General features: G+C 36.4%; 38 protein-coding genes (2 of these 38 running past the window's edge). 18 read left to right on the forward strand and 20 right to left on the reverse strand.

What is annotated here, in order from left to right; translation table 11 throughout:
• From G3A47_RS04585 to G3A47_RS04595, 3 genes are all read right to left on the reverse strand, one after another.
• Positions 1–873, reverse strand: partial view of a glycoside hydrolase family 30 protein gene (locus tag G3A47_RS04585; RefSeq protein ID WP_166920835.1) — the 5' portion only. It extends 588 nt beyond the left edge of the window; only the first 873 of its 1461 coding nucleotides appear in the window; the start codon lies at positions 871–873; its stop codon lies off the left edge, out of view.
• A 202-nt stretch (positions 874–1075) separates the two neighbouring features.
• The gene (locus G3A47_RS04590; protein WP_166920837.1) at positions 1076–2620 is read right to left on the reverse strand and encodes a RagB/SusD family nutrient uptake outer membrane protein; all 1545 of its coding nucleotides are present in this window, start codon (positions 2618–2620) and stop codon (positions 1076–1078) included.
• 20 nt (positions 2621–2640) lie between these two features.
• Complete coding sequence (locus G3A47_RS04595) at positions 2641–5763, reverse strand: SusC/RagA family TonB-linked outer membrane protein (RefSeq protein WP_166920839.1); 3123 nt, start codon at positions 5761–5763, stop codon at positions 2641–2643.
• A 344-nt stretch (positions 5764–6107) separates the two neighbouring features.
• On the opposite strand from G3A47_RS04595, the gene G3A47_RS04600 reads away from it, so the two are divergent.
• The gene (locus tag G3A47_RS04600) at positions 6108–8987 is read left to right on the forward strand and encodes a triple tyrosine motif-containing protein (RefSeq protein WP_166920841.1); all 2880 of its coding nucleotides are present in this window, start codon (positions 6108–6110) and stop codon (positions 8985–8987) included.
• Between the two features lie 45 nt (positions 8988–9032).
• On the opposite strand, the gene G3A47_RS04605 is transcribed toward G3A47_RS04600, so the two are convergent.
• Positions 9033–10316, reverse strand: a complete 1284-nt coding sequence (locus G3A47_RS04605; protein ID WP_166920843.1) for a UDP-N-acetylmuramoyl-tripeptide--D-alanyl-D-alanine ligase — start codon at positions 10314–10316, stop codon at positions 9033–9035.
• A 116-nt stretch (positions 10317–10432) separates the two neighbouring features.
• Positions 10433–12118, reverse strand: coding sequence for a gliding motility lipoprotein GldJ (gldJ, locus tag G3A47_RS04610; RefSeq protein ID WP_166920845.1), 1686 nt, complete (start codon positions 12116–12118; stop codon positions 10433–10435).
• 212 nt (positions 12119–12330) lie between these two features.
• On the opposite strand from gldJ, the gene porU reads away from it, so the two are divergent.
• The 6 genes from porU (at position 12331) to G3A47_RS04640 (ending at position 22736) form a co-directional block, all read left to right on the forward strand.
• Complete coding sequence (porU, locus tag G3A47_RS04615; protein WP_166920847.1) at positions 12331–16167, forward strand: type IX secretion system sortase PorU; 3837 nt, start codon at positions 12331–12333, stop codon at positions 16165–16167.
• A gap of 43 nt (positions 16168–16210) precedes the next feature.
• Positions 16211–17410 carry a type IX secretion system outer membrane channel protein PorV gene (porV, locus tag G3A47_RS04620; protein WP_166920849.1) on the forward strand — a complete coding sequence of 400 codons (1200 nt, stop codon included), beginning with the start codon at positions 16211–16213 and terminating at the stop codon, positions 17408–17410.
• A 77-nt stretch (positions 17411–17487) separates the two neighbouring features.
• Positions 17488–17970 carry a cytidine deaminase gene (gene cdd, locus G3A47_RS04625; RefSeq protein ID WP_166920851.1) on the forward strand — a complete coding sequence of 161 codons (483 nt, stop codon included), beginning with the start codon at positions 17488–17490 and terminating at the stop codon, positions 17968–17970.
• A gap of 157 nt (positions 17971–18127) precedes the next feature.
• Positions 18128–19126 carry a pyruvate dehydrogenase (acetyl-transferring) E1 component subunit alpha gene (gene pdhA / locus G3A47_RS04630; protein WP_056190513.1) on the forward strand — a complete coding sequence of 333 codons (999 nt, stop codon included), beginning with the start codon at positions 18128–18130 and terminating at the stop codon, positions 19124–19126.
• A gap of 6 nt (positions 19127–19132) precedes the next feature.
• Entirely contained in the window at positions 19133–20773 is a 1641-nt protein-coding gene (locus tag G3A47_RS04635) for a pyruvate dehydrogenase complex dihydrolipoamide acetyltransferase (protein ID WP_166920853.1), read from the forward strand.
• Between the two features lie 103 nt (positions 20774–20876).
• The gene (locus G3A47_RS04640; protein ID WP_166920855.1) at positions 20877–22736 is read left to right on the forward strand and encodes a hydrolase/aminopeptidase; all 1860 of its coding nucleotides are present in this window, start codon (positions 20877–20879) and stop codon (positions 22734–22736) included.
• A gap of 66 nt (positions 22737–22802) precedes the next feature.
• Here G3A47_RS04640 and G3A47_RS04645 read toward each other — a convergent pair whose 3' ends face one another.
• Positions 22803–24047: a glycosyltransferase family 4 protein gene (locus G3A47_RS04645; protein ID WP_166920857.1), complete on the reverse strand. Its 1245-nt coding sequence runs from the start codon at positions 24045–24047 to the stop codon at positions 22803–22805.
• Between the two features lie 112 nt (positions 24048–24159).
• Here G3A47_RS04645 and miaE point away from each other — a divergent pair, with 112 nt between their 5' ends.
• Both miaE and G3A47_RS04655 read left to right on the forward strand, forming a co-directional pair.
• Positions 24160–24741 carry a tRNA-(ms[2]io[6]A)-hydroxylase gene (gene miaE / locus G3A47_RS04650; protein ID WP_166920859.1) on the forward strand — a complete coding sequence of 194 codons (582 nt, stop codon included), beginning with the start codon at positions 24160–24162 and terminating at the stop codon, positions 24739–24741.
• A gap of 64 nt (positions 24742–24805) precedes the next feature.
• The gene (locus G3A47_RS04655) at positions 24806–27562 is read left to right on the forward strand and encodes an AsmA-like C-terminal region-containing protein (protein ID WP_166920861.1); all 2757 of its coding nucleotides are present in this window, start codon (positions 24806–24808) and stop codon (positions 27560–27562) included.
• A gap of 580 nt (positions 27563–28142) precedes the next feature.
• Here G3A47_RS04655 and rpmA read toward each other — a convergent pair.
• Positions 28143–28403, reverse strand: a complete 261-nt coding sequence (gene rpmA / locus G3A47_RS04660) for a 50S ribosomal protein L27 (protein ID WP_035685981.1) — start codon at positions 28401–28403, stop codon at positions 28143–28145.
• Positions 28404–28427: 24 nt separating this feature from the next.
• On the reverse strand, positions 28428–28865 hold the full coding sequence (rplU, locus tag G3A47_RS04665; protein WP_068844917.1) for a 50S ribosomal protein L21: 438 nt from the start codon (positions 28863–28865) through the stop codon (positions 28428–28430).
• Between the two features lie 274 nt (positions 28866–29139).
• On the opposite strand from rplU, the gene G3A47_RS04670 reads away from it, so the two are divergent.
• Positions 29140–30462, forward strand: a complete 1323-nt coding sequence (locus G3A47_RS04670) for a M16 family metallopeptidase (protein ID WP_166920863.1) — start codon at positions 29140–29142, stop codon at positions 30460–30462.
• 10 nt (positions 30463–30472) lie between these two features.
• A complete protein-coding gene (locus tag G3A47_RS04675; RefSeq protein ID WP_208328339.1) occupies positions 30473–32521 on the forward strand; it encodes an insulinase family protein in 2049 nt (682 codons plus the stop codon).
• 158 nt (positions 32522–32679) lie between these two features.
• Here G3A47_RS04675 and G3A47_RS04680 read toward each other — a convergent pair whose 3' ends face one another.
• Entirely contained in the window at positions 32680–33546 is an 867-nt protein-coding gene (locus G3A47_RS04680; RefSeq protein ID WP_166920865.1) for a DMT family transporter, read from the reverse strand.
• A gap of 101 nt (positions 33547–33647) precedes the next feature.
• Between G3A47_RS04680 and G3A47_RS04685 the strand changes: the two genes are divergently transcribed.
• The gene (locus tag G3A47_RS04685) at positions 33648–34025 is read left to right on the forward strand and encodes a heavy-metal-associated domain-containing protein (RefSeq protein ID WP_166920866.1); all 378 of its coding nucleotides are present in this window, start codon (positions 33648–33650) and stop codon (positions 34023–34025) included.
• A 304-nt stretch (positions 34026–34329) separates the two neighbouring features.
• On the opposite strand, the gene gldD is transcribed toward G3A47_RS04685, so the two are convergent.
• Genes gldD through mutY form a run of 4 tightly spaced genes read right to left on the reverse strand, consistent with a single transcriptional unit; the run spans position 34330 to position 37735 of the window.
• Positions 34330–34890 (reverse strand): gliding motility lipoprotein GldD, encoded by a 561-nt coding sequence (gene gldD, locus G3A47_RS04690; RefSeq protein ID WP_166920868.1) that lies wholly within the window; start codon positions 34888–34890, stop codon positions 34330–34332.
• A 1-nt stretch (position 34891) separates the two neighbouring features.
• A complete protein-coding gene (locus G3A47_RS04695; RefSeq protein ID WP_166920870.1) occupies positions 34892–36187 on the reverse strand; it encodes a gliding motility-associated protein GldE in 1296 nt (431 codons plus the stop codon).
• A gap of 23 nt (positions 36188–36210) precedes the next feature.
• A complete protein-coding gene (locus G3A47_RS04700; protein ID WP_166920872.1) occupies positions 36211–36651 on the reverse strand; it encodes a single-stranded DNA-binding protein in 441 nt (146 codons plus the stop codon).
• A gap of 37 nt (positions 36652–36688) precedes the next feature.
• On the reverse strand, positions 36689–37735 hold the full coding sequence (gene mutY / locus G3A47_RS04705) for an A/G-specific adenine glycosylase (RefSeq protein WP_166920874.1): 1047 nt from the start codon (positions 37733–37735) through the stop codon (positions 36689–36691).
• Positions 37736–37874: 139 nt separating this feature from the next.
• On the opposite strand from mutY, the gene G3A47_RS04710 reads away from it, so the two are divergent.
• Both G3A47_RS04710 and G3A47_RS04715 read left to right on the forward strand, forming a co-directional pair.
• Entirely contained in the window at positions 37875–38165 is a 291-nt protein-coding gene (locus G3A47_RS04710; RefSeq protein ID WP_007805026.1) for an HU family DNA-binding protein, read from the forward strand.
• A 425-nt stretch (positions 38166–38590) separates the two neighbouring features.
• Positions 38591–40135, forward strand: a complete 1545-nt coding sequence (locus tag G3A47_RS04715) for an Rne/Rng family ribonuclease (protein WP_166920876.1) — start codon at positions 38591–38593, stop codon at positions 40133–40135.
• 153 nt (positions 40136–40288) lie between these two features.
• Here the strand turns inward: G3A47_RS04715 and pbpC are convergent, their stop codons facing one another.
• From pbpC to G3A47_RS04740, 5 genes are all read right to left on the reverse strand, one after another.
• Positions 40289–42664 carry a penicillin-binding protein 1C gene (pbpC, locus tag G3A47_RS04720; RefSeq protein ID WP_166920878.1) on the reverse strand — a complete coding sequence of 792 codons (2376 nt, stop codon included), beginning with the start codon at positions 42662–42664 and terminating at the stop codon, positions 40289–40291.
• Positions 42665–42747: 83 nt separating this feature from the next.
• A complete protein-coding gene (locus G3A47_RS04725; protein ID WP_166920880.1) occupies positions 42748–48429 on the reverse strand; it encodes an alpha-2-macroglobulin family protein in 5682 nt (1893 codons plus the stop codon).
• A 410-nt stretch (positions 48430–48839) separates the two neighbouring features.
• Complete coding sequence (locus G3A47_RS04730) at positions 48840–49283, reverse strand: nucleoside deaminase (protein WP_166920882.1); 444 nt, start codon at positions 49281–49283, stop codon at positions 48840–48842.
• A 131-nt stretch (positions 49284–49414) separates the two neighbouring features.
• Positions 49415–49624 (reverse strand): type II toxin-antitoxin system RelE/ParE family toxin, encoded by a 210-nt coding sequence (locus G3A47_RS04735; protein WP_166920884.1) that lies wholly within the window; start codon positions 49622–49624, stop codon positions 49415–49417.
• Positions 49621–49860 (reverse strand): hypothetical protein, encoded by a 240-nt coding sequence (locus G3A47_RS04740; protein WP_166920886.1) that lies wholly within the window; start codon positions 49858–49860, stop codon positions 49621–49623. Before G3A47_RS04740 ends, G3A47_RS04735 begins: the two co-directional genes overlap by 4 nt.
• A gap of 117 nt (positions 49861–49977) precedes the next feature.
• On the opposite strand from G3A47_RS04740, the gene G3A47_RS04745 reads away from it, so the two are divergent.
• The 3 genes from G3A47_RS04745 to G3A47_RS04755 are packed head-to-tail and all read left to right on the forward strand — an operon-like array spanning position 49978 to position 53793.
• Entirely contained in the window at positions 49978–50904 is a 927-nt protein-coding gene (locus tag G3A47_RS04745; RefSeq protein ID WP_166920888.1) for an energy transducer TonB, read from the forward strand.
• 58 nt (positions 50905–50962) lie between these two features.
• Positions 50963–52744 carry a 1-deoxy-D-xylulose-5-phosphate synthase gene (locus G3A47_RS04750; RefSeq protein ID WP_166920890.1) on the forward strand — a complete coding sequence of 594 codons (1782 nt, stop codon included), beginning with the start codon at positions 50963–50965 and terminating at the stop codon, positions 52742–52744.
• Between the two features lie 44 nt (positions 52745–52788).
• Positions 52789–53793 (forward strand): DUF3078 domain-containing protein, encoded by a 1005-nt coding sequence (locus G3A47_RS04755; protein ID WP_166920892.1) that lies wholly within the window; start codon positions 52789–52791, stop codon positions 53791–53793.
• A 246-nt stretch (positions 53794–54039) separates the two neighbouring features.
• On the opposite strand, the gene G3A47_RS04760 is transcribed toward G3A47_RS04755, so the two are convergent.
• Positions 54040–55386, reverse strand: a complete 1347-nt coding sequence (locus tag G3A47_RS04760; RefSeq protein WP_166920894.1) for a deoxyguanosinetriphosphate triphosphohydrolase — start codon at positions 55384–55386, stop codon at positions 54040–54042.
• Between the two features lie 87 nt (positions 55387–55473).
• On the reverse strand, positions 55474–55935 hold the full coding sequence (locus G3A47_RS04765) for an Lrp/AsnC family transcriptional regulator (RefSeq protein WP_166920896.1): 462 nt from the start codon (positions 55933–55935) through the stop codon (positions 55474–55476).
• Between the two features lie 156 nt (positions 55936–56091).
• On the opposite strand from G3A47_RS04765, the gene metE reads away from it, so the two are divergent.
• A protein-coding gene (gene metE, locus G3A47_RS04770) for a 5-methyltetrahydropteroyltriglutamate--homocysteine S-methyltransferase (RefSeq protein WP_166920898.1) crosses the window boundary here: on the forward strand, positions 56092–57671 show its 5' portion. 745 nt of this gene lie beyond the right edge of the window; 1580 of the gene's 2325 nt are visible here — the first part of the coding sequence; its start codon is at positions 56092–56094; the stop codon falls past the right edge of the window.

A 57671-nucleotide genomic window follows, 5' to 3' on the forward strand; every position in this document is an offset into this window, starting at 1 on the left:
AAAAATTACATTGGCTCTTTGTACCATTAAATCACGGTTATGATCCCAGGCAATTATTTTTACGTTCCCTAGTCCGTCTTTTTTTAATGTTGGCCCGAGAAAATTCTTCAGGAAATCTCTTTCTTCCTCCGCTGTATACAAACAAGATTCCCATGTTTGAGTGGCCATTGGTTCATTTTGAACCGAGGTTGCCCAAATTGGAATTCCTTCTTTGTCGTATGCCTTTATAAATTTAACATAAAAATTAGCCCATGATTGGAAATATTCGGGCAATAACTTTCCTCCTTTTAGTACATTATTATTGCTTTTCATAAAAGCGTTTGGCGACCATGGTGTTGCATAGGTTAGTAATTTTCCACCTGCTGTTTTTATGGCTTCTTTGATCATTGGAATGCGATATTGGCGATCATGATCAATTGAAAACGTTTTTAAATCCTTATCGCCTTCTTCGATATAAGAATAACTTCCGCTGCTAAAATCAGAACTTTGAATCGTTGTTCTTAACAATGAATATCCGATTCCTTTTTGAGTATCGTAATAAGCGTTTAAAAATTCTGTTTGTTTTTCTTTTGATAATTTGGCGAAAATCTCGGCGCTTGCATCTGTAATAGCTCCTCCAATTCCCAGAAAATGCTGAAATTGTCTGGACGGTTCAACAAAAACGGATATCTCTGTCTCTACCGGTTGTTTTGATGCTGCAAAATCTAAAGTAGCGGTAGGGGTTAATCTTAATTCTGTATTTGATGCAGTGGTATAAACTGTAATTTTTTTATTAGTAGTTGTAAATTTCTGTTGCTGTTTTTGATTTTTCTCTTGTGCAAAAACAGTTAAAGAAAAACACAAACAGCTAATAATAAAGCCCATTTTTTTCATGGAATATGTTTTAATAGGTAAGACTTTGATACATTTATTAGCCAAATCAACCGCCGTTTGATTTAAAAAATAGCCCATACTCATAAATGATTATGGGCTATCAACAACTGAACTTAAACCTGACTTAAACTAACGTATGGTGTGAGATTGTTTCGAAAAACAGCCACTGAGGACCTGTTTTTGTTCGCAATTCTCAACAGTATTATTGTGGATATCCTGTATTCTGAACCATTTTAGTGTTATTAAATTCACTATATGGAATCGGGAAAGCTTCATTTTTATTGGCCTGAAATCCTTTAAAAGCAAGTTTTGCAGCTGCTTCTCCGGTTCGTACCAAATCAAACCAACGGTGGCCTTCACCTGCAAGTTCTAATCTTCTTTCGGCCAAAATAGCAGGAATAGAAACAGGTACAACGGTTACTCCGGCTCTTAATCTCACCGCATCTAAAAGTGCCTGAGCTCTTGCCCCTGTTCCTCCCAAAGCCTCAGCTTCTAACAAATAAGTATCTGCTAAACGAATAACATAAGCATTTACACCAAAATTCAGGAAAGGGTTAGAGGCTTTAATATCGTCATTCACTACTGCATATTTAATAAAATGGTATCCGGTCTCCTGGTAACTGTCGTCATATTTTATAAGACCGTTTACGTCAGCATTATCCACTCCTCTTGCAGCAGCGGCATCAAAAATAGTAGAGGCATAACGAGGATCGCCCTTTAAAGCTGCTTGTAACTCTTTAGTCACAACCATAAAGCCCCAACCGTTAATATAATCCGGCAAACCTGCATCTATACCTAACTTTTTTCTGGCGTAACCACGCATACCACTTAACTGAGCCACAAGATTTCCTTCATCATCACCTCTTTCAAAATTATTCCAGTCTGCATTCGATTTATCTGAATAACTAATTTCTAAGATAGACTCTGAATTAAATTTGTTTCCGTGATTCCATAAGTCCGAAAAACGATCCAATAATTTATAGCCGTACATACTACTGGTTCCTAAAGTAGGCCCGTTTACTTTGGCTAATTGTGCCGCAGCTTCCGCTTTTTTGTTATCGTATAAGTATACTTTTCCTAAAAGTGCTACAGCAGCTCCCTGCCCCAATCTTCCGGATTCATTAGAAGGTATTCTTAATGGTAGATCTCCTATTGCCTCATTCAAATCTTTTTCGATTTGAGCATAAACCTCTTGTGGTTTAGCCTGCAAAACGTTAGGAATTTCTTCTTTGGTTAAGGGTGCCAAAATCAAAGGAACGTTTTTAAACATTCTGACAAGGTCGAAGTAATAGTAAGCACGTAAGGTTTTTACTTCTGCCATATATCGTGCCTTCAGAGCCGGGTCCATAGGAATCCCGGGAAGTTTCTGCACCATAATATTACATCTCGCAACTCCTTTGTAATAATCTGCCCAGATCGCAGGCGGAATATTTGCCGGGCTTATCGAATAGTTCGAAGCTACCTGAAGTCCCGGTTGATCGGTTACACCACCTCCACCTGCATAAAAATCATCAGAAGCAGAATTTAAAAATAATAACTGCCCATTTTCCATTGCTCCGGCAAATTTCCCTAATTTGTCATAGGCCGCAACAAGTCCTGAATAAGCGTCTTTTTCGTTTCGGTAAAAATTAGTTTCATACACTACTCCATCTCCTTTTACCCCTAATTTTTCATCGGTATCACATGCTCCAAGGGTAAGTAACACCCCAAAAACAATTAGCGACTGTTTAAAATATATAAGTTTCATAATTCTTTATTTTTTTAAAATTAAAATTGCAAATTAACTCCCAACATATACGATTTTGCCTGAGGATAATACCCTCTGTCAACCCCTTGTACATTGTTCAATCCGGCTGTAGTAGGTCCTCCAATTTCAGGATCATAACCGGTATATTTTGTTATGGTCCATAAATTTTCTCCTGTTACATACAATCTTACTTTTTGCAATGAAATACTTTCTATCCACTCTTTTGGAAATGAATACCCAAATTGAATGGTTTTAAATCTAAAGAAATCTCCCTTTTGTAAATGAAAATCAGATGGATTACTAAAGTTTTTATTATCGTCTTGTGTCGTAACTCTTGGATAACTGTTTGTTGATCCCGGCCCTGTCCAACGACCTAAAACGTCTGTCTGATAATTGGCATTGGTGATATCAAGTCTTCTTAATCCCTGATAAATCATGTTTCCACCTGCCCCCTGACCAAAAACTAACAGATCAAATCCTTTGTAGTCTAAATTCAAAGTAAAGCCATAGGTGAATTTAGGTAATGAAGTTCCGAGGAAAGTTCTGTCACTGGCAGAAATAACTCCGTCACCATCTAAGTCCTGCCAACGGAAATCTCCCGGTTTAGCATTGGGCTGAATTACTTTTCCTGCCGCATTTTTATAAGAATCAATGTCTGCCTGCGTTTGGAAAATACCATTTGTTTTAAATCCGTAGAAAGAGTTGTAAGCTTGTCCTACTTGTGTTCTGTTTATTTCGTAAGAAGTAGACTGTACCGTTTCGTCTCCCACTATAAAATTAACTCCCTTATCGATATAGGTAATTTCATTTTTGATGTAAGAGAAGTTTCCATTAACTGAAAGGTTTAGAGCTCCAATTCTTTTGCGGTATCCCAATTCAATATCAATACCTCTATTTTCCATATCCGCTAAATTAGCATAGGTATCGCCTGTTGCTCCCACATATCCCGGAATCGGCACTTTCATTAAAATACCTTCTGTCTTTTTGTTGAATAAGTCTACACTTAAATTAAAATCATGTAAAAGTGTCGTTTCAAAACCAATATTAAGTTGTTTGGTCTCTTCCCATTTTAAATCAGGATTCGGAATTGCATTTGGACTTTGCCCGGTGCCGATTTGTCCGCCAATCGTATAATTTCTTTGAATTCCAACCGTTGAAATATATAAGAAATCAGGAGAAGAATCATTACCGGTTACCCCGTAACCTCCTCTGATTTTTAAAGTATTGACTACATTATTCTCTGTCCAGAAACCTTCTTTAGAAGGCACCCATCCTAAAGATACAGAAGGAAAAGTTCCGTATTTATGATTGGGTCCAAAACGGGTAGAACCATCACGACGAAGAATTCCTGTAAAAATATATTTCTCTTTATAATCATAGTTTAGTCTTGAGAACAAAGACTCCACTCTGTGCTCCATCGCTTTGCCATTGTACGCATTTGCCAGTTTGTCCGCAATTGGGATATCAACATTAAAAGAAGCTTCATCAAAAATAGTTGCCGGAACACCCTGATACGTGATATCATTACCCGATGTAATATTATCTACATAAGTTCCTTTTCCAAGTAAAATACCAAAATGGTGATTGCCAATTTTTTTGTCATAATTTAAAGTGTTCTCCCAATTCCAGCTAAAACTTTTCTGATACGATCTGAAAAGTTGATTTTTATCTTTTCTGGTAGCATTATTCAGATAATACACCGGAGTAAAACTTTCTGAACCAAAATACGCTAATTTACCTCCAGCAGTAGATTTAAATTTTAAACCCGGTAAAAGCTCCGCTTCTATAAAAATATTTCCAACAAAATTATCTCCGAAATTATTATTTCCTAACCTTGTTTGGGTATAGGCTAACGGATTAGAAGTTTCCTGAGTGACATAACTCGAAATCCCATAGTAGTTACCATTGGCATCTCTAAGCGCATTGGCATTAGCATATTCTCCGGTTGCATTTCCCGGAGCCACCAATACCGGTGTTAAAGGATCCAAGTTAATAGCCGATGATAAAGGCCCTCCAAACTCGTCGTTAGTATTACCAACTCCAAGGGTCGTTTCATTAGAATAACCAAGGGTTTGCCCCAGTTTAATGTATTTTCCCAGTTTGTGGTTGGAGTTTAAACGGATGTTTTTTCTGTTATAGTTAGAAATGTCAGTTGTTACAATTCCTTCCTGATCTGTTAAGCCAAAAGACATATAAAAAGTTGAGATATCATTACCCCCACTAAAACTTAACTCATGAGAGTAACGCTGCGCATGGTTATTAAAAATTACATCCTGCCAGTTTGTACCATTCCCAATGCCTGCCGGAACAGTAAATCTGTTTGGCGTTTTACCATTTACGTTCGCTTCATTCTGGATTGTCACATATTGCTGAGCATCTAATAAATCTAATTTTTTTGCCGCTTGAGAAGTTCCTGCAAAACCGGTATAATTTACCGATATTTTACCTGCCTTTCCTTTCTTTGTCGTTACCAAAATAACTCCGGCAGCAGCACGAGAACCGTAAATGGCACCGGAAGCACCATCTTTTAAGACTTCGATAGATTCTATATCAGATTGATTTAAATAACCTATTCCGCCATTATCAATGATTACACCATCCACTACCCACAAAGGATCGTTGTTGTTCAAAGTAGTAAAACCACGTATACGGATCGTAGAAGCTGATCCGGGTTGTCCCGCATTTGCCGCAATAGAAACTCCCGAAACTCTTCCTTGTAATGCTTGTTCTACCCTTGTGATAGGAAGATTTTCCAGATCTTTTGCTTTAACACTCGAAATAGAACCTGTTACTACGCTTTTCTTTTGTGTACCATATCCTACTACAACAACTTCATTTAAGTTTTGTGACTCAGGTTGTAATTTAATTTCAATTTTATTTCTTCCATTAACAGCTTCCTGTACTGTCATATAACCTACAAAACTAATTGTCAGAATACCATTTGAAGGAACACTCATTTGAAATTTACCATCAAAATCAGAGGCGGTTGCTTTGGTTGTGCCTTTGAGTAAGATTGTTGCTCCCGGGACGGGTAAGCCACTTTCATCGTTTATTACTCCATTTACCGTCACCTCTTGTGCCATTGTGATAACGGAGAACAATAACGATGAAATACAAAAAATAAGTAATTTTGTTAATTTCATTTTTCTAAAAATTTTGGTTAATTAATTAGTAATTTGATGCAATAATAAATTTAAATTTCTACTATTTGCATTTTATATTCCCTACAAAAACACATCAAAGGATAAATTAATACGTTACAAAAACACATCAAATTATTTTTAAACAACTGATAACCAATATTTTAAAATATTTTTTATATTGTTATAGAATTGTTAACTATTTAAAATAAACACTACATTTACTTTAAATCAATTATTTTCATTTTTATTAAAAAATTAACCAAAAAACGATACAATCACAATTACTATAATCAGAAAAAAAGCCGATTATAAAACATTACTTCTAAAAATACCGTTTTTAAATTATGAAATTCATAAACACCTATATTCCAGTTTTTATCCTTTTCATCCTGCCTTTTACTCTCTTTTCACAAGTAAAAAACATCGGATTGCCGGCAATTAAAAATTATAAACGTTCTGAGTATAAAGGAGGCACTCAAAACTGGAATATTGATCAGGATAAAAACGGCAACGTCTACTTTGCAAACAATAGTGGATTGCTTCAATTTGACGGTTCTACCTGGAACAAATATTCACTCCCAAACAATACCGCGATCCGAAGTTTAAAAATAGATCCGTCAGGAAAAATTTATGTTGGAGGAAATAATGAATTTGGCTTTTTTAAAAATGATTCGAAAGGCAAATTAAAGTACCACTCCTTATCCAATTTAATCAGTAAAAAGGACAGCAGAAATATCAATTTAATCTGGCGCATTCACCTCTATAGAGATGAGGTGGTGTTTCAATCTTTCACCAAGGTATTTTTTTATAAAAACAATAAGTTGCGTGTTGTAAATGCCCCTAACAGATTTCAATTTTCTTTTCTTGTAAAGAATCATCTGTATTTTCAGGACAAAGTATTAGGTATTTTAGAATACCAAAATCATAAACTGGTTCCCTTAAAAGGTACCACTGCATTAAACGACAAAGAGATATGGGCGATGTTTCCCCTACCCAATAACAAAATGCTTCTTGCCACACTGGAAAAGGGGCTTTTTATATATGACTACAATAGTGTTACCTCCTGGGAAACAGAAGCCAATACTTTTATCAAAAAAAATACCTCTCTGGGCGGATCCATCATAAAAAACAAGTTTATTGTTCTTAACTCTGTTCTCAACGGCGCAGTAATCTGTGATTTAAACGGCAAAATAATTCAACACTTAAACAGACAAAAAGGATTACAAAACAATACGGTACTAACCTCCTTCGTCGACAATAAAAACAACTTGTGGTTAGGTTTAGATAATGGCATTACCTTTGTAAATCAAAATTCGCCCTTTACCTATTTCGACTACAGCTACAATATAGGTACCGTTTATGCTTCGATAATTTTCAACAAAAATCTATATGTAGCAACAAATCAAGGGCTTTTTTATCATACCTGGACCACGCCTTTCAAAGACGAACCGTTTAATCGGGTTGAAGGTACAATTGCACAAGCCTGGAACATTCAGGTAATCAACAATACCCTGCTATGCGCAAGCAATAGCGGCGCTTTGGTAATAGATCAAAATCGGGTTTCAAAAACCTTAGACAGCAGAGGTTATTTTGGTTTTAAGACCATTCCGGGCCACCCGGATTATATGATCGGAGAAAGTTATAATGGCTTTTCTATATTTAAAAATTCATCCGGTGAAACTCATTTTGTTAATCAGGTAAGTGGATTTGATGAAACCACAAACACTTTCGAAATTGAATTAGACAACAATTTTCTGTGGTTAAGAAAAGATTCACATCTCTATCAAATGAAATTATCTGAAGATCTGAAACGATTCGATTACATAAAAAAACACGCTAATGTCTCTTATACAAACAAAGGAATCGGGAGTTTACAAACCATCAACAATAAGGTTTATTTTCAAACTAAAAATCACTTTTACCGCTATAGCAATGAACAGGAAGGCTTTTTTGAAGACAAAAAAATAACAGCGCTGTTTCACGGAATTCCAACTATAAACACCTTAATAGAAGATAGTGATCATAATTTATGGTATTCTTACCATGAGTCCCTTGGCGTCTTAGTAAAAACAGCAAATGGCAAGTATCACCGAAAAGAAGCTCTGTTTTCAAATTTAACGGGTAATTTGGTAAAGAACTACATCTCTATAAACACCATTGACCCGGGCAATATCTTTATTGGCTTAACCGACGGATTAGCACACTATGATTCTAAAATTTCAAACAAATTCATAACGAAACCCAAAGTGTTTTTCGAAAGCTTTTCTTCCTCAACAGATACGATTATAACGGGCAACCTTAAAAAACCTATAACAGAACTTAGAATCCCCTATAACTCCAACCATGTTAAATTTACGTTCTCCTCTCCCACTTACGAAAATCAGGAAAACATAACGTATTCGTATAAACTGGAGCCATTTGAAGACAGCTGGCGCAATTGGTCAACTATTTCGATCAAAGAATATACAAATCTGAAGGAAGGTAACTATAAAATGCAAATCAAAGCCAAAAACAGTTACGGGGTAGAGTCTGATGTATCGGAAATTAATTTTAGAATAACACCTCCCTGGTACAGACACTTTTTAGCTTATCTGGCTTACTTCTTACTTATTCTTTCGGCCGTTTACATTATTTCGAATAGAATAAAACTTAAAATAAGAAGAAACAAATATTATGAAACCATAGAACAAAGAAGATTGTATCTCGAAAAAGAATCTAAGATCCGACACGATCAGCACGAACTGGAGAAAGAGATCGAAAGGCTAAAAAGTGACAAACTTCAGATAAAAATCCTTGCCAAAGACAAAGAGCTGGTTAGCAATTCTCTTCAGGTAGTCAAGAAAAACAAAGTTTTAAATGGCATCATCCAGAAAATAAAAGACATAGATACCAATACTTTAGACGATTCAACAAAGTTTGAATTTAATAAATTGCACAAAAGCATTGTCAAAGAAGTCAACACTGACAAAAGTTGGAAAGACCTCGAGAAACACATTAAAAATGTACACTTTGAGTTTTTGAAAAGACTAAAAGAAAAATACCCCACCATTTCACCAAGAGAACTGGATTTATCGACCTATTTATTAATGAACATGTCCACCAAGGAGATCGCCGAAATCATGAACATCTCAACGGGAGGTGTAGAACTGGCCCGATACCGTCTAAGAAAAAAACTGGGACTTAATAAAAAAGAGAACCTGATTGGTTTTTTGATGAGTGTTTAAAAACAAAATGCCATCATTAACTGATGGCATTTTTGTCTGATTTATTTAAATATAATCCAAAGTACGCTCCAATGCCATTCCTCTGGAACCTTTTATCAAAATGGTATGATCGTCTAATTTAACTGACTTTAAATAATCGGCAAAAGCATCAAATGTCTCAAAAAAACGAACATTTTCATTAGCTGTTTTATGCAGGTAAAAAGCCTTTCCAATTAGATAACAAACAGATTGATTCTGATCGATTACCGTATCAACAACAATTTTATGTTCCTGCTCGCTTTCGTTTCCAAGTTCAAACATATCCCCTAAAATCATTATTTTGTTCGGATTGTCCAATTGTACAAAATTGGCAATTGCCACAGCCATACTACTCGGATTAGCATTGTAAGCATCTAATATAATCTGATTGGATCCTTTTTTTAATAATTGCGATCTGTTATTGTCGGGGGTATAAGCCTCAATAGCCGATTTAATTTCACCGTCTGCCACTTTAAAATAAGTACCAATCGCAACTGCCGCATTGATATTATTGGCATTGTAAAGTCCAATCAAATTTGAATTGACAACAAATCCATCGTAACTAATCGCTACAAAAGGATTAGCAGTTACCTCCTTAATTTTAATATCAGCCTGCTCTTTGTTAAGACCAAAAGTAAACGACTGAATTGCTTTAGTTTTCTCTACCTGAATCGGATCTTCGAGGTTTACAAAAGCTGTTTTTTTATTCTTAGAAAGATAATCATACATCTCGCTTTTGCCTTGTATCACACCTTCAACTCCGCCAAAACCTTCTAAATGAGCTTTTCCAAAATTGGTAATATAACCATAATCCGGTTGTGCGATTTCGCATAAAAAGGCAATTTCTTTTTTATGATTCGCTCCCATTTCAACAATCCCAAGCTCGGTTTCCTTTGTAAAAGACAAAAGCGTTAACGGAACCCCAATATGATTGTTCAGGTTTCCAATCGTAGCTTTCGTTTTGAATTTTTTAGACAAAACTACATTAATAAGCTCTTTTGTTGTCGTTTTACCATTACTGCCCGTTAAAGCAACCACCGGTAAACCTAAATAGGTACGGTGAAATTTTGCTAATTCCTGTAAGGTTTCCAAGCTATTCTCTACCAATACCGTTCTTTCGTCGATAAAGTAAGAAGCATTGTCAATAACAACAAATAAAGCTCCCAAATCAAGCGCTTGCTGTGCAAAAGTATTGGCATCAAAATTCTCTCCTTTGATGGCAAAAAACATAGAATTTGCCTCAATTTTTCTTGTATCAATTGAAACAGACTTACATTGTAAAAACAAATTATGAATGTCCTGAATATTCATTTATAAAATTTTAATGATCATAAAAATAGACAAAAAAACATAAAAAAATTCCAAATTCCATACTGAAAGATTCAGCTTTTGGAATTTGGAACTTTTTATATTGAAATTTCTAAAACTTAGTTTCTAGGCGATTTTCTTTTTTCGGCTTTTGAACCTACTCTAGACATTGCACATCTAAATCCGATGTAATCTGTTGCCATATCCTGAGGAAAATATCTTCTTTGAGCAGGATCTAACCAATACGCTCTATCTCTCCAAGAACCACCTTTGTATACTCTAACGTTATCATTGATAAGCGTTGTACGTTTACTTGAGCTATCGTATTTTCTAACCATCTTACCTAAACTATCTGTTGTTACATTGTGCTTAGGTGAGTTGTACATTGCCTGATCTGCTTTTGATCCTGATTCAGAATCACCAAAATCAAAATATTTCGATGATTGTTTATCACCATCTCTGTAATTGATATTGTTGCTTGTTGTAAAGTTTTGTCTTAAGTACGTTTCTTGTTCATCGATAGGCACCTGAGCAATTTCACCAGGAAGGTTTCTTGCCACCACTTTACCGTTGCTTAAAGTATCATATTTGATATTGTCTTTAGTGATAATTTCAAGTTTACCGTCTTTACCAATTTTATTTTTAGCGTAAAGGTTTCCTCTAAAATAGTTAAAGTCGTTAGCTTCATTGTCAATAATAGGTCTGTAAACGTCAGCTACCCATTCTGCAACGTTACCTGCCATATCGTATAAACCAAAGTCATTTGGAGCATAACTCTTAACAGAGTTTGTAATATCTGCACCGTCATCTGACCAACCTGCAATTCCACCGTAATCACCGTTTCCTTGTTTAAAGTTAGCCAATTGATCTCCTTTATTTTTACGTTTAGCTGAACGTGTATAATCTCCGGACCAAGGGTATTTCTTTTGTCCTTTATATATATTGTATTCTCTTTGTCCAACATCAGCAGCAGCAGCATACTCCCACTCTGCTTCGGTAGGAAGTCTGTATTCCGGTAAAATTACACCTGAAGAACGTTGTGCGTATACATTTTTAGCTTCCGGAACTACACCGTCTTTACCTGCTTTTAATCTTCTTCCGTTTGGATTTTTCTTCAATACCAATTCTTCATTACCACCATAAGTAGTAGATGGAGAGGCAAGATAAGCTTCTGTATTAAATAAACTCTCAGCACTTACATCCTGAGTTTTAGCTCCTTTTTTAAGGTATCCGTCTTTTTCTAAAACAGCTTCGTTAACACGGTCTGTTCTCCATTTACTAAATTCAACAGCCTGAATCCAGTTAACACCAACTACAGGGTAGTTTGCGTAAGAAGGGTGTCTTAAATAATTATTAGTCATCGTTTCGTTATATCCTAAACGATTTCTCCATACTAAAGTATCAGGAGATGCTCCTTCATAAATGTTTTTGTAATTTTCTTCTGTTGGAGGAAAAACTTTCTTAAGCCATTCCAGGTATTCTAAGTACATACCGTTTGTAACTTCCGTTTCATCCATATAAAATGACTGAACGTGTTGTTGAGTTGGTGTGTTATTCCAATCATGCATAACATCATCCTGTACTTTACCCATAGTAAATGTACCTCCTTCAACAAAAACCAAACCAGGACCAGCCTGTTGTTTTTTGCCTGCGTTTCTGGCAGCAGTTCCATTCTGACTATCTACATCCCAACCCGTTGCTCTGGAAGCGTGACTGGAACTCGATTTTTTGCTACAACTAGCCGTGCCTAACATCAATACCATTGACATCATTAATTGCAAGGCTACAATTTTGTTTACTTTCATACTCATTCTTAGGTGATAAATTTAGGTGCTGCAATATAATAATTAACATTTAATTAGCAACATCTGTTCTAATAATTTTATTTAGCTGTTTTTACCAGAAAATAACCTATAGTTACGAACGCAAAAATATACTTTTTATTATTTACTATAACATGAAATACCATATTTTTACTTACTAAAATATTTTAAAAATAATTGCGTTTTTTCAGTCTATGAAACAAGTCTTATTTCTATACCTGCTCTTCCTTTCATTTGCCTCATTTTCCCAGACAAACGGGAGCTTTACACTAGATTGGAAAAGCAAAAAAGAGATGGGTATTGGTGACGACAAAATAGTCATTCCGTACTTTTCGGGAGCAGCTTTCCGGTTTGATACTACTAAAAAAAACATAACATTACTGCTTAGTTTGGGCGAATCCAACTACTCAAACGGCAATTCTCTTCAGGTTACTAACGTAGTATACGAACCTGTTTCGATTTCGGAATTGGGAGATCTGATGCTCCAAAACATCCCCACCAGGCTAAACGAAACGCTCGAAATCGCTTCGGCAAGAGATAAAAGGCAAGCTTTTATTGCCCTCAATCCAATTATAAAAGACGGAAACAGCTTCAAACGTGTCAGCTCTTTTTCTTATTCCATAAACAACGCAACATCCAGAAACAGCAACTCTTCTTTATTTCAAAAATCAAACGCGATACACAATTCGGTTTTAGCGACAGGTGACTGGTACCGATTTTACATCGAAAAATCAGGTGTTTACAGACTATCCAAATCATTTTTACAAAGCTTAGGTTTTGACGCCGGAAAAGTAGACCCGAGGCGAATCAAAATCTACGGAAACGGAGGCCAGATGCTCCCTCTTGCCAACAACATTGACTACCCTGATGATTTAACCGAAAATGCCATTCACGTTATTGGAGAAAATGACGGCGTTTTTAACAACGACGACGCTATTCTCTTTTATGGCGAAGGAGTAGATAATTGGAACACGGAGAGTCAAACAAATATCAATGCTTACGACACAAAATCGTACTATTATATCACGATCAGCGGTGGAGACGGGAAGCGAATGGCAACCACAAATCAGCCAACAAACAACAGCACTTTAGAATTAAACACCTATGACGATTATCAATACCATGAAGTTGACAAAATAAACATTGCCCACACCGGCCGTCAATGGTATGGCGAAGCATTCGACATCAATACCGAACAGGAATTTGACTTTAATTTTCCTAATCTTGAAACGGCAACTCCCATAAAAATACAACTAAACGCAGCTTCAGCAGCCTACACCGCCACTTCATTTGATGTCTCTGCAAACGGACAAAATATCGGCATCATTAACTTCAATAGCTTGACATTAGGCTCTGATTTAAAATTTTACAGCAACCAACTTCCTCAAAACAGTTCCTTTTTAGGCAGTGAAAATGTAAAAATAAAACTTACCTACAACAACAATAGTGTACCGGGATCAAAAGGGTATCTGGATTACATCAATTTAATTGCCAAAAGAAAACTACTGGGAACCGGCAAACAATTTAGATTTCAATATGATTTGGCCGGTTCAACGGCAGGAATCGTAAATTACACCATTGGTAATGCTGCCGGAATTGCACAAATTTGGGACATTACAGACCTATATAATGTATCGAAAATTGAAAACCCTAATCAAACCACTTTTAGCTTTAAGGCAGCACTGGGAGAAATACGAAAATACATAACACTTGTTCCCGCTGATTATTACAGTCCATTAAAAGAAAGCCAATCCAAAATCAGCAATCAAAATTTAAAAGGCACCCTTTTTAAAAACAATCAAAATACTTTTCAGGACATCGATTATGTAATCGTTGCTCCGAGATTTTTAGTTTCACAAGCCGAAAATCTGGCCAACTTTCACCGCAACAATTCCGGTCTCAGCGTAAAAGTAATTGCATTGGAAAATATCTATCAGGAATTCTCTTCCGGAAAACAGGACGTGGCAGCGATCAGAAATTGCATCAAGTACATTTACAACAACGCCTCTTCTCCTGATAAAAAGATAAAATACCTGAATTTATTTGGAGACGCTTCTTTTGATTATAAAAATCGCACCCGAAACAACAACAATATTGTACCTATATATCAATCTTTAACAAGCAACACCACCGGAGAAGCATCCTTTGCCTCTGATGATTTTTATGCACTAATGGATCCCGACGAAGGAAACCTAACTTCTTTCGCCAAAGGAATTGATATAGCCGTTGGAAGAATGTTGGTTTCGAGCAACGGTCAGGCACAGGAAATGGTTAATAAAGTTCTGGACTACCACAACATTAAGTCTTTTGGAAATTGGAGAAATAACATTGTACTGATTAGTGATGATTCAGACAAAAGTTCGGACGCTTCTTTACAAGCCAGACAAAACACTCTGGCAGATGTTATCGCTACGGAGAAACCCTTTTTTAATATTGACAAAATTTTCCTTGACTCTTACACACAGGAGGCTTCTTCCGGCGGGTCGAGATATCCTAAAGCAAGAACAGATTTTTTTAATGCTTTCGAAAAAGGCGCATTGGTATTTAATTATCTGGGACACGGTGGAGAAGATGGCCTTGCAGCCGAACGAATTTGGGAAAAAGCAGACGGACAAAACCTGAACAATCAATACAAATATCCATTATTCATCACGATCACATGTGATTTCTCCCGATTTGATGACCCAACCAAACCTACCGCGGGTGAGTATGTCTTTTGGAATCCTAAAGGAGGTGCCATCTCAATGCTTACCACTATTCGCGCTATCGGACAATTTAACGCCGAAAACTTCAATGACAACCTAAGCAAAAACTTACTGGCATACGGATCCAATCAATATATAACTATTGCCGAAGCGCTCCGAATTTCCAAGAACGATACCCCAAGCTCCTCCAGCAATGTGATTTTGTACTTAGGAGATCCTGCTTTGATGCTGGCTATTCCAAAACCTAAAATTGTTTTAACAAAAGTTAATGATATTGTGATTTCACAACCGATCCCTGACTTTAAATCCCTTTCAAAGATCAAACTTACGGGTGAAATAACCGACGAAAACAACAATCTTTTAAGCAATTACAACGGAGAATTAGCTACCGCCATTTTCGACAAACTAATCACCACCACGACATTAAACAATGATGGTTTTAGTCCGGCAATGCCATTTAAAATCCTCGGAGAAACCATATTCAGAGGGAATGCCTCTGTCAAAAACGGACAATTCGAATTTAGCTTTATCGTACCACGTGACATCAGAATCCCTGTTGACAATGGTCGCATTAGCTTTTATTCCAAAAAAGAAGGTCTTCCGGAAAACCAAACCGGATACAACAATACCATTAAAATAGGTGGTGTAAACGAAAATGCACCTCAGGACAATATAAGTCCAAAAGTTAAGTTATATATGAACGATGAAACTTTCGTTTCGGGTGGAATTACAAATAGCTCTCCTTTTCTATTAGCTTTTCTGGAGGATGAAAATGGTATTAATACGGCGAGCGGAATCGGACATGATATTATAGCCGTTTTAGATGGAGATGTTAGTAATCCTTTTATACTAAACGATTACTATCAAACCAAATTAGACGATTACACAAACGGAAACTTACGTTTCCCATTAAGAAATTTAGCAGCAGGAATGCACACTATAAGTTTTACTGCATGGGACGTTTACAACAATCCCATCACAAGTGAAATACAATTTGTAGTAGTTGGCGATGAATCTCTAACACTATCACACGTTCTTAATTACCCCAATCCATTTTCAACCTACACTCAATTTTGGTTTTCACACAACAGACCTTATGAGCCTTTAGAAGCTCAGGTTCAGGTAATGACAATTACCGGAAAAGTTGTTTGGACAAAAAATCAAATCATTACCACTGAAGGATTTTTATCAAGAGAAATAACCTGGGACGGAAAAGATGATTTTGGCGACAGAATCGGAAAGGGTGTTTACATTTACAAATTGACTGTAAAATCGACCTTAACAAATAAAAAGGCAGAAAAATACGAAAAGCTTGTCATTTTGTAAAAATATCTATATTTGTATCACAAACATCTTTTTAGTTCAATCAATGAAAAAAATAGCTCTCTTCTTAATTTGTTTTTTAGTTCTTTCACAGGCAAAAGCTCAGGATATTGTTCCAATTACAACCGGAGTTCCGTTTTTATTAGTTGCAGCAGATGCACGCGCAGCCGGTTTAGCGGATCAGGGTGTTGCAACATCAGCCGATGTCTTTTCTCAACAATGGAATCCGGCCAAGTATGCTTTCTCAGAAGACAAACAAGGCTTCTCTGTCAGCTACACTCCTTATTTAACCGATTTAGCCAATGACATTTCCCTTGGACAAGTAACCTATTACAACAAAATTAATGAGCGAAGTGCTTTTGCCGGTAGTTTGCGTTATTTTGGTTTTGGAGATATTGAACTAAGAAGAGATCCAAATGATGTTGCCAATGTAGTATCACCAAATGAATTTGCTCTGGACGGTTCTTACTCCCTAAAACTAAGCGACGAATTTTCGATGGCGGTAGCCGCGCGATACATACGCTCTAACCTAAAAATCGCTTCGGAAGATGTTGACGCAACAGCTGCCGGTTCTTTTGCCGTAGACGTTGCGGGATTTTATCAGTCGGAAGAAATTGCTTACAACAGCTTTAACGGAAGATGGAGAGGTGGTTTTAACATGCAAAACATCGGACCGAAGATAAGCTACGATCATGACAACATAAGTTCTAGCTTTTTACCTGCAAACCTGCGTTTGGGAGGTGGTTTTGATTTTATCCTTGACGATTACAACAAGATCGGAGTTAGCGTAGAATTTTCAAAACTTTTAGTTCCAACTCCTCCGGGACCGGGAACGCCTTTTGATGCTAATGGCGACGGAGATTTTACAGATCCGGGCGATATTGACCAAGCAGAGGCCAACGCTATAAACTATAAAAACTACAACGACATCGGTTGGGTTTCCGGAATATTTAAATCTTTTGGAGATGCACCGGGTGGATTTAGCGAAGAATTAAAAGAAATCACCTATAGTATAGGAGGAGAATACCTGTATCAGGATTCGTTTGCCATAAGAACCGGTTATTTTCACGAAAGCCCTCAAAAAGGAGGCCGTCAATTCTTTTCTTTAGGAGCAGGTTTTAAGTATAGTGTAGTAAAAGTTGACGTCTCTTACTTATTTTCAGCTTCAAAAGTTAAAAATCCGTTAGAAAACACGCTTCGTTTCTCTTTAACCTTTAACTTTGGCGATAAATACGAAGTATACTAAACAAAAATAAATTAAAAGAATAACAACAATCCAAATTTCTACTTTTAGGAATTTGGATTTTTTTTCCCTTAAAAAGAATGAAAGAAATAAACTTTACCTCCTCATTTTTATCTTATGATTCATTTGAAGAACTACCTGCAGACATTCAGGAATTAATGAATCAGGCAGTCGAAATTCGCAAAAAAGCCTACGCCCCTTATTCACAATTTAAAGTTGGAGCCGCCTTATTACTCGATAACGGAAAAATAGTTCTGGGATCTAATCAGGAAAATGCCGCTTATCCGTCGGGATTATGCGCAGAACGTGTGGCTATTTTTCATGCAGGAAGTGTTTATCCGGAGGCAAAAATTTTAAAAATAGCAATCTCAGCTGCATCCGATACCAATCAGACAAAAGCGCCAATCCCGCCTTGTGGATCCTGCAGACAATCAATTGCCGAATATGAAATCAAACAAGACACTCCAATAGAGATTTATTTTATGGGTGAAATTGGTGCAATTTACAAATCGGCATCACTCAAAAATTTACTCCCTTTTATGTTCGATAAAAAGTTCTTGTAAAAAAAGACTAAAAAGTACATTTTAAATTTTAGTTCTTAAACGGAATGTCTTATTTTTGCATCCCGACCTTTTCGGGCGCAAATTTGTGGGAGGAAACTATTTTGCGTTACAGGCACAATCGATAACACAAACAACTTTAGCAAAAGAGAGAATTCAAATGAAAGAAGTTACAAAAGAGGTATATTTAAAGTGGTACGAAGACATGCTACTTTGGAGAAAGTTTGAGGACAAACTTGCAGCATTATACATTCAACAAAAAGTTAGAGGTTTTCTACACCTATATAATGGTCAGGAAGCTGTATTAGCAGGTGCTTTACACGCTATGGACCTGACCAAAGACAAAATGATTACTGCTTACAGAAACCACGTACAACCAATTGGTATGGGAGTTGACCCAAGACGTGTAATGGCTGAGCTTTTAGGAAAAGCAACAGGAACTTCCAAAGGTATGGGAGGTTCTATGCACATTTTCTCTAAAGAACACCGTTTTTACGGAGGTCACGGAATCGTTGGTGGACAAATCCCTGTTGGAGCCGGTTTGGCTTTTGCAGACAAATACTTCGAAACAGGAGGAGTTACTATGACTTACTTTGGTGACGGAGCTGCAAGACAAGGTTCTTTACACGAAGCCTTCAACATGGCAATGTTATGGAAACTACCAGTTGTATTTATCGTTGAAAACAACGGTTATGCAATGGGAACTTCTGTAGAAAGAACTGCAAATCATACTGATATCTGGAAACTTGGTTTAGGATACGAAATGCCTTGTGGACCGGTTGACGGAATGAATCCTGTAAAAGTTGCAGAAGCAATGACTGAAGCTATCGACAGAGCACGTCGTGGTGACGGACCAACTTTCCTTGAAATGAAAACGTACCGTTACAGAGGACACTCTATGTCTGACGCACAATTGTACCGTTCTAAAGAAGAGGTTGAAGAATACAAAAAAATTGACCCTATTACACAAGTTTTAGATGTAATTATGGATCAAAAGTATGCTACAGAAGAAGAAATCGAAGTAATTGACCAAAGAGTTAAAGATTTGGTTGAAGAATGTGTGAAATTTGCTGAAGAATCTCCATATCCTGAATTACAACAATTATACGATGTGGTATACGCACAAGAAGACTACCCATTTACACCTCATAAACTATAAAATATTATGGCGATAAAAGTAACAATGCCTCGTTTGAGCGATACTATGACGGAAGGAACGGTAGCAACTTGGCTAAAAAAAGTAGGTGACAAAATTAGCGAAGGTGATATCTTAGCCGAAATTGAAACAGACAAAGCAACAATGGAGTTCGAATCTTTTAACGAAGGAACTCTTTTACATATTGGAATACCTGCCGGAGAAACTGCTCCTGTAGACTCATTATTAGCGATCATTGGAAATGAAGGAGAAGATATTTCTGCTCTTTTAGCCGGTGGTAACGCTCCTGCTGCAGAAGCTCCAAAAGCGGAAGCCGCTCCTGCTGAAACAAAAACAGAAGCTGCTCCTGCAAAAGCCGCAACTGAATTACCAAAAGATGTTGTAGTAGTAACTATGCCTCGTTTGAGTGATACAATGACGGAAGGAACTGTAGCTACCTGGTTGAAAAAAGTAGGTGATGCTGTTTCTGAAGGAGATATTTTGGCAGAAATTGAAACAGACAAAGCTACTATGGAGTTTGAGTCTTTCAATGCCGGAACTTTATTATACATCGGAATTCAGGAAGGAAATACCGCTCCGGTTGACAGCTTACTAGCGATCATCGGGCCTGCGGGAACTGATATTTCAGGAATTTCTGAAAATTATACTGCCGGAGGTACTGCAACTGCAAGCACTCCAGCAACTGAAGAAGCAAAAACAGCTCCTGCTGCTGAAAAAGCACCGGAAGCAATTGTTGAAACTTCAAACGGAAGAATCTTAGCTTCACCATTAGCTAAGAAAATTGCATCTGACAAAGGAATCCAATTAAGCCAGGTTAAAGGTTCAGGAGAAAACGGACGTATCGTAAAAAGCGATATCGAAAACTTTACTCCGGCTGCTCAAGCGCAAGCTACTACTGCAGCACCTGCCGCTAAAGCACAGGAAACTGCTGCACCGGCTGCACCAAAAGTATTCGTTCCTGCCGGAGAAGTTTACACCGAAGAGATCAAAAATTCTCAAATGCGTAAAATCATTGCAAAGCGTTTGGCAGAATCTTTATTTACAGCACCTCACTACAACTTAGTGATCGAAGTAAGCATGGACGAAGCAATGCAGGCAAGAGCAACAATCAATACGGTTCCGGATACAAAAGTATCTTTTAACGATATGGTAATTAAAGCTTGTGCTTTAGCCTTGAAAAAACACCCAAAAATCAACTCTCAGTGGAAAGAAGATGCTATTATCATCAACCACCACGTAAATATTGGAGTTGCTGTTGCTGTTGAAGACGGATTAGTAGTTCCTGTATTGAAATTTACAGACGCTATGAGTTTATCTCAAATCGGAGCCAGCGTAAGAGATCTTGCAGGAAGAGCTAAAAACAAAAAGCTTGGACCACAAGAAATGGAAGGAAGCACATTTACAGTTTCTAACCTTGGAATGTTTGGTATTACGGAATTCAACTCCATTATCAACCAACCTAACTCTGCTATCCTTTCAGTAGGTGCAATTGTAGAAAAACCGGTTGTTAAAAACGGTCAGATTGTAGTAGGAAACACCATGATGTTATCATTAGCTTGTGACCACAGAACAATTGACGGTGCTACCGGAGCTCAATTTTTACAAACTTTAAAACAATACATCGAAAGTCCGGTAACTATGCTAGCATAATCAATCCGAACCTATCGAAGGTTATTTATATTAAAATCCCGTTTTGAACTTTCAAAACGGGATTTTTTATTTAATTTAGATTCCTCAATTTAACTTTTAAACCATGAAGAAAGTAATTCTCCTTACCTTATTCCTGACTGCTTTGGCCTGTCAGAAAAAAGAAACCACCAAAGAAACAAATAAAGAAAAAACAACAGTCAAAGACGAGCACACCTTCTCAAAACCGGATCTGGCCGTTGTAAAACATTTAGATCTGGATATCAAAGTTGATTTTGCAACCCAAACCCTTTCCGGAAAAGCCTCCTGGCAGATTGACAATATCAGCAAAGGAAACGAAATTATATTTGATGAAAACACCCTAAACATTACAAAAGTAACTTTAGGCGATGAAGAAAAAGAAACCAAATTTGAACTTGGTTCAGAAGTTGAATTTCACGGAAAACCACTTCACATTACCATCGAACCCAATACTACAAAAGTTAACATTTACTACAGCACCACCAAAGAAGCTGTTGCATTACAATGGCTAACTCCACAACAAACAGCAGACAAAAAGAAACCTTTTCTTTTTTCTCAGGGAGAAAGCGTCTGGTCACGTACCTGGATTCCATGTCAGGATTCTCCGGGAGTTCGTTTTACTTACAATGCAAAAGTTACTGTACCTAAAGATTTAATGGCCGTAATGAGCGCTGTAAATCCACAGAAAAAGAACGATACCGGAATTTATACTTTCAAACAAGACAAAGCGATCCCTTCTTATTTAATGGCGATTGCAGTCGGAGACATTCAATTTCAATCTATAGACAACAGAACCGGTGTTTATGCAGAACCATCTGTACTTAAAAAAGCTGCTTGGGAATTTGCTGAACTCGGAAAAATGGTAGTGGCTGCCGAAAAATTATACGGCCCTTATCGTTGGGGACGCTATGATGTATTGGTTTTACCACCAAGCTTCCCATATGGCGGAATGGAAAACCCAAACCTGACCTTCTTAACTCCGGGTGTTATTGCAGGAGATCGTTCGTTAACCAGCTTATTAGCACACGAACTAGGTCATAGCTGGAGCGGAAACTTAGTTACCAATGCTACCTGGGACGATATCTGGTTAAACGAAGGTTTTACGACTTACGTTGAACATCGTATTGGCGAGGAAATTTTCGGCAAAAAAGAAGCCGATATGCAAAATGTGCTTACCCGTGCAGATCTAGAAGACAATGTAGCCGAATACGGCAAAACAAATCCGGACACCCGTTTAAAAGTAAGCCTTACCGACAGAAATCCGGATGATGGAATCAATCAAATCCCTTATGTGAAAGGATACAACTTTTTAAAAGTAATCGAACAAGCAGCGGGTCGCGAAAAATTTGATACTTTCATCAGAAACTATTTCGATGCACATGCTTTTCAATCGATCACAACAGAAGATTTTGTTGCTTATTTAAACGAAAATCTGATCAAAGGAGACAAAACTCTTGCCGATAAAATCAAATTAGACGAATGGATTTACAAACCGGGGATCCCTTCCAACATCACTCCTGCCGTTTCTGATGATTTTACCGCAATAGATGCTATTCAAAAAAACTGGAGACAAACCGGTGTAAAAGGATTAAATCAGAAAATAAAATCGACTACCGAGAAAGAATACTTCATCGATCACCTTCCGAAGGATATTACACCAAAAGAAATGGCAGAACTTGATGCTGAATTCAATTTCACTAAAGGAGGAAACTTCGTTATCAAACGTCAATGGTTTGTACCTTCAATCCGTAGTCATTATACCGCTGCTAATCCTGCAATCGAACAATTTCTGATTGGAATAAGCAGAACAGGATCTTTGATGACCTTATACAAAGAGATGGTAAAAACTCCGGAGGGAAAAATCTGGGCAAAACAAATCTTTGAAAAAGCAAAATCAGGTTATCACGCCACAACTATTCAAAGTGTTGAAGGGTTGTTAAAATAAACCCTTATCATAACAAACAAGAGCCCCGATAAAAATTATCGGGGCTTTTTTTAGCGCAAAAAAAGTCTAGTTTTTATTCTTAGCCTCAATCCATTTTGACATGTATTTGGTGCTTTTTAAAGTATGGAGTTGCAACAAACTTCCCATAAAATTATGAAGACGATGATTTTCTGAATCCATCAATAAGCCGCCAATTATGTTGATTAATGCCACAGCAAATGCACTCTTTTGGTAACATTTGTTTATAATATCGATTCCGTTTTTTTGAGATTGTTTCCATAAACTTTCATCCTGATACAAGGCAATGGCCTGTTTTGCAAAAAGCTCCATGTCATTTGTAATAAATCCGTTCCAGGGTAAATCAGCATGCATAGCCTCTGCCCCAACCTCCGATGTGATGCTGGGAGTTCCGCACTGCATGGCTTCTAACAATTTCCCTTTTAAACCTGCTCCAAAACGAATCGGAGCCAGAACTACTCTGGCTTTTTTTACAATCTCATTAGCATCAGCAGCTCTTCCCATAATAAAAAAACCATTTTTTGACTGGTGCAACTGCAACACTTTCTGAGACGGATAAGCCCCATAAACCTTTAAGATTGCTTCCGGAAACTCTTTTCTAATCAAAGGCCAGATGGCTTCTTTCAGGTATTGAACCGTATTCCAATTGGGTTCATGAAGAAAATTCCCGATAAAAACAAAATGCTCACGGTCTTCAAACAAAGGCAGACTTAAAAGCTCTTCTTCCTTCATTTCATCAACCAAAAAAGGCAGATAAAACAACAGTCTGGAATCAATTTTGAAGATATCATTTAGAATCTTCATTTCAAATTCTGAAATAATTAGCGACAAATCGCATCTTAAAATACTGGCAATTTCGCGCTTAGCGACTTCTTCCGAAAACAAATCAAACAGTTCGAAAGTTCTGTTTTCTCTAAAGGCTTTCTGTCTCGCCGTTCTTAAGCAATGCAAATCTTCGGTATCTAATATCCGGATCGCTTTTGGACAATTTTCAGAAACACGCCACCCAAACTGCTCTTCAATCATAAAACGATCAAATAAAACAACATCGGGATTTAAGTCCTTCACGAAAACATCAAAACTTGAATTATTCAGTTCAATAGCTTTTTTCTCCACTCCAAAAGCGTCCAAATCAACCATAAAGTCGCTGTCTAAAGCAGGGCTTGCAAATGTAATTTCAAATCCATTTTCTTTAAAAATAGAAATTAATTGCATCATTCGGCCACCGGCTGCAGAGGAGTTTGGTTCCGGCCATACAAAACCAATAATTAAAAGTTTTTTTATTTTATTCATTTTAGATCTTTGAAGCTACAAAATAATGCTTTTTTGAGCGTAATTACGCAATAATTACTCATTTTCGGTTATAAAAAGACTAATTTTGCAGAAAACAATTCTCTTGTAAATTATGTTGGGATTAAAATTAGCCACGGACCCTCGCTGGGTAAATATAGTCGAATCAAATATCGAAGAAATTCTGACGGATCACGCCTGGTGTGAGCAGAAAGCGGCTTCAAACGCAATAAGCTTGGTTACGTACAACTCTGAATTAGAGGAATTGGTAACCGAAATGCTGGTTATTGCCAGAGAAGAGTTAGAGCATTTGCAAATGGTGCATGACTTAATCAAAAAAAGAGGTTTGACTTTGGGACGCGAAAGAAAGGATCATTATGTAAATGAACTTTTTAAATTTATGAAGAAAGACGGAAGTCGAAGAGATGCTCTTTGTGATCGCCTGCTATTTTCTGCCATGATTGAAGCCAGAAGCTGCGAACGTTTTAAAGTTTTATCTGAAAACATACAAGACCCGGAGCTGGCTAAATTCTATCGTGATCTGATGATTTCCGAGGCCGGACATTATACTACATTTTTAGGTTTTGCCAGAAAATACACTGACAATATAGATATCGATAAGCGCTGGAAAGAATGGATTGAATTCGAAGGTTCTATCATTACAAATTATGGAAAAAAAGAAACTGTACACGGATAACCTACAGTTTCTTTTTCTTTAAATAATCGACATTTATAACACCACACCGTCTAACTCTTTTGTTATGTCAAAAAATAAAATAAAATCTGTCTTGCTAAAAATTGCAAAGTACACCGGAATAACTCTTGTTGTTATTATAGGATTGTTATTTTTAACTCCTATTGTATTTGCTGATCAGATTAAAGATCAAATCAAAAAAATAGCCAATGAAAAATTGAGTGCAGAACTTAATTATTCGGATGTTTCTATTTCGTTTTTCCATCATTTCCCGTCCTTAACATTAACTTTAGACAATTTAAAGCTTAATGGGTCGGCACCTTACAAAAACGAAAAATTCATCACAGCAAAAGAAGTTTCTTTTGGTATCGACGTACCCAGCCTGATTTTTAGCAAATCGGTAAAAATTGACCAGATTTACTTATCCGACTCTTTTATCAATGTAAAAGTGAATGAAAACGGAGAAGCGAATTACAACATCTACAAATCTTCACCGGAGGCTTCAAATCCAAAAGACAGTTCTGAAACTGCCTTAAAATTGGAGCATATCGAAATCAAAAACAGTAAGATTATTTACGATGACAAAGCTACCAAAATTCATTTTGATGCTTTCGGATTTGACTACTTAGGAAAAGGAGATCTAAATAAAGCGGTATTTGATTTGTACTCTAAAGCCAAAATTGAAAAGCTGAATATTGTTTATGAAAATGAACCGTATTTAATGAATAAAAAAATAAATGCTGATCTGATTACCAAGGTAAATGTAAACTCTTTGTCTTTCTTTTTCCAGCAAAATGACCTGAAAATCAACGATCTTTTGGTTGATTTTAAAGGAAAGTTTGACTTCTTAAAAGACGGTTACAACATGGATTTTGTTATAAAATCAAACAACAGCGACCTGCATGACGTATTTACCGCCTTTCCTCCAAAATACATTACCTGGCTTTCTAAGACGGAAATAAAAGGAAATACCAATTTACTTTTAACTTTAAAAGGAGAATATATTGCATCACAACACATTGCTCCGGATTTGAATTTAGATCTAAAAATAGACAATGGTTTGGTCAATTATGACAAAAGTGCTTTCCCGGTTTCCAACTTAAACTTGCAGATAAAAACAACCGTTCCTTCTTTAAATCCGGATCTTTTGATTGTTGATGCGAAGAATTTATCTTTAAACATCAATCAAGATTATCTAAAATCTAATTTTCGCATAAAAGGTATCAATACACCGGATATAAATGGAAATTTTAAAGCCAAAATTGACCTTGAAAAACTAATAAAAGCACTTGGAGTACCTGATTTAACATTAAAAGGAATTTTGGCGGGTGATATAAAAACAAACGGTAAATTTGATCATAAAAACAGAATCTTTCCTGTAACCAATGGTTTTATCAATTTGGAAAACGGGTATTTGAAAACCAAATACTATCCAAATCCAATCACTAATATTATTGTTAAATCAAAAATAGAAAACAACAAAGGAACCTTTGATGATTTAAAAGTCAGTTTAAAACCAACACAATTTACCTTTGAAGGAAAACCTGTTTTTGTAGAAGCTGATCTGAGCAATTTTGACGATTTAACCTATGACATCAAAGCAAAAGGTGAGCTTGATATCAGTAAAATATACCATGTTTTCTCTCAGAAAGGGCTTGATTTAGATGGCTCTGTAAAAGCTGATTTAGCCTTGAAAGGAAAACAAAGCGATGCCGAAAAAGGAAATTACAGCAAACTGAACAACAAAGGAACTCTTGAACTTAGAAACATTGCGATCACGTCTGAGTATCTTCCAAAACAATTCATTATTAAAGAAGGTATTTTCAAAATCAATCAGGATAAAATGTCCTTTAATAACTTTCTGGCAGCATACGGCCAGTCTGATTTTAAAATGAATGGATATTTACAGAACGTTTTTAACTATGCAACAAGCACTAAAGGAATTCTAAGAGGATCCTTTAAAGTTACTTCCCGATACATTAATGTGGATGAATTCATGTCAAGTACTGCTGTGAATTCTTCCGTAACACAAACGGAAGACCAAAACAAAGCGCCACAAACAGCAGCAAAACAAACCGGAGTAATTATCATTCCTTCTAATTTGAATCTGCAACTACTGGCAAATGTGCAAAAAGTATATTTTGATAAATTAAATCTGCTGAATGCGACCGGCGCTCTGAAAATGAACAAGGGTAAGCTAAATATGGCAAATACAGGCTTCAACTTAATTGGCTGCAACGTTAGCATGAATGCCAATTATCAGGCAATCACCCCACAAAAAGCAAATTTTGATTACGGTATTAAAGCAACTGATTTTGACATTAAAAGAGCCTATAACGAAATTGATGTTTTCAGAAAAATGGCGAGTGCCGCAGAAAAAGCACAAGGAATTGTCTCTCTGGATTATCAATTAAAAGGAAGATTAAATGGCAATATGAGCCCTGTTTACCCCTCTCTTGTGGGTGGCGGAACGCTTTCTGTAAAAGATGTAAAGATTAGAGGTTTAAAAATGTTTACTGCCGTAAGCAAAGAGACAAGCTCTGAAGCAATGAAGAATCCGGATCTTTCTAAAGTAGACATCAAAACTACCATCAAGAACAATATTATGACGGTGGAACGTTTTAAATTTAAGTTTGCAGGCTTTAGACCCCGAATTGAAGGAACAACAAGTCTGGACGGAAAATTGAACTTAAAAATGCGCTTAGGCCTTCCCCCGCTTGGTATCTTCGGAATTCCACTGACAGTAACAGGAACTCAGGATAATCCTAAAATAAAACTGGGAAGAAAATCCGAAGACTTAGAGGAAACTAAGGATACTGAGTAGTAGAAATTCCAATTTTGGAAATTTCAAATTCCAATTTTTAGAAAAAACGTTTTTAAAGTCCAGAACTTTGAAAACGTTTTTTTTTATGCTTGTCATTGAATTGTCTAGCTTAAAATTGCAAAGCAAGATATACCCCAGCATATCCTCCATCACATAACGGAATCCCTAAAGAAAATCGCCAATCTTTGACGAATTACAAAGGTGATTTACTTCGTCAATTCGTGATCGATCAAATTACCTGCATTAAAAAGACAAACGATAAAGGACCAAATAATCCAAGACGACAAATCTGACAGGTTTTTAAAACCTGTCAGATTTAATTTAAGTAAGAATTAATATATTTTCATTCCCACAATTTTATCATTCCGAAGAATGAGGAATCACACTAGAAACTCCATAGAGTATGTCGCCAATCTTTGTCGAAGCACGGGTGCGATTTCTCCTTCGTCGAAATGACATAGTAACCGCTTAAGTGATTAACATAGAAATAAATTGCAAAGCAAAACACCCGGCCCAATGTATCAGAAAACAAAAAACCCGTTCTTTTCAGAACGGGTTTTGTAATAAGTAATCTAATGAATTATGCTTCGAATGGAAGGATAGATACATAAGATTTGTTATCTCTTTTCTTTTGGAACTTAACAACTCCAGCTACTCTTGCGTGTAGTGTGTGATCTTTACTGATGTAAACATTTTCACCTGGATTGTGTTTTGAACCTCTTTGTCTAACGATGATGTTCCCAGCAATAGCAGCTTGTCCACCAAAAATCTTAACGCCTAGACGTTTTGATTCTGATTCTCTACCATTCTTCGAACTACCGACACCTTTCTTGTGAGCCATGACGTATGAGTTTAAATATTGTTATTATTCTTTAGTAGCTTCTTTTTTTGCTTTTGGAGCTGCTTTTTTCGCTTTTGGAGCTTCTACTTCTTCAGTAGCTGCATCTTCTGCTACAACCGCTTTTTTAGCTGCTGCTTTTTTAGTTCCGCCTGCTGCAGTAATACCTTCAATTACAATTTGAGTAAGATATTGTCTGTGACCATTTCTTTTTTTGTACCCTTTTCTTCTTTTCTTTTTGAAAACGATAACTTTGTCTCCTTTTAAGTGTTGTAACACTTTAGCTTCTACTGAAGCACCTTCTATAGCTGGGGCGCCTAAAGTTACATTTCCATTATCGTCTAATAAAAGAACTTTGTCAAAAGAAACTTTTGAACCTTCTTCGTTAGCCAAACGGTGAACATAAACCTTTAAGTCTTTGCTTACTTTGAATTGTTGCCCTGCTATCTCTACGATTGCATACATACCAAATTGATTTATTGATTTTTAAGGTTGCAAATATACAATTAATAATTTAGTATGCAATCTCTTATTTCAAAAATATTTATTTCGTCTTAAAGTCTGTTTTTCAAGCCGTTTTATGGCTTCAAAAACAGACTTTAGCGCCAAATGGCTTTTTAACTGCAATCAAAAAACAAAGACTAATCTCAAAATGACAATTAAAAAAGTTATTTTTGATGTAACTAAAACCAAATCTTAGCTACCTACACTATCTAGGTAAATAAAATTATTAATCTTTATGAAAAATTCGATAATGATGTTAAGCGCAGCACTAATGCTTGGCGGAGTAGCTCATGCTCAAAAAGTGGCTTTTGAGGAATACAATTTAGACAACGGCATGCACGTCATTCTACACAATGACCCTTCGGCTCCCGTCGTCATTACCTCTGTAATGTATCATGTTGGCTCTAAAGACGAACGTCCGGACCGAACCGGTTTTGCTCATTTCTTTGAACATTTATTATTTGAAGGAACTCAAAATATAAAACGCGGCGAATGGATGAAAATCGTCACTGCTAATGGTGGCGTAAATAACGCCAACACTTCTGACGACCGAACGTATTATTACGAAGTTTTCCCTTCAAACAACTTAGAACTTGGTTTATGGATGGAATCAGAACGCTTGATGCATCCTATAATCAATAAAATAGGGGTTGACACGCAAAATGAAGTGGTAAAAGAGGAAAAAAGAATGCGTTACGACAATCAGCCTTATGGAAACATTCTTTCGGAGGTAAAGAAAAACATATTCAAAAACCATCCGTATCGCTGGACCACTATTGGCTCCATGAAAGATCTTGATGCGGCTACTTTAGAAGAATTTCAAGCTTTCAATAAAAAATTCTACACCCCAAACAATGCCGTTCTGGTTGTTGCCGGAGATTTCGACAAAGCAAAAACCAAAGAATGGATTCAGAAATATTTCGCACCAATTCCAAAAGGGGAAGACGTAAAAAAACAAACTTTTACCGAAGCTCCTATTACCGAAACTATAAAAGCAACCTACGAAGATCCCAACATTCAGATTCCGATGGTGGTTGCTGCTTACAGAACGCCTTCAATGAAAACAAGAGATGCAAGAGTGCTGGATTTAATCTCTTCTTATCTGAGCGACGGAAAAAGTTCAAAATTGTACAAAAAAATTGTTGACGATAAAAAAATGGCGCTTCAAATTGGTGCCGTAGGATTTAGTCAGGAAGATTACGGAACCTACATCCTGTACGGATTACCAATGGGAACTTACAAAACAACAGATCTTTTAAACGAAATCGATGAAGAAATTGTAAAAATCCAAACCGATTTAATTTCTGAAAAAGATTATGAAAAATTACAAAACAAATTCGACAACAATTTTGTCAACGCCAATTCAAGCGTTGAGGGAATCGCTGAAAATTTAGCTTCTTACTATTTACTTTATGGAGATGTTAATCTTATTAATACCGAAATCGACCTCTACCACTCTATCACCAGAGAAGAAATCAGAGCAGTTGCCAAAAAGTATTTAAACCCTAATCAGCGTTTAATTTTAGATTATGTTCCTTCAACAAAAGTTCAAAACTAAGAATCGAATCATGAAAAAAATACATACCGTTTTAATCCTTTTATTCCTATCCGGAATTATGCAAGCACAAGATCGTCCACAACCAAAACCAGGAAACTCACCTGTCGTTAATATCAAAAAACCACAAACCTTTGTTTTGGCAAACGGAATGAAGGTTTTGGTAGTCGAAAACCACAAACTACCCCGAGTGAGCTTTAACCTTAGCTTAGACAACGCTCCTTTTACAGAGGGAAACAAAAAAGGGGTTGATGAACTGACCAGCAGCTTAATTGGAAATGGTTCTAAAAAAACAAACAAAGAGGCTTTTAATGAGGAAATCGACTTTTACGGAGCACAGATTAGCTTCAACTCACAGGGAGCATACGCCAGTTCACTTTCAAAATATTCCGGACGTATTTTAGAGCTTTTAGCAGAAGGTGCCTTACAACCTAATTTTACACAAACAGAATTCGACAAGGAAAAAGCAAAATTGTCCGAAGGCCTTAAAGCTGATGAAAAAAGTGTTCCTGTAATTGCAAACAGAGTTGTTGATGTTTTGGCTTTTGGAAAAAACCATCCCGCCGGAGAATACATTTCTGAAGAAACACTAAAAAATGTAACTCTTGCCGATGTACAAACAAATTACGCTACTTACTTCGTTCCCGAAAATGCCTATTTGGTTGTAATTGGTGATGTAAAATTCAAAGAAACAAAAGCAGCAGTTGAAAAACTTTTTGGCGGATGGAAAAAACAAACAACTCCAAAAAACAGCTACCCGGATCCGGAAAATGTATCTAAACTTCAAATTAATTTTGTAGATGTTCCAAATGCGGTTCAATCTGAAATTTCATTGGTTAATACCGTGAATTTAAAAATGAGTGATCCTGATTTTTTCGCTGCCCTAATCGCAAATCAGATTTTAGGCGGTGATTTTAACAGCTATCTGAACATGAACTTACGCGAGCAACACGCCTGGACCTATGGAGCAAGCTCCAATATTGGAAGCGGAAAATATGTTACCAAATTCAGGGCCTCATCTGCTGTTCGAAATGCTGTTACTGATAGTGCAGTAGTAGAATTTGTAAAAGAAATAAAAAGAATCCGAACAGAAAAAGTTACTGATGATGTTTTAAAAAATGTAAAAGCAGGTTATATCGGAAGATTCGTAATGCAGGTAGAAAAACCACAAACAGTTGCGCGTTATGCCCTAAACATTGAAACCGAAAAACTTCCAGCAGATTTCTACGAAAAATACATTCAGACCATAAACAATGTTACTCCTGATGACATTTACCGTGTAGCCAACAAATATTTCCTACTGGACAATATGCGTATCGTAATTGCCGGAAAAGGCTCTGAAGTTATTGCCGGTTTAGAAAAAACTCAAATTCCAATTTTCTATTTTGACAAATACGGAAATCCAATTGACAAACCGGTTTCTAAAAAAGAAGCTCCTGCCGGGCTTACTGCACAAACTGTTTTTCAAAACTACATTAAAGCCATTGGAGGTGAAAAAGCAGTTTCTGCCGCTAAAACACTTTTTATGACGGGTACAACAAAAATCCCACAAGCACCAACTCCTTTGGATTTTACCTCTAAACTGGATTCAAAAGGAAAAATGATGGTTTCGCTTAATATGGGAAGCATGGCTTTAATGAAGCAAGTCGTAAACGAAAATGGCGCTTATGTTGAACAACAAGGACAACGTAAAAAACTGGAAGGTGATGATTTAATTGAAATGAAAGCCAGCGCTACTCCTTTTGAAGAATTACGCCTAAGCAAAAGAACCGATTTAAAAATTGACGGAATAGAAGCTATAAACGGACATGATGCTTACACCATAAAAGATGGCAAAACCGTTTATTACTACGACGTAAAATCAGGTTTAAAAGTTGCTAAACTCAAAGTAAAAGAACAAAGCGGCCAATCGACCACACAGACTACTTACTTTAATGACTATAAAGATATAAAAGGAATAAAAGTTCCTTTTAATATTGTTCAAAATGCCGGTTTTGAACTGGACATTAAAATGTCAGACATCAAAATCAACGAAGGTGTCTCGGACGCAGATTTTAAATAAAAAGAGAAAGGGCTGTCAATGTTGACAGCCCTTTCTCTTTTTTAGGTGCAAAGGTACAAAGATGCAAAGTGGCAAAGGCTTTTTCTTTTTATACAGCCTAGATTTTCACATCTCACAACTCACCACAACTCACATCTCACATCTCACAACCCACAAAATCATTTTTTCGCCGACAAATAAACCCCAATTAATATGATAAATGCACCAAAAAACTGGATTGGTGTCAGCATTTCATTATCTAATAATCCCCAGAAGAAAGCTACTATTGGAATCAAATAAGTCACCGATGTAGCAAATACAGGCGACGACATTTGTATCAATTTAAAGAAAACCACATTTGCAATTCCGGTTCCCAGAATTCCTAAAATCATAACAAACAAAATAGAATGTTGAGACACCTCAAGAGTCACTCGTTCTGTAAAATCGGTTGTACTTAAAATGATTAGTGCAGGTAAAAGCAAAACAGCAAAATTTCCGGTTGTAATACTCAATGAATTTAAATCAGACAAATACCTCTTGATTAAATTGACATTTACGGCATAACAGATTGTTGCAATGACCACCAAAGCCACATAATAATAGTCTTGTCCGGACTTCGTTACAGTACCACTTAAAACCAACAGCAAACAACCCACAAAACCGACAAAAACGCCCAGAATTTGTCTTTTTTGAAATTGTATCCCAAAAGCAATTGCTCCGAGAATCAAAGTATTTAATGGCGTAAGCGAATTCATGATCGCAACAATCGAGCTATCGACACGAGTTTCTGCGATCGCAAAAAAGAAAGCCGGAATAAAAGTCCCAAAAAAAGATGTCAGAGCAATAAATTTCCATTGATGACGTGAGATTTTCTTTAAACTAGAAAATCCAACGATCAGTAAAAACAAGGCCGCAAAAATAATTCGCAGAGACCCGACCTGAATTGCCGTCAAGCCGATTAAGCCAATTTTTATCAGAATAAAAGAACTTCCCCAGATAAGAGAAAGCAACAGTAAATAAAACCACTTCAGTTGTTTTGCATCCATAAATCGTGTTTTTATTGCAAATTTGTATTATTTTTATGAACTGACCTTCTGTTTTTCATTAATTTTGCCAGAAGATTATTCGCAATTTAAAATCATATATAATGAAATTTACAAAAATCATAGCAGCCGCTGCAATAGCAGGTTTAGTATTAGTTGGATGCAAAAAAACAGAGTCTGAAAAAATAATCCCGGCAACCGCTGAAACAAAGGCTCCTAAAAAACAAGTTGCAATCGCTCCTGAAAATGTACAAACGGCAAGTTTCACAATCGACGGAATGACTTGCGCAATGGGATGTGCCAAAACAATCGAAAATGAGTTATCTGCTTTGGACGGTATAGAAAAAGCAACAGTTGATTTTGATAAAAAAACAGCTACTGTTGTATTTGACAAAACAATCCAAAATCAGGAAAACCTAACCAAAACGGTTCAGGCAACCGGAGACGGAAAAACATACAAAGTTTCAAACATAAAATCATAATCAGTCTGGTTTCTAACCCGATTATTTTTCTATTGGCGTTACCATTCCACGTTGAGTTCAGGCTAACAACAAAGCTTGCCACGAATTGGCACGAATTATTTTTTTTTTTAACTGTGACAAAAAAAGTAGCCACAGATTGCACTGATTTAAAGGATTTTTTTTCCAAGTCAGTATTTAGTATTCAACAATCGAGTTCCAATTTTTAATAAAAAAAGCATCCAAAGGATGCTTTTTTTATTAAAATCTAAAATCTAAAATCTAAAATCTAAAATCTAAAATCTAAAATCTAAAATCTAAAATCCTCTTATTTCCACTTCAGAGTTTCCATCAACTGCCTCATATCATTTTTGATATAACTGGCTGCCGGCATTATAGAATCAAAATTAGGTTTTGCGTAAAAATAAACCGATCCTGTTATAAAATGTTTTGTGCTGTCTGTTACATAAAACTGTGAGTTTGTAGCCGCATTTCCGTCTACCTGATAAAACATTCCGTAAACCTTTTTTTCAGGGTTCAGGTAAGGCTGCTCGAGTATATCATCTGCCTTAATTACGTGCTCATAGGTAAGCTTTTGCGCATCTTTTAGCAATTTATCAATGTCATTATTTACCGGCTTATACGTCAGGTAAATAGTCGCTTTCATTTTAGGATAAGTAATGGCAAATCCGCAATTTTTTTCTCCTTTAATAATTGCACCTTCATTCATCTCAAAAGTAAATGGGCAATTATTTTCAAAATTCACATATTTCGCTTCCGGGTAATCTAAACGCAAAAAACTCGATGGTTTAGGTAATGTTTCTTTTTTACAACTTACCATTGTAAAAATCAGCAAAATTATAGTTGTTGCAATTATCTTTTTAGGCATTTTAATCTAATGTTACTTTTATTTGTTTTACACGTTTTTTATCGACCGTCTCTATTGTAAAAACACAGTTTTCAAACGCAATCTTCTGATCCTTTTTAGGGAAATTACCCAGAATTTCTAAAATAAAACCGGCTAATGTTTCCGCTTCTCCTTTGTGAGATTCAAAAATATCCTCATTTACTTCTACAATTCTGTAAAAATCTTTCATATTGATCTTACCTTCAAACAGAAAGTTCTTTTCGTCTATTTGGGAGAAATTTAAATTCTCGTCATCAAATTCATCACTAATATCACCCACAATTTCTTCGATAACATCTTCCAAAGAAACCAATCCTGATGTCCCTCCATATTCATCGACTACAATCGCCAAATGGCTTTTAAGACTTTGAAAATCCTTTAGCAGGTTGTCGAGTTTTTTATTCTCAGGAACAAAAAAAGGCTCTCTAATTAAAGAAACCCAATCAAATTCTTTTTTATCAATATGGGGCAATAAATCTTTAACAAACAAAACACCTTCAATCTGATCGATATTATCTCTGTAAACCGGAATCCTTGAAAAACCTTTTTCCACTATTTTCGAATAGATAGCTTCAAACGACTCCGAAATCTCTAAAGCAAAAACATCAATCCTCGGACTCATGACCTGTTTGGTATCTGTATTTCCAAAAGAGACAATTCCTTCTAATATTTTTTGCTCTTCAGTTGACGTTCCTTCAGAATCTGTAAGCTCTAAAGCTTGCGACAATTGATTTATTGAAAAATTGTTTTTCTGTTTCCCTAATTTGTTTTGCAAATATAAGGTAACACTGCGCATAGGCAAACTAACAGGGGAAAGTAATTTATCTAAAAAAACTACGGGATAGGCTACCCACTTCGCAAATTTGATATTATTACGACTGGCGTACACTTTTGGCAAAACTTCACCGAACAATAAAATAAAGAAAGTAACGAGGATTACTTCTAAAATAAATTTAAAAACCGGCGAATCTACACCGGCAAAAATATTCCGCCCAACAAAAGAAAACAGGATTACAACCCCAATATTCAAAAAGTTATTGGCGACCAGTAATGTTGCTAAAAGTTTTTTGGGTCGGTCTAAGAGATTGGAAATAATTTTTCCTTTTGTAGTATTTTCCTGTATTGCCTCGTCAATATCCTTTTGCGACAATGAAAAAAGTGCTACTTCTGCACCTGAAACGATTGCCGATAAAAACAGCAAAATAAATATTCCGACAAATCCAATTATTAAATTGACGTCTAAATTTGCATTAAAAAGTAAACTGGGCTCCGGGTCCAAACTGAAAAAAATTAATTAAACAATCAAAAAGGCAGGTCGTTTATAGGCAAGCCTTCGTTAGTCGCATCAAAGTTAGCATTTTTTGCGGATTCTGATTCGGAATTCGGTTTATGTCCTGTAGTTTCTTTTTTGGTTGTCAGGAAAGTAAACTCCGTAACCTGAATTTCAGTGGTATATTTAGTTGTACCATCTTCCGCCTGCCACTGACGTGACTTTATACGTCCTTCGATATATATTTTATCTCCTTTAGAAAGGTATTTTTCGCAAATCTCAGCCGCCTTATTACGTACAACCAGATTGTGCCATTCTGTCGAAGTTATTTTTTCGTTGGTCGTTTTATTAATATAAACTTCATTTGTTGCCAACTGAAAACGTCCGATGCAGTTTCCTCCATCAAAATAATGCATCTTTACATCATCGCCCAAATGGCCAATGAGCATCACTTTATTTAATGTTCCGTTCATGGTTTAATTATGGTATTTAACCCAAAGATACATTATTTTAGCAAATTATTTCCTGCTTTTCGATAAAATTATAAATCACAATTGGGAAAGGAAACGTTTTCAAATTGTTAGCATCTATACCGTTTTCAATTCTTTCTTTTATTTTAATTTTCCAGAATTGAATGTGCAAATGCTGATGCGAAAGTTTATGAATAACGGCCGAATCACTGTACTCCTCTATACCTATAATAGTATAGTTAGAAAAAACATCATTTTGAACTGCTTTTGAAACAAAATCAAAATCGACAACCTCCTGAGTTTCCAAAAGAGGAAATTCATACAAATTATGCCAGATTCCTTTTAATACCCTTTTCCGGATCAAAGTGTTCCCCAAAACATCCTCGAGAATCAAATAATTAAAAAACCGATTCGTCACTTTTACCTTTTTTGATTTTACAGGCAAAACAGCAACTTTCTTTTTTTGCAGCGCAGCACAACTATCCATAAAAACACAAACAGGGCAGTTTGGGCTTTTAGGAACACATTGCAAGGCTCCAAATTCCATAATCGCCTGATTAAAGAGAGCCGGATTGTCTTTCGGCATTATTTCATGAGCAAGTTCCGTAAATTCTTTTTTGGTTGCCGGCAATGCAATATCGGATTCCACATCAAAATAACGGGAAAGCACCCGAAACACATTCCCATCAACCACAGGTACTGCTTCATTATACGAAAAAGAAGCTATTGCGGCGGCTGTATACTCCCCAACTCCTTTTAATTTTAATAACTCTTTATAAGTAGGAGGAAAAACACCGTTTAATTCATTTGCTACATACTGAGCTGTTTTATGTAAATTTCGGGCACGGGAATAATACCCTAATCCCTGCCAAAGTTTCAAAACCTGTTCTTCATCGGCATTTGCCAAATCAAAAACGGTAGGAAATTCCTTTGTAAAAGAAAAAAAATAAGGCATTCCTTGCGCAACTCTGGTCTGTTGCAACATAATTTCTGAGAGCCAAATTAGGTACGGATTGGTCGTTTTTCGCCACGGCAGATCACGCTTGTTCTGTAAATACCAATTTATCAATAGGTTATGAAAATTCATTGCAAAATACTTAGATTACAAAAGTAAATGTTTATGTAATTAAAATTTAACGATTTAGCTTGATTAATTATTTTTTTAATTCCTATATTTGCAAACTCAAAAAATAGTACACCATTTATAAAATAAAATAGGAAAGAAAATGACGAAAGCAGATATCGTAGCGAAAATTTCAGAGAAACTTGGTCTTGAAAAAGGAGATGTTCAAGCAACAGTAGAAACTTTTATGGAAGAAGTTAAAACTTCACTAGAGACTGGAGATAATGTTTACCTAAGAGGTTTCGGTAGTTTTATTGTAAAAACTAGAGCTGAAAAAACTGGTAGAAACATTTCTAAAAACACCACTATCAAAATTCCAGCACACAACATTCCTGCTTTTAAACCTGCAAAAGTATTTGTAGAAGGGGTTAAAACAAACAACGAAGCTAAATAACATTATTAATTAATCATAAAATCGACACGATATGCCAAGTGGTAAAAAAAGAAAGAGACATAAGGTAGCTACTCACAAAAGAAAAAAAAGAGCGAGAGCTAACCGTCACAAGAAGAAAAAGTAGTTTTAAACTACTTTTTTCTTTTTAAACGTTCATTGAAATTTGGGAAAGTTCAAAAATTCCAAAAGATAAAATCCAAAATCCAAAAAAAGAGAAGTCAGTACAGATTTCAATTGGAATTCGGAATTTGAAAATTTGAGATTTAACTTTTCCCTCCCGGGTTTAATACCTGTTAAAAAATATTGTTTAATCCATCTGTAGATAAGATTTTAGATTTCAGATTTGAGATTTTAGATTTTTCTTTAAAGTCTATACTCTTTTCTCTTTACTCTATTTTCTGAAAAAACAGATAAAAATTTACAGTGTGAATAAAGAATTAATCATTAGATCTAGTTCTGATGCCGTAGATTTTGCCTTATTAAAAGATGGAAAACTAATTGAATTACACAAAGAAGAAGAGAAAAGCAATTTTCAGGTTGGTGATATTTTTATTGCCAAAATACGAAAACCAGTTGCCGGACTTAACGCTGCTTTTGTAAATGTAGGCTTCGAAAAAGATGCTTTTTTACATTATCATGATTTAGGGCCTAACTTAGCTTCCCAACTGAAATTCATAAAACTTGTAAGCGCAGGTAAAATAAAAGATTTCTCCCTAAAAACCTTTCAGTTTGAAAAAGAGATTGACAAAGATGGCATCATTACTGATATTTTAAGTGCCAATCAATCTGTTTTAGTACAAGTTGTAAAAGAACCTATATCTACCAAAGGTCCAAGAATAAGCGCTGAGCTTTCATTGGCAGGAAGATTTATTGTTCTCGTTCCGTTTTCTGACCGTGTTTCTATTTCACAAAAAATAGAAGACAAAAAGGAAAAGGATCGTCTAAAAAAACTTGTATTATCGATCAAACCTAAAGGATTTGGTGTTATTGTTCGTACAGTAGCCGAAGGCAAAAACGTAGCCGAATTAGAAAAAGATTTGCAGAACCTGCTTGGCAGATGGTCTGCAATGTGTAAAAAATTACCAACTGCTCATCATCCCTCAAAAGTATTAGGAGAGCTTAACAGAGCCTCTTCAATATTAAGAGACGTATTTAATGATACCTTCAGCGGTATTCAGATAGATGATGAAGAGTTGTACCACCAAACAAAGGAATACTTGCAAGAAATTGCACCTTCCAAACAATCGATTGTTAAGTTTTATCAATCAAATGACACTCCAATTTTTGAGAAATACAATATAGAAAGACAAATCAAAACTTCATTTGGAAGAACGGTCTCCATGAGCAAAGGCGCTTATTTGATAATCGAACATACAGAAGCGCTGCACGTCATTGACGTAAACAGCGGAAATCGTTCGAATAAAGCGACGAATCAGGAAGATACCGCCATGGAAGTGAATATGATTGCCGCCGCTGAAATTGCCAGACAACTTCGTTTGCGTGATATGGGCGGAATAATCGTAGTTGATTTTATTGATATGTCTAATCCTGAAAACAGGAAGGTCCTGTTCGACTTCTTGCGAGAAGAAATGAGCGACGATAAAGCAAAGCATAAAATCTTACCACCGAGTAAATTTGGGCTAGTCCAGATTACAAGACAACGCGTAAGACCAGAAGTTAACATTAAAACCAGAGAAGAGGATCCAAACAATGAGAATGGTGAAATTGAAGCACCAATTTTAATCATTGATAAAATCACTTCTGACCTGGAAAGAATTTTAAAAACCCACAATAAGGTTGTACTAAACACACATCCGTTTGTGGCTGCATACCTCAGTAAAGGTTTTCCATCCTTACGTTCAAAATGGTTTTTTGAACATAAGAAATGGGTGAAAATCATACCTCGTGACGCTTACACGTACTTAGAATACCATTTCTATGACAAAAAAGGAAATGTTATTTCAGAATAAACAAAAACCGCTTCTCGAAAGATTAGCGGTTTTTTTATGCCTTTTTTTTTGCTTTTTTTTGCCACAGATTTCACAGATTCAAAGGATTATTCCTTAGTTTGTAAAAAAATAATTCGTGCAATTCGCGGCCAACTCTTAAACTCGATACGATAACTATTCTCTAATAACCTCAACTCTTCTGTTAATTTCATTACCGGATTCATCGACAACTGTTATGTAATGAAAGCCTGCGCTCATCATAATTGGTTTTTCATGAAATACCTTGGTGACACCTTTATAAACGTGATCGACGTACCAAAACAGTTGTTTTTCTCTCTGCGAATAGGCTACTTTAAAAATCACGGGCTGTACTTCACTGTTAAAGTTCTTCGTTAAATAGATTTTACTGTTGGCTTTTGGATAAATAAAGTCCATAGAAGCCGTTTGTGTACCGACACAATTTTCTTTGAAAGGCGGCAACGGAACATACTCTATATGCTTGCTTTTATAATACCAGGCCATAACTGGCGGCAATACAAACCAGTTTTTGGTCATCATTTTATCGACACTTTCACAACTGCTGTTTACCTGAAATTGTTCGCTTTGATCTAAATGAATTATTTTATGATATGGACAAACGGTCGTTGTTTTTCCTTTTTTTGCTACCAATTGCTTAATTTTTGGACAGCCTTCCTTGGCCAAATGTCCGCTTAAACGACAAACTTCTACTTCATTTAAATCTTCATAAGGAATTCCGAACCATCTTTGTCTTGGAAGCAAATTGAATACATCAAACAAAATAGGTGCAGCGCTTGTAACTCCGGTCAGCGTTGGCCTACCCTCTCCTGTTGCGTTTCCGACCCAAACTCCTACAACATATCTGGAATTTGTTCCAATGGCCCAAGCATCACGATTACCGAAACTCGTTCCTGTTTTCCAGGCGATTTTAAGCGAACTGTCGTAAAACTTCCACGCCTCATCTCCTTCCGGTCTGTTTACCTCTTCCATGGCATTGTACGTCAACCAAATTGATCCTGCGCCTATTGTATTCTTCTGCTCACTTTCTGATCCGAAATCAGACTTAAAATCGCTGTCGTAATTTAATTCTGTAAACTCATTGGTTCTGTACTTTCCGTGGCTTTTATTAAAATAATTTACTGTTGAAGATAAATTGGAATAGGTTCGGCACAAATCCCATAAATTACTTTCGGCGCCTCCCAAAATAAGAGACAGACCATAATGATCCGGAGATTTATTGATGTCTTTTAATTTAAACTTTTGCAGTTCTTCATAAAACTTATTCACTCCAAAATCCTGCAGCATCAAAACTGCCGGAATATTTAAAGAACGGGACAAGGCTCTGTGTGCCGGAACAGCGCCATCGAAAGTCAAATTAAAATTCTGCGGCGTATAACCTGCAATCTGAGTAGGAATATCGGCAACTAAAGTATTCGGCAACAGCTCTCCATCGTCCAGCATGGCAGCATACAACAACGGTTTAAGAATACTTCCTGTACTTCTTGGTGCTGCAATAATATCAACATCTTTTTGATGGTCACGGTCTGTTGGCGAATTCCCGACATAACTGATTACATTTCTATCCTGAACATCAATCACCAAAATCGCTAGGTTATTGACTTCATTTTGCCTGTATTGATTGTAATAATATTTAGCAATCTGATTTACCCTGTTTTGCAACGCAACATCGACAGTTGTTCTAACTCGCGTTCCTTCTGCATTCTTTGCCACTCGCTGCAATAAATGCGGGGCAATTTGAGGCAGATTATACGGTTTTTGAGGCAAAGGTTCCTCAATAGAAAGTTCGTAGGTCTGTTTGTCAATACTGCCCTCTTTATGCAGCTTTAACAAGAGTCGATTACGTTTCTCTAATAACTTGATCTGGTTTTTTCCGGGATAAATCAAACTCGGAGCATTTGGCAAAACCGCCAAAGTTGCACTCTCCGCCCATGATAATTGACTGGATTGCACTCCAAAATAACGCCAGGAGGCCATTTCGAGTCCAACGACATTCCCTCCAAAGGGAGCGTGTGCGGCATACAATTCGAGAATTTCGTTTTTAGAATATCCTAATTCCAATCTGGTTGCGAGAATAACTTCTATTACTTTTTCAAAATAGGTTCTCTTTTTTCCTTTTCGGGACAATCGGATCACTTGCTGTGTAAGCGTACTTCCTCCACGAACTACTTTTCCCGCTTTCCTATTCTGCTTAATTGCGTTCACCATCGCAACCGGATTAAATCCGGGATGCTTGTAGAAATACTCGTCTTCAAAATAAACGATACATTTTTTAAACTTATCCGGAACACTGTCCTGAGCAGGAAAACGCCATTGCCCGTCACGAGCAATTTTAGCGCCTAGTAATTCTCCCTCTTTACTTTCTATAATAGTAGAATAAGGTTCTTTAAACAAAGTCCCGGGTAGCGAAAAATAATAAATCACCAACAGCAAAAATGCTACTAGTGATTTAATTTTATTTCTTTTTATCCAATTTATAGTGCGCTGAAAAAGCGCTTTTAATTTATTTTTCAACTTTACGGTTTTAATATTCTAACCATTTTATATAAAAAAAAATAAACCTGACAGGTTTTAGAAACCTGTCAGATTTAAAAAAATTATTTTACGACTGCTACCCAAAATCCTTTTGTTCTGGCGAGGAACGTATGATCGTACATCGCTTCGCATTGTAAGCCCGGTAAATAATAGCTTCCTAAATAAGAAGCATTCAATAAAATTTTGAATTTTTTAGTTTCTCCGGCTTTTAAACCAAAATAGAAATTAGTCCTGTCATCACGAATATCGATATAATCAGCTACATTATTTGTTGCTTCGCCATAATCGGTAAAACGGGTGTTTACAATCTCAAATCCTGATGGTAGAATCTGCGACAAAGCTACATTCTGCACATATTCATTTTTCTGATTTTTAATTGTCACCTCGGCAACAAATTCTGTTCCCTGTGTAATTCTGGAAACATCAATTACGCCGCCCTTTCTGTTTTTGAAAACTATTCCGGCAGAAAGATTCGTCTGAACCGGGTTTTCCTGACCAATTGGAAGAATTCCCGTATTGAGCACACGAACGTAAATCGTATTCTTTTTATTGTTTCTTAAAGTAATACTGTTTGTTCCGGATTTCACCACTAAACTTCTGTCAGCGACTGTTTTAGCTGTTTTTATTTGTTGTGCTTTTCCATCCTTGCTAAGCTGAATATCAATTCCTTTTGGACCATTATTCAGCGAGAATTTAGACATTGCATACAAACAATAGGCGGTGGTCTGCGTACTCATCCATTGATCACTTGCCATATTTTTGGCCAGCTTTCTTGCCATTAGGAAAGCATTCTCTTTCTGATTTAATAACAATAAAGTTTCCAGTGCCATAGCTCTGTTTCTGTCGCCTGAACCATAATAGTAATAGTTGTAACCATCTGAACTATCGTCAATTTTACTGTGCAGCAAGAGTGTTAATCCGGCGCTTTTCTGACCTGCCAAAACATAAGCTGCGGCCAATCGCAATTTACTTTCGTTTGAAACTCCGGTTGTTTCGCGTAACCTGTTCATAGAAGACAAATCAGGAGAACCTGCCAAGGCCAATGTATACAAACGATACGCCTGCGCCAGATCATTGCCGTAACGTTGTTCAAAACGCCATTTTTTAGCTTCTTTTTGTTGATATGAAATCCATTTTGATTTAAAATTAATTGGTAAAACATAACCTTTTTTCTCTGCTTCAATTATAAAATGTCCGGCATAAGAAGTTCCCCAATCGTCTGCAATTGTATTTCCCTGCCAGTACGAAAGTCCTCCGTTTGCCAATTGAAAACTTCCTAATCTAATAATTCCTGCCGCTACATTTTTCTGAATAAGTTGCTGACGCGTTGCATCAATGTCTGCAACATCATTTAAAAATAATTGCGGAAAAACAGAAGATGTAGTTTGTTCTACACAACCGTGCGGATATTGAATCAGGTATTGCAATCTTCCGTTCAGATTAATTGTTGGCATTGAGGAAACCTCCAGTTTGGCTTTATTGCTTCCTGAAACTCCAAAGGTTTTCCAGGTAATCGTTCTGGAACTGTTTGGCAGCAAAATCACATCGGTATACGTATTGGTTACCGGATTCGGATTTGTCATATCAATCTCTACATCATAGGATGATTTTTCTTTCCCTGAAGTAGCAACAATCTGCACTTTTGCAATTCCGGTCTGATTTCCTACTGCCAAATTAAAATACGCCATTTTTTCATCAGGCTGCGCAAAGGCTACATTTTGAACGGTACTTCCTACCACCTGCAACCCATTGCTGGTTTTAATCTGAACTCTTACGTTTTTGATATTTCTCTCTGTCGCAAAAACGGTAACCGGAATAGTTACTTTTTCTGATGGCGAGATTTTTCGTGGCAACGAAGCCAATACCATCAACGGACTGCGAACCGGAGTTGCTTTTTCTACACTTCCGTACGCACTTGTTTCCGCATCACCCGCCACAACCATCGTTCGTACTGAACCAATGTATTTTGGCAACTTAACCTGATGTGTTTTGGTCTGTCCTTTTTCTAATTTAAATGGGCCTAGATAAATTACAACTGGTTTAAAACGATTGGCTTTTTTAGCTTTTCCACCACCTAAATCCTGGTCCCCACCGATACTAAAAATCTGATTTACTTTTCCGCCATAAGCACCAATTACATCATCGTATACGTCCCAGGTTTTTACCCCCAAAGCTTCGCGCACATAGAAACTATCCCATGCATTTGGTGTTTTAAATCGGGTTAGATCTAATAAACCTTCGTCTACAATAGCAATCGTATAGGTCATTGCTTTACCGGATTTCTCACTTACTTTTACAGGAAATGATTGTTCGGGTTTTAAAACGTCGGGCATTGTAAGTGCCGGCTCTAATTTTGTATTTTTATCTACAACACCAATCGGAACAATTCCGTACATACGAATCGGAGAATCATTTTTGGTCGAGGCATGAGGCTGCAAAAGTGTAATATTAAAATAAACATTGGGTGCCATTGCTGATGTGATCGGCACTTCTACTTTTGTTTCTCCTTTTTTAGTTTTCACCCAAAGCGTTTGTACCACTCTTGAACCATTTTCGATAGAGACCAAAGCACGTCCACCCTCACTTGAAGGGAAAGAAATCTGTGCCTTCTCCCCTACGGCATACTCTTTTTTGTCGGTAGAAAACACCAGCATATTAGCTGTTGAAGCATCTGTATTTCTAGTTTTCCCGGACCAGATTGGCCAATCGATGTTTACTGTTAAGGCAGCAGCGTGCCCTCCGGTTTCATCTGAAACCCGAATCATATAACGTCCCCATTCTTCATCTGTTAAAGCAAATTGTATACTTGCTTTACCACTTGAATTTGTGCTTACCTTAAATGTTTTATAAGAAGTTGTTGCTTCTGAAGAGTTGTAATTTGACAAATTATCACTTGAAGCATCCCACCACCAGCGCCATTCTACTTTATAAACTTTTATTTCCAGATCTCTAACAGCTTTTGGTCTTCCGTTTTCGTCGACCGTCACTATATCGAAACGATTGTTTGTTCTCGTCTCAAGCATTCCGTATCGATTTACTTCCGGTGCTTTCACTCCCACATAAGTTTTATATGGAGAATAGGTGGTAGCCATCGCATCCATACTAAAATCCCCGCCCTCTTCATAAACTTTAGTAATAAATGAAGCTCGTAACATTCCCGGAGCCTGACCTTGCAATTTCGGATCAATACTTACCGACGCTCTTCCGTTGGCGTCTAATTTTCCTGAAAATATATTTACTTCTTCGGTGCTGAATCGGCGCACTAAGTCATCAAAAGTATATTGATCATATCCTTTAAAAGTGGTTTTCTGCTCTGAGAATTTAGCTTGCATTTCTACATTCAAATTCTTGGCGATTGCACCATGTAGCCAGGTCACCTCCAGATTACTTGAATTCGGATAGGACGAAGACAATATCGCTCTTTGGAAACTGTTTTTAATTTTTAAACGATTTGGTTTTATCGTTTCAATTTTGATGTTTTTGTAATATTTGGCTCCACCAACACTCACCGTTGCTTCCCAGCTTCCTGTTGGTGCATCGGGATCTGTTGGTACAATAAAAGCATAATGATTTAACTCATTTGATTTCTGAACGGTTTGGTAGGTTACTTTTCCATTTGGATCTGTTAATCTGAATTTTATCGGATGCGCTTTTGGCAGTTTATTAGCAGCATCATTGAGTATGAAGGATAAATACAGATTATCTCCGGGACGCCAAACGCCACGCTCTCCGTAAATAAACCCTTTCAGCCCTTTTTGAAGTGTTTCTCCTCCTACATCAAAATTACTTACTGATAATGAATTTCCGTCGTCAAGCTTTACATAAGTCGATTGATCTCCCAATGTAACAATAGCAAAATAAGCAAATCTATCGATTTGGAAAGACGCAATCCCTTCGCTGCTAGTGGCAGTTGTAGCAATTTTTTGCTGTTGAAAGTTGTACAGATCTACTCTTGCGTTCGAAACCGGCTCTGTTGTAATGATATTGTTTACGACAAACAAATACGATTTATTCTCTCCTCTTTTGGCTATTACTCCCAAATCGGAAGCCAGAATATTGGTTGCAATTTTGGCATTGTAATAATACGATCCGGTACAAGGGTCCTGACTTTCTCTCCACTCATAATCGTCGTAGTAATAATCATCGTATGAATTTCCGCTGTAATTCACATCCTTTTCATCGCTCTCCTCTTCGTCTTCTGTATCGGCTGTATCGGCTTCGGAAGTTTCACATTTGTACAAAGAATATTTCTTTTTATACGAGAATTCTACTCTGTAAATAGCACCCGGTTCGGGTTTAATGATCTTCGATAAATCTAAGGCAAAAGTGTTCCATTTACTCAAATTAACCAAAGTGTTTTCTTTGAGATTTATCGTCGTTTTGGCAACAGGCTGAGAAACTCGTTTTAAGTTTTGTGCCCCGTTTAATTCATTATTTTGAAGAAATTGCAGAATGTTGTTTTTGTAAATTTTATACACTTTTACATCTACAGCACTCAGATTTGCCGTTTCAAAATTCAGTTTTAGATTATTAGAACTTGGTAAAATTGTTCCGTTTTTTACAAATCGTACGTTTGGTTTTATCTGGTCAAAAGAGATTTTCTGAGAATAACTCTCCTCCATTTTCTTGCCGTACTGACTTTCTATTCCCTGAAAAACTTCTAATAACAATTCACCCGTTATATTTTGCTCAGGAGCTGATTCTTCTACCACCTCCGGCTCCTCTTCTACGACAGCCGAAGCGCTATCTACAGCCACTGCAGCACTATCTACTGCAACACTTGCTGAATCTACAACTGCGACCGGTTCCTCTACAACAACTTCATGAACGACTTCCGGTGCCGCTTTTTCATTACTAAAATATACCTTCAATACATTTCCTTGTGTTGAAAATTTTAGATTTTTAGTGTTTTGAATGGCTACCAGACCCGCAAAATCCTGTCCTTTTTCCAAAGGCTCCGAAAAATTAATCGAAACCGATTGATTGTTCTCATCCGGAATTTCAACCTTTATAACTTTGAATTCATTTATCCCCGCTATCGGAAAATCTATTTTTCCTTTCTGATCAATATCAAAATCGCTTCCGTCGTATGCAATTTCAAGTTCACTTGCTTCTGAAAAACGTTGAATACTGTCTATAACAAATTTGAATTCTTTACCTGATTTTACAGTGTTATCGAACTTAATTTTGAGCTCATTTCCTTTTTGATTGGCTTCCACCAACTTTTTAGCGGTCTCAAGATCAATATCATCTGCAGTTTTCAATACACAATTCAGATATTGATATTCTTTGCTGTGCGACTGAATGTCCAGCGTATTTATCGTAAAATCCTGTTTAATGGTTTTAACGGTGAAGTTAAATTTAGAAAGTTCCTTCTCCTCTTCCTTAGGCAATGTAATTAGTTTATCGAGGTTTAAAGTGACCTGATATTCTGTTCCCGGGTTTAATTTTTTCTCAGGGATAAAAGCAATTGTATTGCTCGAAAGCGCTACAACTTTACCTCTTACACTTGGTGAAATATCAAACAAATCATCGTCTAATTCCTCATTAACCTTCCATTCTTTTTTATCGAAAGCTAAAACCACACGTATGTCAGACTGCGATGGAACAATTCCACCCGTAAAACTGGTAATGTACGCTTTGAACAATGAAAAATCAGAATTGAAATCGGCAGCTGATTTTCTGCCACACGCCTGAAGAATAAAAAACACAAGAAATACGTAAACTAATCTTTTTGCCTTCACTTGAAATAGAATTAATGGTTAGAAATGTAAGATTCTATATAATGTAATAACGTTTCCCACAGTTTAAAGTATAATCGGAGAAATCTTAATTATATTATAGTAAATGTAGCATATTTTTATCTTACAATTAAACAGAAAATTCATTATAACTTATGATTTTCTTTATAGAGTATGCCTAAGACTTTAGCTGTATAACTGTTGTGAAGACAAATGCGGATGGACGCAGATTCTTTTTAAAGAGCATGCTCAAAAAAGCTTTAGCTTTAATTATTTCAGCTGTAAATAAAGTTTATTAAAATCAAGACCATTTCATTTAACACTTCAAAAATTAATCCGCGTCCTTCCGCATCTTCGCGATAGCGAATCCGTTTTATCCGCGTCCTAAGACGCAAAGTGCTCATTGGATCGTGTTATTTTCTTCTTGTCACGAAAAAGCGTTTCATTAGATCTGCCGCTTCATTGGCCATAACTCCTGAAACTACCGTTGTTTTTGGATGTAATTTTGTTCCCATTGTCATAAAACCACGTTGTTCATCACGAGCTCCGAACACAATTTTTGAAATCTGACTCCAATACAAAGCACCCGCGCACATCTGACAAGGCTCTAATGTCACATACAAAGTACAGTCTTTTAAATATTTGCCGCCTAAAAAGTTTGCTGCTGCAGTGATGGCCTGCATTTCGGCATGGGCCGTAACATCGTTTAACAACTCGGTTAAATTATGGCTTCTTGCTATAACTTTGTCTGCTACAACAATTATGGCTCCAACGGGTATTTCGCCTTTATCAAAAGCCATTTCTGCCTCTTGTAAAGCTTTTTTCATGAAATATTCGTCGGTAAAAGGGTTTATCATAGGTTTTTTTATACTATAAAGTAAATTATATAATCCGTTTTCAAAAACTAGAATTTATAATTTTTAGGATTTTGGGAAGTCGAAAAAACATCAAGGATATAAATCCTGTTTTTTTCAATTCTATAAACTATTTAAAAATTCCATTTAGGAAAAAATCTAATATCCTCTCTATTTAAAAGTGGTTCCATTGGATTCTTTTCTGGAAACAAACCTAGCTTTTCACCTAAGTCAAATAACGTTTCTGCAACTAAATTAGCATTATGTGGACTTTTGGAATAAATATAATTATAACTATTTCGAATAGACTCTATCGCATTCGGTGACCATACAACAGGTTTCATTTTTTTATTATCCTTCTTTTAGCCTCATCGGTCGTATAACCTGTTTCACCTGCATCAGAAAGCTTCATAATTTCATTCAAATGACTTTCATACTCTTTTACCGTTAAAGGCTCTCCGCCAGTAGAATAAGTATAAACTTCATTATTCAATAAATCTTCAATTTGATTCAGCAATTGTACATTCTCAGTATCCAGAATTCTGTGTACAATATTTCTACGTTGCGCCTCTACATTCATACTATTCAGATTTACTTCAAAGTTATAAAATATTCGTCGGTAAAAGGGTTTATCATAAAGCAAAAATACATTTTTACTTCTTATTTTTATTACATTTAGGCTTTTGAAATTTAAATAATGGAAACAAAATACAAACTCTCAATTCCGGAACCCTGTCATGAAAACTGGGACAAAATGACTCCAAAAGACAACGGTCGGTTTTGTTTGAGTTGTGCTAAAACTGTGGTTGATTTTTCAAAAATGCAACCTGAAGAAATTCAGCACTATTTTATTTCAAACCAAGGAAAAAGTATTTGCGGAAGATTTAAAAAATCACAGATTGACAATATAATTATTCAAATTCCGAGTCGTGTTTTATACTCGCAGACCAATTATCACAAAATGTTTTTATTAGTATTGTTTATTGTTATGGGAACAACCTTGTTTAGCTGTACCGATAAAAATGGAAATAAACAAAAAATTGATACCGTAGAAGTTGTAGATAAAACTTCAACTGAAGAGAATTTAAAAATTGGAAAAGCACTTAAAAATGATACCATAAATCCTCCACCTCCATCAAAAATAGATCGGGTCAAATTTAAAAAACCAATTGTACGAAAGGAGGACTTAAAACCAATGAACGAAAACGAAATACCAAAAATAATCCAAGAAGAGGACACTCCTATCTATAGCGGAATGATAGCTTTTGAAACACTACCTGAATATCCTGGCGGAATACAGAATCTTAAAAAATGGATCCAAAGCAAATATGTATTTTCTAAAAATTCAGGCGCACAAAATGACACAATTAAAGCTTCATTTGTAATCGAAAGAGATGGAAGTCTTTCGACAATAAAAGTATTACAAAGTACTGAAAACGAATCAGAAGAAAAACTCACTCAAATTTTACAAACAGCTCAGAAATGGAAGCCCGGCACGCAAAATGGAAAAACAATAAGAACATTATCCTTTATCACACTATTTGTGAAAACAGATACCGTAAAAAAATCATTTTTCAGAACTAAATTAATTTCAAAAATAGATTCTATAGCAATTAAGTCATAAGCTGTTTTAATGAACACTATTTTAATTTTAAAACCGTAAATTTGTTTTTTATAGAAAAATGAAAAGCAATTTACTCTCCAACATAAACAATCCGGCCGATTTACGTTTACTTGACGAAACTCAATTACCACAATTGGCTAAAGAATTACGTGATTTTATCATTGATATTGTCTCGGTAAAAGAAGGACATTTGGGTGCCAGTTTAGGAGTTATTGAACTTACAATTGCTTTGCACTATGTTTTTAACACACCCGAAGATTTATTGGTTTGGGATGTTGGACATCAGGCCTACGGACACAAAATCCTTACCGAAAGAAAAGAAAACTTTGATACCAACAGACAGCTTGGCGGTATTTCTGGTTTTCCTAAAAGAAGCGAGAGTATATATGACACTTTCGGTGTAGGGCATTCCTCTACTTCTATTTCTGCCGCATTGGGAATGGCCATTGCTTCTAACCTAAAGGGCGAAATCAACAAACAGCATATTGCCGTAATTGGTGATGCGTCTATCGCCTCAGGAATGGCTTTTGAAGGTTTAAATCACGCCGGAGTAACAGACGCTAACTTACTGGTAATCCTAAATGATAATGCGATCGGGATTGACCCCAGTGTTGGTGCTCTTAAACAATATCTTACCGCAGTAAAAGAGGGAAAAAATCCGAAGAAGAACAACATGATTAAGTCTCTGAATTTTGATTATTCAGGCCCAATCGATGGTCATGATTTAATCGGACTGATAAAAGAGCTCAATCGTTTAAAGAAAATAAAAGGTCCAAAATTCCTTCACATAGTCACCACAAAAGGCAAAGGCCTACAGCAGGCCGAAGAGAATCAGGTCAAGTATCATGCGCCTGGAAAATTTGACGCTTCTACGGGAGAAATTCATTTAAAATCGGAAGAAAATCAGCCTCCTAAATACCAAGATGTTTTTGGCTTAACAATTCTGGATTTAGCCAAAAAGAATCCAAAAATTATCGGCATCACACCGGCGATGCCATCAGGAAGTTCTCTGAAGTTTATGATGGATGAAATTCCGGAGCGTGCTTTTGATGTTGGAATTGCAGAACAACATGCTGTAACCCTTGCAGCCGGAATGGCCACGCAGGGAATGATCGTGTATTGCAATATCTACTCGACTTTTTTACAACGGGCTTATGATCAGGTGATTCATGATGTGGCTTTACAAAATTTGCCTGTGATCTTTTGTTTAGACCGAGCCGGTTTAGTTGGCGAAGACGGAGCGACGCATCACGGCGTTTTTGACATTGCTTATCTGCGATCGATTCCGAACCTGATTGTCTATGCACCAATTAACGAAATTGCATTGCAGAACATTCTTTATACCGCACAGTTGGGGCTGAATCATCCAATTGCCATTCGATATCCGAGAGGAAAAGGAGTTTTACCAAATTGGAAAGTAGAAAATTTCGGACAGTATGAAAGTATTGCAATCGGCACCGCAAATTGCCTCAAAAAAGGAACAAAAACAGCTGTACTTTCGACCGGAACTATTGGTAATAATGTAAGCGCAGCATTAAATGAATGTTCTAATGCCGATGAAATTGCACACTATGATTTTCCATTCATTAAACCACTAGACAATACCCTATTGCTAGAGATATTCAACACTTTCAACACTATTTTCACAATTGAAGACGGTACCATAAACGGTGGTTTCGGAAGTGCCATTTTGGAGTTTGCGGCAGCAAATAATTTCAATACTACAGTAAAAATAGTAGGTATCCCTGACACATTTATCGAACACGGAACCGTCCTTGAGTTGCAACAATTGTGTAAAATTGACGTTAAAAATTTAACAAAACTTTTTTCAAATCATTGAAAAGAATTATTTTGCGAAGCCAAAAAAACCAAAAGTTTAGCCTAATGAAATTATTCCAATTCTCTTTTTACTTTTTACTTTTTACTTTTACCTCTACCATTTCTGCTCAAAGTATCATCAAAACTACCTTAGAGCCCAATCAGATTCCGAAGGCACCTTCGAATTGGACCAAAAAAAATCAGCTTGGTTTTGATATCTCTGAAATTGCTTTCGTGAACTGGAATGCAGGGGGAACGAGTTCTATCTCGGGGTTATTTAAAGGCGAATTTGCAAGAACTTATATCAAAAGAAATCACAAATGGTTTAACGAGTTAATCGTTAAGTACGGCTTAAACAAACAAGACGGTACAGAGCTTAGAAAAACAGACGATGCACTTTTATTTAACTCTACTTATGGTTTCAGAAAAGATACATTATCTAATTGGTATTATTCTGCTAAGTTTAATTTTAATACTCAGTTTACAAACGGTTACAATTATCCGAACAAAGACATAGCTATTTCCAAACCTTTTGCACCGGCTTATATCTTTCTGGGAGCCGGAGCAGAAAATTCGAATAAGGCAAAAAACAGAACTTTTTATTTCTCACCGATTACATTAAAAACCACTTTAGTACTAGATCAGTATTTAGCCGATCAAGGATCTTTTGGAGTGAAAAAAGCGGTCTACGCTACCGATCCACTTGATCCCAAAAGTAAAATTCTAGTAGAAAGAGGAGAAAAGGTAAGAGCTGAATTCGGTATTTTACTTACCGGTTACATGAAAAATGAAATCTTTAAAAACATTTTTTACGAAAACAGGCTAAGTTTATATACAGACTATCTGAACAAATTTGGAAATGTTGATATCGATTACGACACTCGTTTAGATCTTGTAGTTAATGCTTATGTAAAAGCAAATATCGGTATTCACTTAATTTACGACGATGACATTAAAGTAAAGAAAGACTTTACAGACCCGACAACCGGTACAACAAGTCAGGTTAACGATGGCCCAAGGGCTCAGCTGAGACAGGTTTTAGGTGTGGGTCTTGTTTATGCTTTTCAATAATTAATTCCAGTTGCTAGTTGTAAAATGTGAAATGTAAGAAGTAATAAGTTTTGTTTTATTGATTACTATTTTACTTTGTGCGAACATATTGTTGCATCGGATCACTGAAATACATTAACAATTCATCCAGATTCAATCGCTTCGTCTAAAGGCAAAAAAACCCGTTAATTAAAGCATACGCCCTTTCTAATCGGCATAACACATTTTACATTTCACGTTTTACAACCAACATCTAACCTGAATTAATTAATTCGGTTTTCTGCCATTAATCATTTCGAATAATTCCAATGCATTTCCGTCTGTTAAAAGAGAAACATAATGACAAATGTGAAGCAAACGATCGTATAAATTCGTTTTCTCTAAACGATGTTTTTCGGGCAGCATTTTTAGCAATAATTTATCGTAATTGGATGCTTTTCCGTCATAGTCATTATTGAAAGCTGTAATAAACTTATCCAGCAAGGTTTGAATAATCTGGTACCCTACAATCTCTTTCTCGATAACTTCTCTGCTTTGATAGATTTTATCGACACTTAAGTTGATAATGTCTTTCATCTGAGCTTTGTATTTACTTCTGTCTGTTAAAGCAAACGGAAATTTTCCGGCCAGAATTGCTTCTTCATTTTCAACAAAAACATTTACGGCATCATTAATCAACGTTCCGATAGCTAAAGCACGCAAATAACTGATTCTGTCTTCTTTTGTCGTTAAGGTTTGGTATTTGGCGACTCCAATATTGTCTTTTACCAATTTGATTAAATATTCTAAGGCATAATCTTCAGAAACTAATCCGAGATTTATTCCGTCTTCAAAATCTATGATCGTGTAGCAAATATCATCTGCCGCTTCTACCAAATAGGCCAATGGGTGTCTTTCGAAACCAATATCCTCTCCGGATTTATTGGCAATCATTCCCATGTCTTTGGCTACTTCTTCGAAAAAAGTTTTATCGGACTGGAAGAACCCGTATTTTTTATCGGCAATGTTTGACGTTGGTTTTTTAGGCAGACTTTCTTTTGGGTATTTCATAAAAGCGCCTAAAGTAGCATACGAAATTCTTAAACCACCTTCAATTCCCGGACGACTGGCGGTCAGTACCGAAAATCCGTTGGCATTTCCTTCAAAATCAATTAGGTCCTGCCATTCTTTAGCCGTTAGTTGTTCTTTGTATTTTTGCCCTTTTCCGATTGAAAAATATTCTCCAATGGCTTTTTCACCGGAATGTCCAAAGGGCGGATTCCCAATGTCATGCGCCAGAGAAGCAGCCGCCACAATAGCGCCAAAATCGTTCATGTGATAACCGTGAACCTCTTTTAGATGTGGATATTTTTCTATGATTTTTTTTCCCACCAAACGTCCTAATGAGCGTCCGACAACGGAAACTTCTAAACTGTGCGTTAGTCTGGTATGCACAAAATCGGTTTTAGAAAGCGGAATTACCTGCGTTTTATCCTGCAATGATCTGAAGGCTGCCGAAAAGATAATTCGGTCATAATCTACCTCAAAACCTAAGCGGGTATCATCTTGTTCTACACGTAATCTCTTGCTGGTATCGCCTTGGCGTTTGAGTGATAATAGTTGTTCCCAGTTCATTGTAATTTTAGATTGTGGATTTTAGATATTAAATCGAATGCCAAAAATACGCTAATTTTAGGACTTTCTTGAAGTGGTTAACATCTATTAAAATTCCAACGCCGTACTGTATTTAATTTCGCCCATCACAAAAATACTGTTGGTGTTTCCGATATTCTCGATAGTCGATAATTTGTTCATTACAAAATCCTGATAACTAGCCATATCCTGAACTAAAATTTTCAACATAAAGTCATAGTCGCCCGCAATGTTGTAACATTCAATAATCTCGGGAAGCGCTACGATATCTTTTACAAAATTACTTCCTACGTTTTTTGCATGTTCTTTTAATCGGACATTACAAAAAACAGTCATCCCGCAATTCATTTTTTTCTTGTCTAACAACGCCACATATTTTGTGATGTAGCCATCGCGTTCTAATCTTTTTATACGTTCATAAACAGGTGTAACGGTCAGAAATAACTTCGCAGCCAAGTCTTTTGTATTGATATTGGAGTCTTCCTGAAGATGTCTGAGGATCTGTAAATCGGTTTTGTCTAAGTTTTCCATAGTAATTTTTACGGCTAAAGGTTCGTTTCAAAGAATTCATCAGTAATAAAATCTTTAAAAACCTATTTTAAAAATACAATTCACTGAAATAAAACCCAAATCTAAGTATTATAATCCAATGATATAAATTTGTTCCGTAAAAAATACTGAATCAAAATGAAAACAAACAACTTAGGTTATCCAAGAATTGGCAGCAATCGGGAATTAAAAAAGGCCAGCGAATTATATTGGGCAGGAAAAATTTCGGTTGACGAACTAGTCGAAGCCGGAAAAGACATTCGTCGTACCAACTGGAAATTGCAACATGAAGCCGGAGTAGATTTAATTCCTTCTAATGATTTCTCTTTTTATGATCAGGTACTGGATCTTACCCTGACTTTAGGAGCGATCCCGGAACGTTATAACGATTTTGCAAAATCAAACTCTTCTATCGATTTGTACTTTGCTATGGCAAGAGGTGCACAGAAAAACGGACAGGATGTTGTAGCTATGGAAATGACAAAATGGTTTGATACCAACTACCATTATATTGTTCCTGAATTCACTAAAAATCAAAAGTTTGCTTTGTTTTCAGAAAAAATAATTACTGAATTTAAAGAAGCTAATGCTTTAGGAATCGCAACAAAACCGGTTTTAATTGGGCCTATTTCGTACTTACTTTTAGGAAAAGAGAAAGAAGACGGTTTTAATCGTATCGATCTTATCGAAAATTTACTGCCGGTTTACTTCGAAATTTTAGAAAAATTAGAAGCTCTGGGAGCGAAATACATTCAATTAGACGAGCCGTTTTTGGCGTTGAATCTGACTGACAAGGAGCGCGATACTTTCACGAAAGTATACAACGAAATCAACAAACGCTTCCCGAATATCAAAATCATTCTTGCTAACTATTTTGATTGTTTTGGAGAAAACTTAGCTACTGCTTTGGCTTTGCCGGTTGACACTTTCCATTTAGATTTAGTTCGTTGTCCTTCTCAATTAGACGATATTTTAGAATCCGGTCAGCTGGCAGCAAACGTAAACCTTTCGTTAGGAGTTGTTGACGGACGTAATATCTGGAAAAATGATTTCAAAAAATCTTTGGCTATCATCGAGAAAGCGGTAACCGCTTTGGGTGCAGACAGAGTTTTTGTAGCTCCTTCCTGCTCTTTGGTTCACTCTCCTTGTGATTTAAATTTAGAGACCAATGACAAAACCCTGACTCCTGAAATTAAGCAATGGCTGGCTTTTGCTAAACAAAAAATCGAAGAGATTACTTTATTAAAACAATTTGCCACTAATGAAGTAGATCGTAACAATTCTGCTGAATTTGCAGAAAACACATTTGCGAACGAAAACCGTAAAACGTCAACATTAATTCACAATCAAGTTGTTAAAAATCGTGTTGCCGGAATCAAAAAAGGTGACGATCAAAGGCAGAATACATTTGCAACACGTCGTCAAAAACAAATTGCAGCTTTAAAACTGCCTTTATTTCCAACCACTACCATTGGTTCGTTCCCACAAACTGCCGAAGTCAGAAGCTGGAGAGCTAAATTTAAAAAAGGCGAATTAACACAAGCCGAATACGATGCTTTACTGGAAAAAGAAACCGAAGAAACCATTCGTTTTCAGGAAGAATCCGGAATTGATGTTTTGGTTCACGGTGAATTTGAGCGTAATGACATGGTAGAATATTTTGGAGAACAACTGGACGGATTTACTTTTACTAAAAATGGCTGGGTTCAGAGTTACGG

Source organism: Flavobacterium poyangense (assembly GCF_011751075.1).
Lineage (GTDB): Bacteria > Bacteroidota > Bacteroidia > Flavobacteriales > Flavobacteriaceae > Flavobacterium > Flavobacterium poyangense.

What these genes read in the sequence shown, in the direction of transcription:
- G3A47_RS04590 (WP_166920837.1), bottom strand. Translation starts at nt 2,620, where the DNA reads ATGAAACTTATATATTTTAAACAGTCGCTAATTGTTTTTGGGGTGTTA.
- G3A47_RS04595 (WP_166920839.1), bottom strand. Translation starts at nt 5,763, where the DNA reads ATGAAATTAACAAAATTACTTATTTTTTGTATTTCATCGTTATTGTTC.
- G3A47_RS04600 (WP_166920841.1), top strand. Translation starts at nt 6,108, where the DNA reads ATGAAATTCATAAACACCTATATTCCAGTTTTTATCCTTTTCATCCTG.
- G3A47_RS04605 (WP_166920843.1), bottom strand. Translation starts at nt 10,316, where the DNA reads ATGAATATTCAGGACATTCATAATTTGTTTTTACAATGTAAGTCTGTT.
- gldJ (WP_166920845.1), bottom strand. Translation starts at nt 12,118, where the DNA reads ATGAAAGTAAACAAAATTGTAGCCTTGCAATTAATGATGTCAATGGTA.
- porU (WP_166920847.1), top strand. Translation starts at nt 12,331, where the DNA reads ATGAAACAAGTCTTATTTCTATACCTGCTCTTCCTTTCATTTGCCTCA.
- porV (WP_166920849.1), top strand. Translation starts at nt 16,211, where the DNA reads ATGAAAAAAATAGCTCTCTTCTTAATTTGTTTTTTAGTTCTTTCACAG.
- cdd (WP_166920851.1), top strand. Translation starts at nt 17,488, where the DNA reads ATGAAAGAAATAAACTTTACCTCCTCATTTTTATCTTATGATTCATTT.
- pdhA (WP_056190513.1), top strand. Translation starts at nt 18,128, where the DNA reads ATGAAAGAAGTTACAAAAGAGGTATATTTAAAGTGGTACGAAGACATG.
- G3A47_RS04635 (WP_166920853.1), top strand. Translation starts at nt 19,133, where the DNA reads ATGGCGATAAAAGTAACAATGCCTCGTTTGAGCGATACTATGACGGAA.
- G3A47_RS04640 (WP_166920855.1), top strand. Translation starts at nt 20,877, where the DNA reads ATGAAGAAAGTAATTCTCCTTACCTTATTCCTGACTGCTTTGGCCTGT.
- G3A47_RS04645 (WP_166920857.1), bottom strand. Translation starts at nt 24,047, where the DNA reads ATGAATAAAATAAAAAAACTTTTAATTATTGGTTTTGTATGGCCGGAA.
- miaE (WP_166920859.1), top strand. Translation starts at nt 24,160, where the DNA reads ATGTTGGGATTAAAATTAGCCACGGACCCTCGCTGGGTAAATATAGTC.
- G3A47_RS04655 (WP_166920861.1), top strand. Translation starts at nt 24,806, where the DNA reads ATGTCAAAAAATAAAATAAAATCTGTCTTGCTAAAAATTGCAAAGTAC.
- rpmA (WP_035685981.1), bottom strand. Translation starts at nt 28,403, where the DNA reads ATGGCTCACAAGAAAGGTGTCGGTAGTTCGAAGAATGGTAGAGAATCA.
- rplU (WP_068844917.1), bottom strand. Translation starts at nt 28,865, where the DNA reads ATGTATGCAATCGTAGAGATAGCAGGGCAACAATTCAAAGTAAGCAAA.
- G3A47_RS04670 (WP_166920863.1), top strand. Translation starts at nt 29,140, where the DNA reads ATGAAAAATTCGATAATGATGTTAAGCGCAGCACTAATGCTTGGCGGA.
- G3A47_RS04675 (WP_208328339.1), top strand. Translation starts at nt 30,473, where the DNA reads ATGAAAAAAATACATACCGTTTTAATCCTTTTATTCCTATCCGGAATT.
- G3A47_RS04680 (WP_166920865.1), bottom strand. Translation starts at nt 33,546, where the DNA reads ATGGATGCAAAACAACTGAAGTGGTTTTATTTACTGTTGCTTTCTCTT.
- G3A47_RS04685 (WP_166920866.1), top strand. Translation starts at nt 33,648, where the DNA reads ATGAAATTTACAAAAATCATAGCAGCCGCTGCAATAGCAGGTTTAGTA.
- gldD (WP_166920868.1), bottom strand. Translation starts at nt 34,890, where the DNA reads ATGCCTAAAAAGATAATTGCAACAACTATAATTTTGCTGATTTTTACA.
- G3A47_RS04700 (WP_166920872.1), bottom strand. Translation starts at nt 36,651, where the DNA reads ATGAACGGAACATTAAATAAAGTGATGCTCATTGGCCATTTGGGCGAT.
- mutY (WP_166920874.1), bottom strand. Translation starts at nt 37,735, where the DNA reads ATGAATTTTCATAACCTATTGATAAATTGGTATTTACAGAACAAGCGT.
- G3A47_RS04710 (WP_007805026.1), top strand. Translation starts at nt 37,875, where the DNA reads ATGACGAAAGCAGATATCGTAGCGAAAATTTCAGAGAAACTTGGTCTT.
- G3A47_RS04730 (WP_166920882.1), bottom strand. Translation starts at nt 49,283, where the DNA reads ATGATAAACCCTTTTACCGACGAATATTTCATGAAAAAAGCTTTACAA.
- G3A47_RS04735 (WP_166920884.1), bottom strand. Translation starts at nt 49,624, where the DNA reads ATGAAACCTGTTGTATGGTCACCGAATGCGATAGAGTCTATTCGAAAT.
- G3A47_RS04740 (WP_166920886.1), bottom strand. Translation starts at nt 49,860, where the DNA reads ATGAATGTAGAGGCGCAACGTAGAAATATTGTACACAGAATTCTGGAT.
- G3A47_RS04745 (WP_166920888.1), top strand. Translation starts at nt 49,978, where the DNA reads ATGGAAACAAAATACAAACTCTCAATTCCGGAACCCTGTCATGAAAAC.
- G3A47_RS04750 (WP_166920890.1), top strand. Translation starts at nt 50,963, where the DNA reads ATGAAAAGCAATTTACTCTCCAACATAAACAATCCGGCCGATTTACGT.
- G3A47_RS04755 (WP_166920892.1), top strand. Translation starts at nt 52,789, where the DNA reads ATGAAATTATTCCAATTCTCTTTTTACTTTTTACTTTTTACTTTTACC.
- G3A47_RS04760 (WP_166920894.1), bottom strand. Translation starts at nt 55,386, where the DNA reads ATGAACTGGGAACAACTATTATCACTCAAACGCCAAGGCGATACCAGC.
- G3A47_RS04765 (WP_166920896.1), bottom strand. Translation starts at nt 55,935, where the DNA reads ATGGAAAACTTAGACAAAACCGATTTACAGATCCTCAGACATCTTCAG.